The 49,392-nt window shown below is 69.9% G+C and carries 53 protein-coding genes, 1 pseudogene and 1 riboswitch (1 of these 55 cut by a window edge); of the genes and pseudogenes, 27 read left to right on the top strand and 27 right to left on the bottom strand.

Annotated elements, in window-relative coordinates:
• Positions 1 to 1,948: 1,948 nt before the first annotated feature.
• The 5 genes from ACIBTU_RS33015 to ACIBTU_RS32995 form a co-directional block, all read right to left on the bottom strand.
• Complete coding sequence (locus ACIBTU_RS33015) at positions 1,949 to 3,352, bottom strand: VanZ family protein (protein WP_399130349.1); 1,404 nt, start codon at positions 3,350 to 3,352, stop codon at positions 1,949 to 1,951.
• A gap of 97 nt (positions 3,353 to 3,449) precedes the next feature.
• Complete coding sequence (locus ACIBTU_RS33010; protein WP_399130348.1) at positions 3,450 to 3,875, bottom strand: hypothetical protein; 426 nt, start codon at positions 3,873 to 3,875, stop codon at positions 3,450 to 3,452.
• Between the two features lie 600 nt (positions 3,876 to 4,475).
• Complete coding sequence (locus ACIBTU_RS33005; protein WP_399130347.1) at positions 4,476 to 6,857, bottom strand: UvrD-helicase domain-containing protein; 2,382 nt, start codon at positions 6,855 to 6,857, stop codon at positions 4,476 to 4,478.
• Positions 6,858 to 7,344: 487 nt separating this feature from the next.
• On the bottom strand, positions 7,345 to 8,256 hold the full coding sequence (locus ACIBTU_RS33000; RefSeq protein ID WP_399130346.1) for an NAD-dependent epimerase/dehydratase family protein: 912 nt from the start codon (positions 8,254 to 8,256) through the stop codon (positions 7,345 to 7,347).
• Between the two features lie 23 nt (positions 8,257 to 8,279).
• Positions 8,280 to 9,092, bottom strand: coding sequence for an SDR family NAD(P)-dependent oxidoreductase (locus ACIBTU_RS32995; RefSeq protein WP_399130345.1), 813 nt, complete (start codon positions 9,090 to 9,092; stop codon positions 8,280 to 8,282).
• Positions 9,093 to 9,269: 177 nt separating this feature from the next.
• Here ACIBTU_RS32995 and ACIBTU_RS32990 point away from each other — a divergent pair, with 177 nt between their 5' ends.
• Positions 9,270 to 9,974: an IclR family transcriptional regulator gene (locus ACIBTU_RS32990; RefSeq protein WP_399130344.1), complete on the top strand. Its 705-nt coding sequence runs from the start codon at positions 9,270 to 9,272 to the stop codon at positions 9,972 to 9,974.
• 93 nt (positions 9,975 to 10,067) lie between these two features.
• On the opposite strand, the gene ACIBTU_RS32985 is transcribed toward ACIBTU_RS32990, so the two are convergent.
• Entirely contained in the window at positions 10,068 to 10,586 is a 519-nt protein-coding gene (locus tag ACIBTU_RS32985; RefSeq protein WP_399130343.1) for a cupin domain-containing protein, read from the bottom strand.
• Between the two features lie 81 nt (positions 10,587 to 10,667).
• On the opposite strand from ACIBTU_RS32985, the gene ACIBTU_RS32980 reads away from it, so the two are divergent.
• The 7 genes from ACIBTU_RS32980 to ACIBTU_RS32950 all read left to right on the top strand — a co-directional run bounded on the left by ACIBTU_RS32980 (position 10,668) and on the right by ACIBTU_RS32950 (position 17,199).
• The gene (locus tag ACIBTU_RS32980) at positions 10,668 to 11,291 is read left to right on the top strand and encodes a TetR/AcrR family transcriptional regulator (protein WP_399130342.1); all 624 of its coding nucleotides are present in this window, start codon (positions 10,668 to 10,670) and stop codon (positions 11,289 to 11,291) included.
• 709 nt (positions 11,292 to 12,000) lie between these two features.
• Positions 12,001 to 12,498 carry a hypothetical protein gene (locus ACIBTU_RS32975; RefSeq protein WP_399130341.1) on the top strand — a complete coding sequence of 166 codons (498 nt, stop codon included), beginning with the start codon at positions 12,001 to 12,003 and terminating at the stop codon, positions 12,496 to 12,498.
• Between the two features lie 223 nt (positions 12,499 to 12,721).
• A complete protein-coding gene (locus ACIBTU_RS32970) occupies positions 12,722 to 14,356 on the top strand; it encodes a hypothetical protein (protein ID WP_399130340.1) in 1,635 nt (544 codons plus the stop codon).
• A complete protein-coding gene (locus ACIBTU_RS32965) occupies positions 14,353 to 15,114 on the top strand; it encodes an ABC transporter ATP-binding protein (RefSeq protein ID WP_399130339.1) in 762 nt (253 codons plus the stop codon). Before ACIBTU_RS32970 ends, ACIBTU_RS32965 begins: the two co-directional genes overlap by 4 nt.
• Positions 15,111 to 16,328 carry an ABC transporter permease gene (locus tag ACIBTU_RS32960; protein ID WP_399130338.1) on the top strand — a complete coding sequence of 406 codons (1,218 nt, stop codon included), beginning with the start codon at positions 15,111 to 15,113 and terminating at the stop codon, positions 16,326 to 16,328. The genes ACIBTU_RS32965 and ACIBTU_RS32960 overlap by 4 nt, the downstream gene beginning before the upstream one ends.
• A 180-nt stretch (positions 16,329 to 16,508) precedes the next feature.
• The gene (locus tag ACIBTU_RS32955; RefSeq protein WP_399130337.1) at positions 16,509 to 16,715 is read left to right on the top strand and encodes a hypothetical protein; all 207 of its coding nucleotides are present in this window, start codon (positions 16,509 to 16,511) and stop codon (positions 16,713 to 16,715) included.
• A 115-nt stretch (positions 16,716 to 16,830) separates the two neighbouring features.
• Entirely contained in the window at positions 16,831 to 17,199 is a 369-nt protein-coding gene (locus tag ACIBTU_RS32950) for a hypothetical protein (protein WP_399130336.1), read from the top strand.
• Between the two features lie 27 nt (positions 17,200 to 17,226).
• Here ACIBTU_RS32950 and ACIBTU_RS32945 read toward each other — a convergent pair whose 3' ends face one another.
• Positions 17,227 to 18,228 carry a helix-turn-helix transcriptional regulator gene (locus ACIBTU_RS32945; protein ID WP_399130335.1) on the bottom strand — a complete coding sequence of 334 codons (1,002 nt, stop codon included), beginning with the start codon at positions 18,226 to 18,228 and terminating at the stop codon, positions 17,227 to 17,229.
• A 260-nt stretch (positions 18,229 to 18,488) separates the two neighbouring features.
• On the opposite strand from ACIBTU_RS32945, the gene ACIBTU_RS32940 reads away from it, so the two are divergent.
• On the top strand, positions 18,489 to 19,292 hold the full coding sequence (locus ACIBTU_RS32940; protein WP_399130334.1) for a BTAD domain-containing putative transcriptional regulator: 804 nt from the start codon (positions 18,489 to 18,491) through the stop codon (positions 19,290 to 19,292).
• A gap of 34 nt (positions 19,293 to 19,326) precedes the next feature.
• Here ACIBTU_RS32940 and ACIBTU_RS32935 read toward each other — a convergent pair whose 3' ends face one another.
• From ACIBTU_RS32935 to ACIBTU_RS32925, 3 genes are all read right to left on the bottom strand, one after another.
• Positions 19,327 to 19,611: a hypothetical protein gene (locus tag ACIBTU_RS32935; protein ID WP_399130333.1), complete on the bottom strand. Its 285-nt coding sequence runs from the start codon at positions 19,609 to 19,611 to the stop codon at positions 19,327 to 19,329.
• Positions 19,612 to 19,755: 144 nt separating this feature from the next.
• Complete coding sequence (locus ACIBTU_RS32930; RefSeq protein ID WP_399130332.1) at positions 19,756 to 20,511, bottom strand: SDR family oxidoreductase; 756 nt, start codon at positions 20,509 to 20,511, stop codon at positions 19,756 to 19,758.
• Positions 20,512 to 20,593: 82 nt separating this feature from the next.
• The gene (locus ACIBTU_RS32925; protein WP_399130331.1) at positions 20,594 to 21,460 is read right to left on the bottom strand and encodes a helix-turn-helix transcriptional regulator; all 867 of its coding nucleotides are present in this window, start codon (positions 21,458 to 21,460) and stop codon (positions 20,594 to 20,596) included.
• Between the two features lie 197 nt (positions 21,461 to 21,657).
• Here ACIBTU_RS32925 and ACIBTU_RS32920 point away from each other — a divergent pair, with 197 nt between their 5' ends.
• The 4 genes from ACIBTU_RS32920 to ACIBTU_RS32905 all read left to right on the top strand — a co-directional run bounded on the left by ACIBTU_RS32920 (position 21,658) and on the right by ACIBTU_RS32905 (position 25,619).
• Complete coding sequence (locus ACIBTU_RS32920; RefSeq protein WP_399130330.1) at positions 21,658 to 22,377, top strand: DedA family protein; 720 nt, start codon at positions 21,658 to 21,660, stop codon at positions 22,375 to 22,377.
• A gap of 101 nt (positions 22,378 to 22,478) precedes the next feature.
• Complete coding sequence (locus ACIBTU_RS32915) at positions 22,479 to 23,549, top strand: sensor histidine kinase (RefSeq protein ID WP_399130329.1); 1,071 nt, start codon at positions 22,479 to 22,481, stop codon at positions 23,547 to 23,549.
• Positions 23,540 to 24,184, top strand: coding sequence for a response regulator (locus ACIBTU_RS32910; RefSeq protein ID WP_399130328.1), 645 nt, complete (start codon positions 23,540 to 23,542; stop codon positions 24,182 to 24,184). Before ACIBTU_RS32915 ends, ACIBTU_RS32910 begins: the two co-directional genes overlap by 10 nt.
• A 328-nt stretch (positions 24,185 to 24,512) precedes the next feature.
• Entirely contained in the window at positions 24,513 to 25,619 is a 1,107-nt protein-coding gene (locus ACIBTU_RS32905) for a DUF418 domain-containing protein (RefSeq protein ID WP_399130327.1), read from the top strand.
• Between the two features lie 75 nt (positions 25,620 to 25,694).
• On the opposite strand, the gene ACIBTU_RS32900 is transcribed toward ACIBTU_RS32905, so the two are convergent.
• The 3 genes from ACIBTU_RS32900 to ACIBTU_RS32890 all read right to left on the bottom strand — a co-directional run bounded on the left by ACIBTU_RS32900 (position 25,695) and on the right by ACIBTU_RS32890 (position 27,980).
• Entirely contained in the window at positions 25,695 to 26,336 is a 642-nt protein-coding gene (locus ACIBTU_RS32900; RefSeq protein ID WP_399130326.1) for a hypothetical protein, read from the bottom strand.
• A 242-nt stretch (positions 26,337 to 26,578) separates the two neighbouring features.
• The gene (locus ACIBTU_RS32895) at positions 26,579 to 26,998 is read right to left on the bottom strand and encodes a MarR family winged helix-turn-helix transcriptional regulator (RefSeq protein ID WP_399130325.1); all 420 of its coding nucleotides are present in this window, start codon (positions 26,996 to 26,998) and stop codon (positions 26,579 to 26,581) included.
• Between the two features lie 100 nt (positions 26,999 to 27,098).
• Entirely contained in the window at positions 27,099 to 27,980 is an 882-nt protein-coding gene (locus tag ACIBTU_RS32890) for an NmrA/HSCARG family protein (protein ID WP_399130324.1), read from the bottom strand.
• Positions 27,981 to 28,080: 100 nt separating this feature from the next.
• Here ACIBTU_RS32890 and ACIBTU_RS32885 point away from each other — a divergent pair, with 100 nt between their 5' ends.
• The gene (locus ACIBTU_RS32885) at positions 28,081 to 28,569 is read left to right on the top strand and encodes a MarR family winged helix-turn-helix transcriptional regulator (protein ID WP_399130323.1); all 489 of its coding nucleotides are present in this window, start codon (positions 28,081 to 28,083) and stop codon (positions 28,567 to 28,569) included.
• Positions 28,570 to 28,587: 18 nt separating this feature from the next.
• Here ACIBTU_RS32885 and ACIBTU_RS32880 read toward each other — a convergent pair whose 3' ends face one another.
• Both ACIBTU_RS32880 and ACIBTU_RS32875 read right to left on the bottom strand, forming a co-directional pair.
• Entirely contained in the window at positions 28,588 to 29,055 is a 468-nt protein-coding gene (locus ACIBTU_RS32880) for a nuclear transport factor 2 family protein (protein WP_399130351.1), read from the bottom strand.
• A gap of 47 nt (positions 29,056 to 29,102) precedes the next feature.
• On the bottom strand, positions 29,103 to 29,750 hold the full coding sequence (locus tag ACIBTU_RS32875; protein WP_399130322.1) for an HD domain-containing protein: 648 nt from the start codon (positions 29,748 to 29,750) through the stop codon (positions 29,103 to 29,105).
• Between the two features lie 165 nt (positions 29,751 to 29,915).
• Here ACIBTU_RS32875 and ACIBTU_RS32870 point away from each other — a divergent pair, with 165 nt between their 5' ends.
• The 3 genes from ACIBTU_RS32870 (at position 29,916) to ACIBTU_RS32860 (ending at position 33,502) form a co-directional block, all read left to right on the top strand.
• Positions 29,916 to 30,947, top strand: a complete 1,032-nt coding sequence (locus ACIBTU_RS32870; RefSeq protein ID WP_399130321.1) for a GlxA family transcriptional regulator — start codon at positions 29,916 to 29,918, stop codon at positions 30,945 to 30,947.
• A gap of 248 nt (positions 30,948 to 31,195) precedes the next feature.
• Positions 31,196 to 31,492: a dsRBD fold-containing protein gene (locus ACIBTU_RS32865; RefSeq protein WP_399130320.1), complete on the top strand. Its 297-nt coding sequence runs from the start codon at positions 31,196 to 31,198 to the stop codon at positions 31,490 to 31,492.
• A gap of 429 nt (positions 31,493 to 31,921) precedes the next feature.
• Positions 31,922 to 33,502, top strand: a complete 1,581-nt coding sequence (locus tag ACIBTU_RS32860) for a S8 family serine peptidase (protein WP_399130319.1) — start codon at positions 31,922 to 31,924, stop codon at positions 33,500 to 33,502.
• Positions 33,503 to 33,563: 61 nt separating this feature from the next.
• Here the strand turns inward: ACIBTU_RS32860 and ACIBTU_RS32855 are convergent, their stop codons facing one another.
• Both ACIBTU_RS32855 and ACIBTU_RS32850 read right to left on the bottom strand, forming a co-directional pair.
• Positions 33,564 to 33,938: a fic family toxin-antitoxin system, toxin component gene (locus ACIBTU_RS32855; protein ID WP_399130318.1), complete on the bottom strand. Its 375-nt coding sequence runs from the start codon at positions 33,936 to 33,938 to the stop codon at positions 33,564 to 33,566.
• Positions 33,935 to 34,189 (bottom strand): plasmid mobilization protein, encoded by a 255-nt coding sequence (locus tag ACIBTU_RS32850; protein WP_399130317.1) that lies wholly within the window; start codon positions 34,187 to 34,189, stop codon positions 33,935 to 33,937. Before ACIBTU_RS32850 ends, ACIBTU_RS32855 begins: the two co-directional genes overlap by 4 nt.
• 158 nt (positions 34,190 to 34,347) lie before the next feature.
• Here ACIBTU_RS32850 and ACIBTU_RS32845 point away from each other — a divergent pair, with 158 nt between their 5' ends.
• Together ACIBTU_RS32845 and ACIBTU_RS32840 are read left to right on the top strand one after the other, a co-directional pair.
• Positions 34,348 to 35,313, top strand: a complete 966-nt coding sequence (locus tag ACIBTU_RS32845) for a sigma-70 family RNA polymerase sigma factor (protein ID WP_399130316.1) — start codon at positions 34,348 to 34,350, stop codon at positions 35,311 to 35,313.
• Between the two features lie 145 nt (positions 35,314 to 35,458).
• Positions 35,459 to 36,448: a hypothetical protein gene (locus ACIBTU_RS32840; protein ID WP_399130315.1), complete on the top strand. Its 990-nt coding sequence runs from the start codon at positions 35,459 to 35,461 to the stop codon at positions 36,446 to 36,448.
• A gap of 60 nt (positions 36,449 to 36,508) precedes the next feature.
• Here the strand turns inward: ACIBTU_RS32840 and ACIBTU_RS32835 are convergent, their stop codons facing one another.
• On the bottom strand, positions 36,509 to 36,931 hold the full coding sequence (locus ACIBTU_RS32835) for a DMT family transporter (protein ID WP_399130314.1): 423 nt from the start codon (positions 36,929 to 36,931) through the stop codon (positions 36,509 to 36,511).
• An 88-nt stretch (positions 36,932 to 37,019) separates the two neighbouring features.
• Positions 37,020 to 37,340, bottom strand: coding sequence for a DMT family transporter (locus ACIBTU_RS32830; protein ID WP_399130313.1), 321 nt, complete (start codon positions 37,338 to 37,340; stop codon positions 37,020 to 37,022).
• Between the two features lie 162 nt (positions 37,341 to 37,502).
• Between ACIBTU_RS32830 and ACIBTU_RS32825 the strand changes: the two genes are divergently transcribed.
• The 3 genes from ACIBTU_RS32825 to ACIBTU_RS32815 all read left to right on the top strand — a co-directional run bounded on the left by ACIBTU_RS32825 (position 37,503) and on the right by ACIBTU_RS32815 (position 39,322).
• Positions 37,503 to 37,958 (top strand): MarR family winged helix-turn-helix transcriptional regulator, encoded by a 456-nt coding sequence (locus tag ACIBTU_RS32825; protein WP_399130312.1) that lies wholly within the window; start codon positions 37,503 to 37,505, stop codon positions 37,956 to 37,958.
• A gap of 221 nt (positions 37,959 to 38,179) precedes the next feature.
• A riboswitch (cobalamin riboswitch) is annotated at positions 38,180 to 38,251 on the top strand.
• Positions 38,252 to 38,312: 61 nt separating this feature from the next.
• Positions 38,313 to 38,534 carry a CbtB-domain containing protein gene (locus ACIBTU_RS32820; protein WP_384625797.1) on the top strand — a complete coding sequence of 74 codons (222 nt, stop codon included), beginning with the start codon at positions 38,313 to 38,315 and terminating at the stop codon, positions 38,532 to 38,534.
• 23 nt (positions 38,535 to 38,557) lie between these two features.
• Complete coding sequence (locus ACIBTU_RS32815) at positions 38,558 to 39,322, top strand: CbtA family protein (protein ID WP_399130311.1); 765 nt, start codon at positions 38,558 to 38,560, stop codon at positions 39,320 to 39,322.
• A gap of 5 nt (positions 39,323 to 39,327) precedes the next feature.
• Here the strand turns inward: ACIBTU_RS32815 and ACIBTU_RS32810 are convergent, their stop codons facing one another.
• From ACIBTU_RS32810 to ACIBTU_RS32790, 5 genes and pseudogenes are all read right to left on the bottom strand, one after another.
• On the bottom strand, positions 39,328 to 39,945 hold the full coding sequence (locus ACIBTU_RS32810; RefSeq protein ID WP_399130310.1) for a histidine phosphatase family protein: 618 nt from the start codon (positions 39,943 to 39,945) through the stop codon (positions 39,328 to 39,330).
• On the bottom strand, positions 39,945 to 40,580 hold the full coding sequence (locus ACIBTU_RS32805) for a TetR/AcrR family transcriptional regulator (protein ID WP_399130309.1): 636 nt from the start codon (positions 40,578 to 40,580) through the stop codon (positions 39,945 to 39,947). The genes ACIBTU_RS32810 and ACIBTU_RS32805 overlap by 1 nt, the downstream gene beginning before the upstream one ends.
• An 87-nt stretch (positions 40,581 to 40,667) precedes the next feature.
• Positions 40,668 to 40,868, bottom strand: a complete 201-nt coding sequence (locus ACIBTU_RS32800) for an acyl carrier protein (protein WP_399130350.1) — start codon at positions 40,866 to 40,868, stop codon at positions 40,668 to 40,670.
• A gap of 108 nt (positions 40,869 to 40,976) precedes the next feature.
• Positions 40,977 to 41,345, bottom strand: a pseudogene (locus tag ACIBTU_RS32795) (polyketide synthase dehydratase domain-containing protein); the annotation flags it as partial.
• Positions 41,227 to 41,547 (bottom strand): beta-ketoacyl synthase N-terminal-like domain-containing protein, encoded by a 321-nt coding sequence (locus ACIBTU_RS32790; protein ID WP_399130308.1) that lies wholly within the window; start codon positions 41,545 to 41,547, stop codon positions 41,227 to 41,229. The gene ACIBTU_RS32790 and the pseudogene ACIBTU_RS32795, both read right to left, overlap by 119 nt.
• Before the next feature lie 236 nt (positions 41,548 to 41,783).
• On the opposite strand from ACIBTU_RS32790, the gene ACIBTU_RS32785 reads away from it, so the two are divergent.
• Positions 41,784 to 42,608: a BTAD domain-containing putative transcriptional regulator gene (locus ACIBTU_RS32785; RefSeq protein ID WP_399130307.1), complete on the top strand. Its 825-nt coding sequence runs from the start codon at positions 41,784 to 41,786 to the stop codon at positions 42,606 to 42,608.
• On the opposite strand, the gene ACIBTU_RS32780 is transcribed toward ACIBTU_RS32785, so the two are convergent.
• A complete protein-coding gene (locus ACIBTU_RS32780) occupies positions 42,553 to 43,203 on the bottom strand; it encodes a thioesterase II family protein (protein ID WP_399130306.1) in 651 nt (216 codons plus the stop codon). The two genes, ACIBTU_RS32785 and ACIBTU_RS32780, sit on opposite strands and share 56 nt — an antisense overlap.
• Before the next feature lie 129 nt (positions 43,204 to 43,332).
• On the bottom strand, positions 43,333 to 44,373 hold the full coding sequence (locus ACIBTU_RS32775) for a beta-ketoacyl-ACP synthase 3 (protein ID WP_399130305.1): 1,041 nt from the start codon (positions 44,371 to 44,373) through the stop codon (positions 43,333 to 43,335).
• 234 nt (positions 44,374 to 44,607) lie between these two features.
• Between ACIBTU_RS32775 and ACIBTU_RS32770 the strand changes: the two genes are divergently transcribed.
• The 4 genes from ACIBTU_RS32770 (at position 44,608) to ACIBTU_RS32755 (ending at position 48,793) form a co-directional block, all read left to right on the top strand.
• Positions 44,608 to 45,600 (top strand): aldo/keto reductase, encoded by a 993-nt coding sequence (locus ACIBTU_RS32770; RefSeq protein WP_399130304.1) that lies wholly within the window; start codon positions 44,608 to 44,610, stop codon positions 45,598 to 45,600.
• A 73-nt stretch (positions 45,601 to 45,673) separates the two neighbouring features.
• Positions 45,674 to 46,375 carry an HAD family phosphatase gene (locus ACIBTU_RS32765; protein ID WP_399130303.1) on the top strand — a complete coding sequence of 234 codons (702 nt, stop codon included), beginning with the start codon at positions 45,674 to 45,676 and terminating at the stop codon, positions 46,373 to 46,375.
• Positions 46,376 to 46,531: 156 nt separating this feature from the next.
• Entirely contained in the window at positions 46,532 to 47,227 is a 696-nt protein-coding gene (locus ACIBTU_RS32760) for an HAD family hydrolase (protein ID WP_399130302.1), read from the top strand.
• Between the two features lie 36 nt (positions 47,228 to 47,263).
• Positions 47,264 to 48,793, top strand: coding sequence for an MFS transporter (locus tag ACIBTU_RS32755; RefSeq protein ID WP_399130301.1), 1,530 nt, complete (start codon positions 47,264 to 47,266; stop codon positions 48,791 to 48,793).
• Positions 48,794 to 48,866: 73 nt separating this feature from the next.
• On the opposite strand, the gene ACIBTU_RS32750 is transcribed toward ACIBTU_RS32755, so the two are convergent.
• Positions 48,867 to 49,392, bottom strand: the 3' portion of a protein-coding gene (locus ACIBTU_RS32750; protein ID WP_399130300.1) for a ScbA/BarX family gamma-butyrolactone biosynthesis protein. The gene runs 485 nt beyond the window's last position; the window shows 526 of its 1,011 coding nt (coding positions 486-1,011); its start codon lies off the right edge, out of view; the stop codon is at positions 48,867 to 48,869.

Raw genomic sequence — 49,392 nt, 5'->3', positions numbered from 1 at the left:
AGATTCGAAACCCACCTCTACCAGCCCCCGACACCCGCCAGACCACTGACATCTCCACACCGACCCACCACCGACAAACCAACCAACATCACCAGTGTGCGCTCCTGGGCGCCAACTGCGCCTGAGTAGGCGTACTTAACATCCCGGTGGTCTGCACGAAGGAGCGTCAGGCGCCAGCGGCGTGGCTCGCTGTGCCGAGCCGTCGAGGCGCACGGCCCCCGGCCGACGCGCAAGGGGACAGCTCGGCGCCTTTGGCCTCGAGCACGCGCCGCCATCCGTCCTGTCCAGCTCTTCTCCCCCTGCTGGTCGGGGTGGACGGGGTGCGTGTGAGGGGTTGTCGGCGCTATTGGTGAACCCTTGGCGGTGGCTCTGACCTGGGCTTTTGCTGAGTTCTCAGGCGTAGGTTGCACTAGGGTTTTGCGGGAGTTTTTGCAGGTGGTGTTGAAGGTGGTCTTGCGGACAGGGCTTCGGCGTAGTCGCGTGATGTCCGGTTCGTGGCGGACTATCAGCTCAGCGGCGATGTTCTCGGAACACGACAGGCATGGCTTCGAAGATCCGGGGACGTGATCTCCGAGCCATGCCGTCGTCGATCAGCGCACCACACCTCAGCTCGGCTCTTCGGGGACATCTCTGACGTTCGGTTCCGTCGTGGAGGGCGTTCCCGAGGGCCTCCCTTGCGTGCCCACGGGCGGTGGGGGCAGCGGGGGGTGCGGCGGGGGCGGGGCAGGGGTGCGCTTGGTCCGCACACGTGCCGTGATCGAGGGGAAGAGGAGTCCGATGACTGCGCCAACGGCGATGCCTAGCAGCGCGGACAGCAGAAACTCGACTCCGATCCCGTACTGGACCAGTTTCGGCAGACCCACGACGATCAGGCCGAACGCGCCCAGGTCTGATGAGCCCTGCCATCGGTCACGCCACTCCACCGGCTGCTTCTTCATTCCCCCCCTTACGTTTGCCTGGCCCACGAGCAGGGGTGCGCGAGCCGGATGGCCTTGCCCACCCCTGCCGAACTATGAAGCCCTACTACCTTCCGACGCCCATTCTGAGGGCCCTGGCGACGGGACCGGCTGCTGCTGTGCCGATGGCTCCGAAGAGTGAGCCGTTGATGCAGGCATCGCTGCGGTCCTCGGCGTCACCGCCGGTGACAGCCGCCCGCTGGGAGGAGTCGATGAGCGGGGCGGACCACCGCGCGCTCATCGACCGCGCTCTGGGCACGAACAGCGGCGGACCGGATCAGGGCGATGAAGATGCGTAGTGGGCGTTCGGCGTGTGGATGGAGGTCTGGATGATCGGCCCTGATCTTCCGCCAGCCCACGAGCCGATGACTGCCGAGGCCGTCCTGGCTCGAGGCCCACGGGTGCGTGGAAACGCGAACTCATGGACGGCGTTATCTACTTCTACGGCGAATTCGACGAGCGTGACGTCGCCGCCGCCGAACGCGCGTACACCGGGCACCGATCACTCATCAACACGGCCCGCGGCCTGCGGAAAACACCGACGAGTCCCGGCTGCCATACGGCAGCCGCCGGCCACCCAGTCTCAAGCCTGGCGGCTGGTGTGCAGGCAGCACTGCAACGACGGCCTCCCGGCGGGATGAAGCGCCTGGCCGCGCTCGTCTGCAGGCAGTGGCCCCTACCCGGCCCGCGGTCAGCTGCTGGCAACAGAAGAGGGAACGCGCAGGACTCCTCGGGAATCACGAAGCGGGGGCGCGATCTTCGCACCGAAGCGGCGGTGCTCGACGTGCCGCAACCACCTTCTTGCTGGGAGAACACTCAGTCCGATCGTCGCAGGACGAACCCACCAGGGGAGATGGGGGGCCTGGTGCCGCATCCCCGTCAACGCCGGGCCCTGCACCGATGCGTACGGAATGGCCGCCTGTGGACAGGCTTGTCCGCCAGAAACGGTTCCGGCGAACAAGCCCAACGCCACTGACGCACCGGTGAGGGCGTCAGGCGGATTTGAGGGGCTGGCCGGTCGCGTCGTACACCTGCCCCGTCACGGCGTTCACCCGGTAGATGTCGACCACAGGCTGCTCCTGCCCACCATCGCTGTCTCCAGTGCTGGGCCAGGTCACGTTGACGAGCCAGTTGGGCTGCCACTTGCCGTCCTGCTCGACCGCCTTCACGGTGACAGCCTTGGCGTGGAATTCTGCGCCGGCGTTGCCGTTGGCTCGCAGCTGTGCCTTGACCGACTTCGTCGCGGCCTTCTCGGCCTGCTCGGCGTCAAGTTTGGCCTCGGGAAGCTTTGCCCGGGTAGGTCCCCACCTGACATCGATCTGGGATACACGGCCTGCTCTGTCCACCTGGACGTCCAGCATCCTGGGCATCAGAACGTCGTTGTGGGTCCATCTCCAGTTCGTCATCCAGCCCAGCTCGGCCTTTGCACCCACCGGGGACGTCTGGTGCATGGTGGCACTCTTCGCCCACGGATACGTTCGCTGGGCATAGGACTTCGCGATCCGGGCGGCTGCTGCATCGGTGGACGGGGCCTTCGCACCTTCGACCGGGTAGCCCATGGCAGTGGGACGGTCGCTGTTCTCCAGCTGCACGTTCAGGTGCTTCTTGTCCGGCCACGAGAGGCTGCCGGTGCCGAAGCCTCCGGAGTTGCCTGCTTCACGGAAGTGCAGGTTGAAGACGATGCTGGTGCAGGGCGCGTCACCGCACGGCTGCTCGTACATCTTGCCGATCCTGTAGCGATCACCGAACGCCTCATGGACGGCGGACTCAACCGCCTTCTTCTGGCCGGAGCTTGCGTCGACGAGGCTGCTGCCGTCCACGTTGGTGAAGTCGAGCATCGGACGCACCACCCCCGACCCCAGGAGGAGCAGCGCTGCGAAGGCGATGAGGGCCCCCTTGGCACCCGCCCGCCAGGCGAGGGAGTCGCGGATGGCGAGCACGACGGCGACAACGGTGAAGCCGATCAGCCCGCCGATGATGTTCATCTCGGCATCGGCGCTGTCACACACGCGGCCCAGGCCGTCAACGGTGGCCTGGATGAATTCGATGGCCGGTGGAAGCGCGATCACTCCCACGAGTACAGGCAGCGGGCGACGGATGGCCAGGAGCGCGCAGGCGCCGACGGGCACCATCATGGCCAGGTTCCACAACCCTTGCGTGGTGTGAAAGGGCTCGGCGAACTGGTGATTGAGTACGCATACGCCGCTGGCTGAGCCCCCGCCCATGAAGGTGACGCCGAGAACGCCGGTGAGAGTGAAGGCGAGCCCGGCCCACCATGCGCCATGAGGGTTCTCGCGTTTACCGGCGAGCATCCAAGCTGCGCCGCCGAGAATGAGACCAATCAGTGTGCACGCGGCCAGGTAGCCGACGTGGTGTTGAAAGATGGCGGAAAACACGGCGTGGTTCCTTGCGTGGTCATCTCGGGGAGAACGGGACCGGTAGGAGGGCAGGCCCCGCCTTCGGAGACGGGGCCTGCGGTGTGTTGGTTCAGCTTCAGCAGTGCGAAGACGGCGTCTGGAACGTGCCGCCGCTGTAGCTGAGCATGCCGATGGTGCTCGTGCAGTACGAGCCGGCCGACAGCGACCACGTCTGCCGCTTCGTCGAGCCCGAGCTGATGGAGACAGAGCTGCCGTAGTGGTTGGTCCCGCCGCGCGAGTAGCCGAGCTTGGCGGTGATGGTGGAGCCGCCCGACTTGTAGTACTCGGTGCTGACGAGGCCGCTGGAATTCTGCTTCACGGCCAGGATGCCGTTGGACAGCTTGGTGCATCGCTCCATGGGCTCGTTGGTGACGGTGTAGCCGGAGCTGTCGCAGTAGGTGACGGCCGAAGCGGACGGCGCACTGAACATGACCGACCCCGCGGCGATGGCAAGGGCGACCAGGGTGGCGTTGCTTCTGCGGCGCATGAAGATCTCCAACATGCAGTGCTCATGTCAATGACCTCCCCGGATGGAGAGGTCGGCATGGACGGAAGATGTTGTGAGTGCCTGATCACGTAGTGCTCACAATGTGAAGATCAATTGACCGCTTCATGGTCATTATTTGAGCTTCATCTGAGCTTTGGTGCACTAGGCGCTCCGCGAAATCCCGTGTTCCGCATACGAGTTGAGTAACAAGGAGCCGGGCGTGCAGCAGCGCATCCACCTGGCCATTGTCTTCTCCCACCTCAATCACAGCGGCTACGTGTTGGGCGAAGGGGGCCGGGCTGGTGCCTTGTGCGGTGGCATGTGCGCGCTCCAGAGCCGCTTCCAGGGCCAGGTGGCGGAGCGCTCGGGTCCACCGTGTGCTGCTTCAGCAGTTCTTCGGTCACGAGCAGCCAGTCTCCCCTCTCGCTGCGCCGACGCCAGCGAGCCGCCGGCCAACGCGCGAACCTGACCTGCCCGGAGGCGTTGGGTCCATGCAGTGCGGTGATGTGCAGGAGCAGCGCCCGCGCGTCCGTAGGAGTGAGGTTGCTGGCCAGGGCCAACCGCAGCAGTGCGCCCAGCGCGGCTGCGGTGCGACTTGCCGGGGATCGGGAGGCTCTAACGACGACTCGTAGCGAGGTGTTCTCGGAGGGCTTTCCGTAGCATGGGCAGTGAGGTTCGAGCTCCGAGCGCGTTGAGGAACTCGGGGACTGTCCAGCGGATCAGGGCGCCCTGGCGCGAGAGGTAGAAGGCGACTTCGCGGATGTCGTAGCGGTTGTCGTAGTCGAGGAGGAGGTAGCCCGCGAGCTGCTGGACTTCTTCCTGCCCGAGGCGGTGCGGCCGGGTGGTGGCTTTGCAGTCGATGAGGATCCCGCCCGTGATGAAGTCTGCGTCGGCCTTCACGTCGGCGCTGCCGGCGAACACGGCTCCGCAGGTGCGTTCTTCGGGGGGAAGGTTCCGTAGGGGCTTGAAAGGGTCTTCAGCGAGTTTCATCTGCTCGTCAATGTCGTCGAGGACGTAGTGCGGTACGGCGCTGATGAGGCCGTTGACGGTGGTGTGCTCGTCGACGTGGGCGAGGAGGTTGCGTTTGCGGTGGAAGGAGCCGTTGCGGTAGATGGCTTCGAAGAAGCTGGTGATGAAGCAGAGCCTGGTCAGGTCGTCGTCGTTGAGCAGGCGGTTGGGGTCTGTGAGGTGGGCGTGGAGGCGGCGCATGATGCCGGCCCCGATGGTGTGGAGGTTGGCGCGTACGGCTGCTGGGGGTGCTCCGTCGATTGGTGCGGTGCTGCCGATCAGGTCGATGCCGGCGATCGCGGCGGGTCCCGGGTCGGAGCCGAGGCTCAGGCGCAGTCGGTAGTCGATGGTGTGGCCGAGGGCGGCGTAGTCGGGGCGGCGTTCGTTGAGGGGCTGGGTGGGGTGTGGGAGGCCGCGGGTGTGTCGGAGGTAGGAGGCGAGGAGGCGCTCGGGGTGGGGCAGGTGGCAGGCGAGGAAGGTGGACATGGGCGAGCGTGGGTACTTGAGCTGTCCGGTGAGTGGTAGCCGCGCGAGGGAGATGCCGTCGGGGGTGGTGTCGGCGGTGGCGGATGCGGCGTGGGCCTGGAGGCGTTTGATGCCGGTGATGTCGAGGAGGTGGCGGGCGCGGGTGACGGCGACGTAGATGAGGCGTGCTGCGGCTGGGTGTACGGCGCGGGGTGTGTCGTCGTCTGGTGGGGTGAAGCCGGCTCCGATGCGTACGCGGTTCCACTCGCGGCCCTTGGCCTTGTGCACGGTGGAGACGACGACCTGGGCCTGGGATTCGTCGGTCATGCGTTGGACGGTGGTGATGATCTGCTGGGGGCCGTAGGTGTCGACGAGTTCCACGATGGCTTTGAGGTCTGCGGCGGCCGAGTCTTGCTCGGCGTACTCCTGGACCTCGCCCCAGGAGGTGAAGAGGGCGAGGTCGTGGTGGGAGGTTCGGCGGCCGGCCTTTAGATCGATGGCGGCTTTCGCGATGTTCAGCAGCGGTTTTCCTCCGCCGACGAGCGCGACGGGCACGTCCTGGTCCAAGAAGCGCAGGACTTCGGCGAGGGCGTCCGCGTTGCCGCGACACAGCACGGCATCGGGGACGTCAACCTGTGTGAGCTGGGACGGTTCGGCGGCGTGGCCGGTGAGTTGCATGGTGGAGGCGGCCGCGCGCAGCCAGTGGTTGGCCACGTCCGCGATGACCGGTCCGAAGCGGAAGGACTGGGTGAGTTCCATCCGTTGGCCGGGGAAGCCGCTCATGATGTCTTTGGCGTGCCGCCACTCATAGATCTGCTGGGACGGGTCGCCGACGCAGACGCGCTGTGCGTTCTGTGCGAGGAAGATTTCCTCGAGGACCGGGTTCGTGTCCTGTGCCTCGTCGAGGAGGATGTAGTCGGTGGGCAGCCGAGGCCGGGTGAGGGCCCACATCTTGAGGTAGTGGTCGTGCTTGAAGGGCAGCGTGCCGTTCGGCGAGCAGATGTCGTCCCATGCCCAGCGGGCCCGGGGCAGCAGCACGCCGGCGACGTACTGCTGTCCGGCCTCGTCGAGTCCGTTCACGATCCCGAGGTGGCGCGCTGCCACCTGCTCCTCTGTGGAGTAGCAGAAGTGCCGGACCATCTCCATCACGAGGTGGGCCAGCGTCGTCGGCTTGAGCCGGCGTCCCCCGACGGCAAGGTCGCGGTCGATGTTCAGGAGCTGAGCGGTGCGCCACATCGGCATGTGCTGGGTGGCGTCCAGGCGCGCTTTGAAGCGGCTGCCCAGTGCACGGTAGGCCAGGCCGTGCGAGGTGCTGCAGTGCACGTTGTTGCCGAAGCGGGCTTTGGCCTCCAGCGCGATGGGTTTGTTGAAGGCGATGTACATGCCGCGGCGGCGGGTCGCGGCGCCCATCATCACCAGGGTCGATGTCTTGCCTGTTCCCGCTCCCGCTACCAGGGCGAGATCGTTGCCGGCGGCGAAGCTGTCCCGTGCTGCCGCCTGTTCCTCGGTCGCCTCCACGGGCACCGTGTCGTCCCCCTCCGTCAGACCTTGATCCGTTCCGCCTGCCAAGTCGGCCTCAGCCGAACTCGTTCTGGCTGGCCAGCAGCATGACGGCGGGCACTGACACCCTGACAGGATCATGGGAACAGAGATTTGAAAATGCGAAGAGGTGACCGAAAACCGTAACGGGCCAGCGGTGCAGCGCCCACCATCCGATTGCCGACATCGAGCCGTCGGGGAGCGACAAGAGCCTCAAGTGCCGGACGTACTTCGATCGGGGGGCGCACGGTGTTCTGAGCCCATACCGGGGCCCAGTCGCTGAGCGGCGCTGCCTTCCTCTTCGCCCGGTGGCATCTGCTCGGAGATCTCAGTTCCCTTGGCTACCGGCACGCCGTGCGCGTGAAGGGCCGGAGGCTTCTGCGGAAGCTCCGTGGCAGCACCAACCGCATCACCGACTTCGTGAAGGCCGTCCTCGTCCTTCATCACGCATCAACGTGAGGTTGGAAATGGCTCAGTGCGCCGCCGTGACGATGTCGATGAGGTTCTCCACCGCGCGGGCGCAGTCGTTCCTGGTGAACCTGAGGCGGCGCACGTCCTCGGGGGCGGGTTCGTAGGCCAGGGTGTTGCCTCGTCCCTGGATGATGGACGGGTCCGGTTGCAGTGGATGCTGCTCGTCGCGCTCGCCGATGACTCTCTTGCCGCCTGCGGCGTCGACCAGTAGCTGGAAGAACTGGCGGTAGGACATGTTCTGATCGCCGATCAGATATGCCGCGCCGGGTTCGCCGTGGAGCAGGGCTCCCCGGATGGCCTGGGCCAGGGAATCGGCGGACATGTAGTTGGTGCCGCCGGGTGGGGCGAAGTCGGGGATGCCTGGCTCGTTGCCGGCGGCCCACGACACCATCCGCCGGTAGCGCCGGGCGGAGGCGCCGGTAATGGCCCCGATGATCGAGGGCGGATTGAGTGTGCAGACGTTGAACGACGCGTCGGCGAGGGCGCGCGCCCCGTCGTCGGCCGCTTTGCGTGCCGCGATGTAGGGGTTGCTCGCGGCCAGGTCCGGGCGCAGGTGGTGGTAGTAGCTGCCTACTTGGACGAAGCGGCTCACGCCGGCCTGCTTGGCCAGTGCTGCCATGCGGGGGACCCCGGCACGTTGTGTGTTCTCCCAGAATGCCGTGGTGTCGTCGTCGGGGTTCTTGTGTCGCACGTCCTGGCCGGCGGCGAACACGATGCCGTCGAAGGGAGCGAGTTGCTCGGGGGTGAAGGTGGGCGCGGTGTAGTCGCCGGTCAGGTGCGGGAAGTCGGCTACCGGGGAGTCGTCGGGGGCCGGTCCGCGGCCGGCGACCGTGACGTCGTCGCCGTGGTCGCGTAGATGGAGTGCGGCGTGGGCGCCGATCATGCCGGTTCCGCCGATGATCAGAATCTTCATGGGGAGAGTTCCGTTCGGTGAGGTCAGGGGGTGCGGGGGCGGTTGGTCCAGCCGCCGGAACGGCGTGGGAACCAGCCGCCGGCGGCGTGGGTTCCGCCGTCGACGTGGATGGTGCCTCCGGTGACGAAGCGGGACAGGTCGGAGGCGAGGAACAGTGCGACCCCGGCGACGTCGTCGGGTTGCCCGGGCCCGCCCAGTGGGGACCATGTCGGCCACAGGTGTCGGTCCTCGTGGGGAACGATGTCCTCGTACGGCACCTGGGGTGTTTCGACGAGGTCGGGGGCTATCGCGTTCACGCGGACACCCGAGGGGCCGATCTCGGCGGACAGTGACCGGGTGAATCCGGTGAGTGCGGCCTTGTAGGCCGAGTAGACGGCGTGGCCCGGGATGGCGCGGTGGGCCTCGACCGTGGTCAGGTTGATGATGGAGCCGCGGTGCCGCTCGGTCATTCCGGGCAGGAGTGCGTGGGTGAGGCGGAGTACGTGCGCGAAGTTGATGTCGTGCAGCTCGTCCCACAGGGCTGGTGAGTTGGTGTCGAAGGGGTGCGGCGGCTGTACGAAGTGCCCGACGTTGTTGACCAGTACGTCGGGCTGGTGCTCGATGAGCTCGGCCGGACACGGGGTGCGGACATCCCATTCGAGGCTGGTGATCGAGCCGCCGGCGGCGGGGTCGAAGGGGTGCGGTGTCATCGGTTCGATGTCGGCGACCAGGACGTGCGCGCCGTGCGTGGCGAAGACCCGTGCGACGGCGGCGCCGATGCCGGCGGCTCCGCCGGTCACCACGGCGCGCCGGTCGGCCAGCAGTGGACCGGGCGTGAGGCGGTTGGGTTCGGTCATGGACGGAGTACAGACCATGTGTCCGAGCAGGGACAGCTGTCTTCCCGCTGGGCGGAAACAGTGGGTCGTCGGCGGCCTGTGATCGTCCTACGGTTCAGGCTGACGTCGCATGTGCGGTGCTCGCGGTCCGGAGTGTGTTTCGCATGCCGGTGGCGGGGATGCGAGGGAGGCGAGGGGATGACTGTGCGTGTGCAGGGTGCTGACGGCCCACCGGCCGGCGTGATGCAGCGTGCGGCGCTGATCCTCGATGCCCTGGACGGCGTGGAGCTCCTGAATCTGTCGCAGATCGCCGCAGCCACCCGGCTGCCGCTGTCCTCGACCCACCGCGCACTGGAGCAGATGCTCGCTTTGCGCTGGGTGCACCGCATCGGCAGGGACTATCAACTGGGCATGCGGATCATTGAGTTGGGGTCTGCGGCGTCGCATCAGAATGCGCTGCGTAGTGCTGCCCTGCCGAGTCTGTACTGGTTGCACCGGGCCACCGGCTGCGTCGTGCATCTGGGCGTCCTCGACGGCGACGAGGCTGTCTACCTCGAGAAGGTCGGCGGTGGACTCGCCACCGGCGTACGTTCCCGTGTGGGTCTCCGCTTGCCCGCCCGGTCTTCGGTCATCGGCAAGGCGTTGCTGGCAGGTTCGTCGAACAGCACCGCACGTGATGTTGCTCGTGTGCGTGAAGCACGTGTCGTCTGCGAGCACGAGGGGTGCAGGAAGGGCTTCAGTTGTCTGGCCGTTCCGATCGGTGCCCTCGGGCACGGCGAGGCCGCCGCGATCTCGGTCTTCGGGCCGGTCTCCAAGGTCCGTACGGACCATCGCATTCGCCTGTCGGTGCAGACCGCGGCGGCTGATATCGCGCGCCGTATGGCGCTGGCCCAGCGTCCCTGAGGCGTCGCCCAGGGGCGGCCCTTGTGTTCCGTACGTGTCTGGACGAGGCCGCGCACGCGGTGCGGGCCTGTACGGGCTTTCGGAAGGTAGCTGTCAGAGGCCGGGCGGTGGGGTCAGGTCGAAGCGTGCGATGACGTCGGGCAGCCAGGCGGGGCGGCCGAGTTGGAGGCCGTATTTGGCGGCGAGTTCAGGGAGTGCGTCTGCGGGCGGGGGCTGTTCGTCCTCGAACATTTCGACGACTTCGCGGAAGAAGTGCTCGAATCCGGCGGGGCTGATGATCTCGATCATGCGGGCGGGAACGGGTCCGGCGTTCCACATCGTGTGCAGTTCGCCGCGCGGCTTGGTGATGTAGCCGCCGGCCCCGAGGACGACCTCGCGGTCTCCGGAGCGGAAGCCGATCTCTCCCTCGGTGACGATCGAGTACTCGTCCTCCCGGGTGTGCAGGTGTGGCGGGACGAGGGCTCCGACCGGGAACGGGTGCTCTACGACGGAGACCGCTCCGTCCGTGTCCGCGCCCCACAGTTTGAAGGCGACTCCGATGGAGCCGAGGAAGCCCTGGGGTCCCTCGCCGGGGCGGACGACGGTGAGCGGTGGTGCCGGCGATTCGGTCATGGTGATCACCTCGGTGCGCTTTTTGGCGATACACTGGTGTTCCCTTAAAAGTCTCCGCCGCCGACCCGGAGGTGTCAAGCTTTGGGTGAACAGCAGCGTTCGCTGAAATCTCGTGGCTACGAGATGCGCAAGCGGGCCGAGGACGTGGACCGGACCCGGCAGCGCATCGTCGAGGCCGCCGTGCATCTGCACGGCACCGCGGGCCCGGGTTCGACGAGCATCGCCGCGATCGCCGAGCGCGCCGGGGTGACGCGGATGACCGTCTACCGGCACTTCCCTGACGAGACGGCCCTGTTCGAGGCATGCTCGGGGCACTGGATGTCGCGCCAGCAGCCGCCCCGGCCCGACCAGTGGCGCACGATCGAGGACCCCGTCGAGCGGCTGACGGCCGGGCTCGCCGACCTCTACCGCTTCTACCGCGCCGGCGAGCAGATGCTGGCCCTGGTCATCCGCGACCAGCACGCCGTGCCCGAGTCGATCCGCCGGGCGCGTGAGGCGATGGCCGAGCAGTACGTCGAGGTGCTGGCCGAGCCGTGGCCCGGCGGCACCGACCGCGCCCCCGTGCGGCGGGCGGTGATCGGCCACGCCACGGCCTTCTCGACCTGGCGCTCTCTGTGCCGGGAGCAAGGACTCTCCGACCGCGAGGCGGTCGAGGTCATGGTCACGCTGGCGGGCGTCGTCGGGGCTGACGGCTCCGCGGGGTGAGGTGTCGCGTCCTCCACAGCCCGCTCGTCACAGTGCCGTGGTCGGTCGCCGCGTGGAACGCTTCCCACCAGACCCCTCACCGGCCGATTACGGACTGAAGTTTGGGCATGTCCCGGGTAACTGGCCCCGCGGCAGTTCGGGCATCGGACGCACGTGAGCCGAGGTGGCGAGGCTGGCCGAGGCGGACCAGGGGCCGGGGCCGGCTGAGCAGGTGGCGAGCCGGGCCGCAGGTCGGTTCAAGGGCAGAGGGCGCGTTGCGCGGTCGTCACCAGGGGTGTGGCGACCGCGTCGCGGCGCGGACTCGGAGCCCACCCCGACGTATGCGGAGAACCCTCCCCGTGACCGCGCTCGCGTCATCGCTCGGCCCGTGGAACACACCCCGGCCCTGGCTCCGGACCGGCGTTGAACGTCCGTATCGCTGCAGGTCGTTCCATCGACGGCGTCCGCGCAGCCGCGTCACGCACGCGCAGGGGCCGGCGTCTCCGGGCTCCTCGGAGCGGGCCGTTTTCGACTCTCTCCGGCAGAGATCGGTTCCACCTATTCCTTGTGACGGGCGTCACGTTCTGGTATTCGCCTCGCCGAGCCGCACGGAGGGATCGGGAGCCGGTAGAAAAAGCGGCGCACGCCACCCGAGGAATTCAGGTGGGGCGACGCACACGGTTTCCCGATCGGGTGACCGTTCTCGATATCTCACGGGGAGACAATCGAAATGAACAACGGCATACGCACGCGTCTGGTGTCCGGGGCTGCCGCCGCCTTCGCGGCCGGCGCCCTCGTGCTGGCGGGTTCGCCGGCGCACGCCACCTCGGCGTCCACTCAGGTGGGCCTCCCGGGCGGTAACAAGATCAGCATCAACGCCTGGCACTGCAGCACCTACGTGAAGTCCTGCTCCTGGAAGGCCTCCACGAAGATGTCCGGGTCGCACCCGAAGCAGGCGGCCTGGATCCAGAACCGTGCGGAGCTCAAGGCGCACGGCTTCCGCGTCTCCGTCAAGATCTCCAAGAACCCCGAGGCCACGCTCACGATGAAGAGCAAGTCCCTGGGTGTGGTGCGGTGGAAGAACCACACCGCACGGATCGCCGACACCTACGGCAAGATGACGCCGAGCAAGGCCACGGTCTACGTGTCGACGAAGAGCTGCGGCTCGGCCAAGGTGACCAGCCGGATCAAGGTCAGCGAGAAGTGCGCGTACGCGGGGGCGGCGTGACCTTTGTTCGCCTCGGCGGACACGGCGCCTGACATGAATACATGAGTACGTGAGGGTGCCGCACCGTCAGAGCCCGACGGTGCGGCACCTTTTTGCGACTTCTGCATTCCCTGAAACTCGATATTCCCTGAGAAGGGAAACAGCGCGCGGGGGACTTTCGGTGAAATTCGGCGTAGCAGGACACGGAACGAAGCGGATGGGTGTCTTGATGGGGGTGGTGGTCGTGTCTGCTCTCCTCACGACCTCGTGCGGCGGGTCCGCGTCCGAGCGGTCGGGAGGGCGGGATCCTGCCGCTGCGGGGCAGTTCGACCGTCTGGTCAGTCAGGAGAACGGGTACTACTACCACCCGTTCCTGCGGGAGCAGCCGGCCGGTCCCCAGGCCCAGTCCTTCGCTCTGCGGACCTTGTCCGAACTCGGTGACGCTCCCCGGGTCCGTATGGATGCCGCCCAGGTCCGGTCGTGGCGCGAGGGAGCGTTGGAGACCTCGTCGCTGTGGGGCCGGGACTGGCTGGTCCCGCTCTGGCAGGCCGGCGCCGACCGGGCGCTGGGTCAGAGAGATGCCGCGGCCGTGAACCGGACGCGTACCAAGGGTGGTTGGTACGTCGACTCCGCGCTCGGCGACGACGACGAGGCGGCGCGGCTCGGTGCCACCTGGGCCGCGCTCGGTGTGCTCGACGCGCTCGGACGGCTGGACGACGTACCGTCCGAGGACCGGGCCACCACTGTCGCCTGGCTGGGCTCGGCAGCCAAGAGGCGGCACGCGCTCGACCAGAGTAGCGCCCTGGCCGGTTCGCTCCGGCTGCTGAAGCAGCCGGTCCCGGCCTCCCTCGCCCGGGTCGCGGCCCCGCGCACCGGCGGCTTCGCGGATCTGTCGCCCGACGAGCGGGCGACACGGCTCTCCGACACCTACAGCTACGTACTGGTCCGGGAGGCGGCGGGACAGCGTGCGGTCGTCGACCGCACGGTGTGGGAGCCGGTGCTCCGGGACGGCGCGGCGACACTCCCCTACGAGCAGCTCTACCAGCTCGTCCACGTGCTGAAGGCGGCCGGGACACCGCGGTCCGCCTTCGCTCCGGTCCTCGAGCGGCTCCACGGCACGCTCCTCGACGACGGGACCGTCCGCGAGCCCGACGCGTTCATCGGCGATCCCGAAGCCTCGCTCTTCGTCCAGCGGCTGAGGACCCTGGCCGGCTGGTCGCGCGAGGACCCCCGCCTGCTGCAGGCCATCGCCCGCGAGGAGAAGTCCGGCACCGCGAGCCCCGAGGCCACCGAGCGGCTGAACCGGGCCGCTCTGCGCGCCGTCACCGAGAACAGCGACCCGAGCGACCGAGTCCGGCAGTTGTGCACGGATCCGAACCTGGTGCCCACGACCGTGACTCCGCAGAACGCCACCGCATGGCAGCGCACAGTCCTCACCTGCGCCGACGCGGGCGCGGAGACCCGCGATCCGGTGGTCGCCGCCTGGCGACCGGACTCCGCGGACGCGGTGGTCGCCGCGGCCACACTCACCGTGGGTCTCGCCGACAGCGACCGTCGCGACCGTGTCCCGTCCTGGATCACCGCCGACGCACTGCGACGGTGGGCGCGGGACCCGGCCCCGTTCGGTTCCCTCTACGACTACACCCTCGTCGTCCGGGCCTACGCCCTGCTCGGCGGCGCCCTGGACGGTCCGCTGCGCGCGGCGCTCGGGCGGGCCGTCACGCCGTACCGGGGGTGCCCCGGGCTGCCGGACCTGTACCGGGTCGGCGGTGGCGACGAGGCCTGCGACCTGAAGACCACCTGGGGCGTGTGGGCGCTGGACCGGGAACTGGACGGCGCCATGGGCTGGTTGCCCGACGCCACGAGGATCGGGAAGTGAGCGAGAGTGCGGTGAGCGTGCTGCTGCGGGCCGAAGGTGTGAGCAAGTCCTACACCCTGCGCGGGCGGAGGGTTGATGTCCTGCGGGATGCCGATCTCGCCGTGGAGGGGGGCATGGTGACCGCCCTGGTGGGTCACTCGGGCTCCGGGAAGACCACTCTGTTGCACATCCTCGGGCTACTGACGCCGCCGGACCGCGGCCGCGTGGTCTTCGACGGCGCGGACGGTGGCGGGCCCGTCGACACGACGGGCATGTCGGACAGGGAGCTGGCCGATCTGCGGCGCGGCCGGCTGGGGTTCGTCTTCCAGTCGTACAACCTGCTGCCTCAGCACTCGGCTCTGCGCAATGTGGCTCTGCCGTTTCCTGGCCGCCGCGCAGAGGGCGAGCAGCGGGCTCGTGATCTGCTGGCTCGCGTGGGGCTGGCCGACCGGGCCGACCATCTGCCGAGCGAGCTGTCGGGCGGTGAGCAGCAGCGGGTCGCGTTGGCCCGGGCGTTGATCAACGACCCGCCCGTGATCCTGGCCGACGAGCCGACGGGGAACCTCGACACCGACAGTGAGGAGCTCCTTCTCGGGCTGTTTCACGAGCTGGCCGGTGAGGGCCGGGCGGTGGTTCTTGTGACCCACAATCCGGCCGTTTCGGCGGCTGCGGACCGGGTGCATCTGCTTGAACGGGGCGCGTTCGCTCCGGTCGGTCGTACGGAGACGGCTACGGAGACGGAGACCGAGACGGGTACGGGGACGAGGAGCTCGAAGTGAACACCTTTCGTCTGGCTCTCGCGAACGTCCGCGCCCTGCGGCGCCGCCTGTTCGGCCTCGTAGCCCTGGTCACCGTCGCCGCTGCCGTGTGCCTGGGCGCGCTGGGGATCGCCGACCGGGCGCAGGGCGCCGCCGACGCTGACGTCCGGGAGAGCAGCGCCAACCGCAGCGTCACCGTCGACCGGCCGGACGAGCGCCCCGACACCCGGCAGTTGACGGACCGCACCGCGGCTCGGCTGGCGAAGCTGCCGCACGTCGCCTCCGTCCAGCCCCGCGCCCAGGTCTCGTTCGGTGTGCTGACGGCGGCGGGCGACACGGTCCTGCTGTATGCGACGACCTACCGGCCCGCGCTGCCCCCTCCGGTCGTGAAGTCCGTACGCAAGCACCTCTTCCCGCTGCGCCCCGGCGAGATCGTCGCGCCCGCCACGTCGCAGGGTGTGGACCTGAGGGGGCGGGTCGGCCAGGACGTCGACATCGAGACCACTCGCTTCGTGCGTCAGGGCGAGGGGAAGGGGGTGCGTGACCGTGCTCGGCTCGTCGGTGTGTACGACCCGACGTGGCAGCTGGACAACCCCGATGCCGCCTACGCCGCCGACACCACCGTGATCGCCTGGGCGGCCCGGCGTGCCGGGGAACCGGAGGACCGCTACCTGTCCACCATCGGCTACGACCAGCTGACCGTGGTCGCCGAGACAGCGGCGGACGTGCCGGCGGTGACTAAGTCGGTGCAGGAGCTGGGCTATCCCGCGGTCACGATCCAGCAGCAGCTCGACGCGCTGCCTGCCGTCCTGGACATGATCAGTGTCGTCGGCCGGGTGCTGCTCGGGGTGCTCGGCGTGCTCGCCTTCGTCGGCGCCGTGACGGTGACCGGTGCGTTGTCGCGGCAGCGCGCTCAGGAGATCGGTGTCCTCAAGGCGGTCGGTTTCCGCACCCGTGCGGTTCTGACGATGCTCGTCACGGAGATGGCTGTGGTCGGTGCCGTGGCCGCGCTGGTGGGCGCGGTGCTCGGTGCGGTGCTCGGCGGTGGCACCGCCGCTCTGCTGCGGGGCAGTGCGGAGCTGGCTCCGTACGTCAAGGGATGGCTCGTGCTGCCCTCCGCGAACGCCCTGTTGCTGGTGCTCGGTCTGACGGTGCTGGTGGTGGCGGCGGGCTCGGTGGTCCCGGCGCGCAGAGCAGCACGCAAGTCACCCACGGAGGCGATGAAGGACTGGTGACGTGACCGCCCTCCTGTCGCCCGGTTGGCAGGATCGTGCACGGCGGGCGTCAGGAGGCTGCCAACCAGAGCTCTGTGGGGTGGGAAAGATCGCTGCGATGCTTCGGGTGCGGCGACCGGGGATCAGGCCCCGGACCGCTCTCGAGAAGGCGGCGCCGCGCGGCGCCGGGAGGGAAGACCCATGATGCGTACCGTCACCAGCAGGCTCGGCCGGGGGTTCACGGCGGCGGTGCTGACTGCGCTGACGGCGGTGGGGGCGTGCGCCGCCGTCGCGGGCAGCCTCACGTCCGCGAGCGGTGACGCAACCACGGTGTCGCTGCCCTGTCACGGCCCCAGGGACGCAGGCTGCAATCCGGCCAACGGCTGGCAGGACGGGACCAAGCCCTGATCCCTCGCGGCGAGATGGCCCTGCGGGGCATGTCGAGCGGTCCGGGCGCCGAGCATGGTGCCCGGGCCGTCGCATGTGCCGAACCTCTTCCCCGATCATCCGAGGAGCACCGCCGATGCACCGCATGCAGGCCCTGGGTCTCACGCCTGCGGAGGAGGAGACGTACCGGCACGTCCTGCGGCACCCCGGCCGGAGCATCCGCGCGATCGCCGCCGCACCCTGGCACCCGTACGAAACGGGCGCGGCCACCGTCGGGCGGCTGAAGGATCTGGGCGCCGTGTTCGAGCAGGACGGGCTGCTGTGGCCCGAGAACCCCGAGCGGGTCGTCGGCCGGCTGACGGAGCGGATGCTGGCCGAGCTGCACACCATCATGCAGAACCTGTCCCAGGCGTACGCGGTCGTGCGCTCGCTGGAGGAGGAGACGGCCGCGGCCGGACCTCCCGGCACGGACGACCCCGCGCAGATATCTGGGTCTTCCGGCTGACCGCGGCTGCTGACCGTGCCTCTGTGGTCAGATCCAGCCCCGTTCCCGGGCCAGCAGCGCCGCGTGGGCGCGGTTCTCCGCGCCGAGGATCCGGATCAGCTCCGATATGTAGCGGCGATACGTGCGCAGGGCCGTGCCCACCTGCCGCGCGCCGGTCTCGTCCTTGCTGACCGTGCACATGGCCCGTAGCACCTCGGCCTGCAGACCGGTCAGCTCCGGTCCGTCGGAGGCGCGACTCCCCGGGCCGACCACGTCGGCGAAGTCATCGGCTCCCGCCCACAGCCGCTCGAAGTTGTTGACGACGGTGGTGACGATCCCCTCCTCGCTGGAGCAGAGAGCACCCTTGGAGGTGTTCTTAGGGTCCACCGGCACGAGTGTCGTGCGGTAGTCGTACACGAGCATCAGTTCACTCAGGTCCTCGATCACCCGGACCTGCGCCCCCGCCGCGATCAGCTCCTGGAGGTACGCCCGCGTGGTGTCGTCCGCCACCGCGGACCCGCGGACCAGATTGCGCAGGACGACGCCGCGGCGCAGGCAGCGCAGATCGAGCGGGCGGGCGCTCTCGATGTTCTCCGGGGTCAGCGCGTCGTACGGCTCGCAGGCCAGGATCTCCGAGCGGGCGAAGAAGGCCAGTTCGTCCAGGCGCTCGCGGATGGCGGGCAGGCCGATCAGCCGCTCCACCGGGGCGTGTTCGGCATCCGGGCCCCGCTCGGACGACTCGAGCGTCAGAGAGTCCACGATGGGTCTCAGATCCGAGAGCGTACGAATCGTGTGGTAGAGCTCCTCCAGCCGTTGCTGGGCCAGCCGGTTCACCACCACGTCAGGAGTGTGCGGCCACACCTTGCCGCCGTCCTCCCGAAGGACATGCAGTTCCCTCAGCCGGCGCACCGCCGACTCCAGCACGATCGGTTCCTGCCTCGACAGCACGTGTGCCTGGGGAAGCTCGACGCCGGGGCTGCGCAGCAGCAGCCGGTACACCTCTTCCTCCACCGCCGTGATACCGAGGACGGCCATGTGATGCGCGGGCAAGAGCAACTCCGTGGGGGACGGGCGGGGAAGGATCCGGCCGGCGAATGGTGCCTGGAGCTTAGGAGCCGCGCTGCGCGAGGTGGAACCTGTGAACTGACCCGGTGACGGACCCGTGGCACCGCTGTGACAGGCGTGACAGGCCGTGAACAGGCAGGATGCTGCGTCCCGTTGACCAGATCCGGCCACCCTTCCTGTTCCTCGGCTCCTCGGCCACCTGCGATATTCGGTGTCGACGGAGGCAGGCACGGTGAGTGCAGTTCATGAGAGGCAAGGACCGGATGCTCTTCAGACTGCTCGGACCGGTACGCATCGCAGGCACAGCCGAGATGCAGTCCAGCGCCCGCCGCGCACTGCTCACCGCACTCCTGCTGCGCCGGGGACAGTTCGTCGGCATGGACGAGCTGACGGAACTGCTGTGGGCCGCGCCGCCGAGCTCCGCGGTGGCCAACCTCAGAAGCCACCTCACCGGACTGCGCCGCTGCCTGGACACCGCGCAGCCCGGCCTGAGCAAGCGCCTGACCACCAGCCGGGGCGCGGAGACCGGATACGCGCTCCGCGTCGACGCGGACGAGATCGACCTGTCCCGCTTCCTCAGGCTCGCCCGACAGGGGCGTGAACTGCTCGCCGCGGGGCACCACCAGCGGGTGGTCGGCGTCCTCGGCGAGGCACTCGCCCTCTGGCGCGGCCCCTTCGGCCAGCGGCTGCCCGCGACACGGTGGTTCCACGCGCACACCATGGGCCTCAACAACACCCGCCTCGAGGCCTGCCAGAACTACTTCACCGCCTGCCTGCTGACGCAGCGCACCGAGATGCTCCCGTACCGCATCGAGACCGTGCTGGCCGGAGCCCCCCACCGGCAGCGACTGTGGCAGCTGCTCGCCGCGTCGTACTGCGCCCAGGGGGACGTGCCCGGCGCGCTGGGGGTGATCGAGCGCTGCCGGACCGTCTTCGCCGAGGAACTCGGTCTGGACGTGCCTCCCGGCGTCGAGGCCATCCGCGCGGCCGCGCTCACCTGGGACACGGCGCGCGCCCATCGTCTGGTGGCCGAGATGGCCCGGCGCTGACGGTGGGCCCGGCGGGGTGAGGGTGAGGGCTTGGTCAGGTGGTGGGTTGATCAGGAGGTGGGGTCAGCTTTCCCGGCACCGACCCGCTGGGTGGAGGGGGTGCCGGGGTCCGACGGCCGTAGCGCACCGACCACGCGATGAGGGCGAGCGCGGACAGCGCGCGGGAAATCTTGTTCTCTTCGGTCACGAGGGCCACCACCAGAAGTGCCATGAGCAGCACTTGAGCCGGCCGGTCCCATCGCGACAACTGCCCGATGAGCGACGTGATGGCGGAACGATCGCTGCGAACAGCCTTCGTACGGCTCCGTCTGTAGATCATCCCGCCCCCTGGCGACCTGGCGCTCGCTGTCATGGTCACGCTGGCGGGCGTCGTCGGCCCCGCGTCCTGAGCGGGGCCGCCTACCGTTCGATCGACTCCCCCGCCGACCATACCGATCACCGGCGGGCGTGGTTCCTCGGAGTGTCAGTTGTTGGGCACGGATCCGACCAGGCCGCCGTCGATGACCAGGTCCTGGCCGGTGATGTAGGAGGCGTCGTCGGAGGCGAGGAAGGCCACGGCGGCGGCCACCTCGTCGGCGTGGCCGACGGTGCCGAGCGGTACCTGTGCGGCGTTGCGGGCGTCGGCCTCGGGGTCGGTGTTGGCGCCGCGGTACATCTCGGTGTCGATGTAGCCGGGGCTGACGGAGTTGACGCGGATGCCGCGCGGGGCCAGGTCGGAGCCGAGGGTGCGGGCCAGGTTGTGCACGGCGGCTTTCGTCGCCGAGTAGACGGAGGCGATCGGCAGACCCCGGTGCAGGGTCCAGGAGGCGTTGAGGACGATCGCGCTGCCTTCCTTCAGCAGGGGCAGTGCCTTCTGGACGGTGAAGAAGACGCCCTTGAAGTTGACGTCGGTGGAGTGGTCGAAGTCGGCTTCGGTGAGCTCGGCGCTGGGCTTGAAGACGCCCGTACCGGCATTGGCGAAGACGGCGTTCAGCGTGCCGCGCCAGGCTTCGATGCGGCGCATCAGGACGTCGAGGTCGGCCAGGTTCGCCGCGTCCGCGCGGACGGTCAGCAGTCGGTCGCCCGCGCCGAGACGGGCGGCGGCCTTCTCGAGCCGGGACTCGTCGCGTCCGGTGATGACGACGTAGGCGCCCTCGTCGAGCAGGCGGCGGGCGGTGGCCAGGCCCATGCCGGAGGTGCCGCCGGTGATCAGGACTGTTCGGTTCGTGAATCGCTTCATGTGGAAGATCCTGCGCGGCCCGGCGAGGCACCGGCAGTGCGTGACGAACCTGGGTCTGTCACCACCACCTTCGACCGGTCCGTCAGGCGTGCTGCGGGACGGTGGCGCCCAGCAGGGCGGTCAGCCGTTCCTGCGTCGGTGTGTCCGTCGCCGGGGTGTGCAGCATCAGGCGGTGGCCGGGCAGGTCGGGGAGGATCAAGGTGGTGTAGTCGAAGACGAGCTCACCCGCCTCCGGGTGAACGACGACCTTGGTGCCGGACGTGGCATCGCGAATGTTGTGCTCGGCCCAGATCTCGGCGAACTCGGGGCTGACGGCGCACATATCGGCAGCGATCCGGCCGAACTCCTCGTCGTCCGGGTAGCGTGCGGCGTCCGCTCGGAACTGACCGGCCATGACCTGCGCGGCGTCCCGCCAGTGGAGCAGCGACGACCGGTAGCGGGCCCCGGTGAAGAAGGTCACCAGGCAGTTGTGGTCGCGCTCTTCGTAGCCGAAGACCAGCTCGGCCGTCTGATTGACGGCCACCAGGTTCCAGTGCCGGTCGATCAGGTAGGCGGGGCGGGGCAACCAGGAGTCGATCAACCGGCGCAGCTCGTCCGGGACCTGGCGGCCGGTCACCGGTGGTGCCTGCGGCGGGTTCAAGCCGGCCAGGAGGTAGAGGTGTTCGCGCTCGGCGCCGTCCATGCGGAGCACTCGGGCGATCGCGTCCAGGACATCTGCGGATACGTTGATCTCCCGGCCCTGTTCCAGCCAGGTGTACCAGGACACCCCCACCCCGGCGAGTATCGCGACCTCCTCGCGGCGCAGCCCCGGAGTGCGGCGCCCGCGCACATCGCCTACGGCCATGCCGGCGTCGGCCGGGGTCACCTGAGCCCGCCGCGATCGCAGGAACTCCCTTATCTCGGCGCTCCGTCGGGCCCGCGCCTCTGCGGACAGCTTGGTGATCTCCATAAGGCCAGGGTAGATCCTGGAGTCGGGCATGCGGCCGTGCTGGTAGCCCTGGGGGAAACCGCAGGGTGATGCGCGGGATCACCGTACAGAGCCGGACGGTTGTCCTCGTAGTGGTGCTGAGCTGCGATTTCTAGCGTGGGTGGGGTTCGGGGCGCCTGCCTCGGAGCATTCGATCGCCTACGCCAGGAGACCTCCGTATGTACCTCGTGACCTCAGCCGCCGCTGCCGAGCCGACGACCGGCGTCGCCGGTTGGGCGGCGCATCTTGTCGATGTGTTCGGTGGGCCGGGTGCCGGTCTGGCGATCGCGCTCGAGAACCTTTTCCCGCCGCTGCCCAGTGAGGTCATCCTGCCGATGACCGGTTTTGCCGCGGGGCGGGGCGTGATCAGTCTCTTCTCGGCGCTGTTGTGGACGACGCTCGGGTCGGTGGTCGGTGCGGCGGCGCTGTACGGGATCGGGCGGGCCGTCGGCCGTGAGCGGATGTTCGCGCTGTGGGCTCGGCTGCCGCTGGTGAAAGTCTCCGATCTGGAGAGGACGGAGGTGTGGTTCCGGCGGCACGGTACGAAGGCGGTGTTGCTCGGGCGGATGGTGCCGATCTTCCGCAGTCTCATCTCGGTCCCTGCGGGACTGGAGCGGATGCGCCTGCCGGTGTTTCTGTCGCTGACCGCCGTCGGTTCGCTGGGGTGGAACTCGGTTCTGGTGCTTGCGGGTTACTGGCTCGGTGAGCGCTGGGATCTGGTGGAGACGTACGTGGGTGTGGTGTCCAAGGTCGTGCTGGTGGCGGCTGTCACCGCGGTGGCGGCGTATGTCGTGGTACGGCTGCGGGGGCGAGGTCGAGGTCGAGGTCAAGGTCAGGGTCGGCACCGTGATCGCGAGCACGAGCGCGAGCGCCGGGCGAGGGCCGAGCGGGCCCGTTAGGCTCGGCTTTCGTGCTGGTGACGGGCGTGGGGCGAGTGGAGGCCGGGGCGCTTCGGCGGGCGGTCGGCGTGCTTCTCGGGTGCGTTGTCGCGTGTGCGGGGTTGCTGTGGCTCGCCGTCGGCGGGGGCTTCCTGGGGCCGTTCCTGCTGTGGCCGCGCACCCGGTCCGGGGCGCGGGCGGCCCTGGTCGCGGGGGCTCGCCGGATCGCGGCGCTCGAGCGGCGCCGTCGCATCGTCTTCTTCGGTGACCGGTTCCCTCTGTCTTACGTCCCTGAGGACAGCACGGTTCTGCGGTATGTCGCCGCGCGTGCGTATGCCGGGTCGGTCACCGCGGTCACGCTGGCCTTGTTCGGGTTCGGCACAGTGCTGGCCGGGGTGTTCGGCATCGCGCTGGTGCGCGGGCGGGTCGGTGCCGTCGAGCTGCTGTGGCAGGTGCTGTTGGGTGGCGCGCTGCTCTTTCTCGGTGTGCAGGGCCTGCGCTCCCTGGGCGCGCTGGATGCCCGTCTGGCGCGTGACGCGTTCGGGCCTTCGGAGCGGGAGCTGTTGCGGCGGCGGATCGACGAACTGGCCACGAGCCGCGCCGCGGTGGTGCACGCCGTCGACGCGGAGCGGCGCCGTATCGAACGCGATCTGCACGACGGGCTCCAGCAGCGGCTGGTCGCCCTCGCGATGCTGCTCGGGCGGGCCCGCCGCCCCGGCCGCGGCCCCGAGCAGTCCGCCGCGCTGCTGGCGCAGGCCCACGAGGAGGCGCAGGGCGTGCTCACCGAACTGAGAGAGGTGGCGTGGCGGGTGTATCCGTCGGCGCTCGACGGGCCGGGGCTGCGGGAGGCGCTGGGCGGGGTGGCCGAGCGCAGCCCGGTTCCGCTGCGTCTGGAGTACGGTCTGCAGCGGCCGCTCCCCCGGCCCGTCGAGACAGCCGCGTACTTCGTGGTGTCGGAGGCGGTGACGAATGCCGCCAAGCACGCGCAGGCCACCGGCATTCACGTCCAACTCACCATGGCATCCGGGGTGTTGACTGTCTCCGTCCGGGACGACGGGTGCGGTGGAGCCGACCCGCGCGGCACCGGGCTCGCCGGACTGCGCGGCCGCGTCGAGGCGCTCGACGGCCGGTTGCGGGTCGACAGCCCGCCGGCCGGACCCACCACCATCACCGCGGAGCTGCCGTGCGTCTGATCATCGCCGAGGACTCGACCCTGCTGCGTGAGGGGCTGGTGCGACTGCTGGCGGAGGAGGGGCACGAGGTCGTCGCGGCGTTCGGGGACGCCACGACGCTGCCCGACGCCGTCGACACGTACGGTCCGGACGTCGTGGTCGTCGACATCCGGATGCCGCCCACGCACACCGAGGAGGGGCTGCGGGCGGCGCTGGAGATCCGTGCGCGCCGGCCGGCGACGGGGGTGCTCGTGCTGTCGCAGCACGTGGAGCGCACGTACGCGGCGCAACTGCTCGCGGGCGGCGCCGAGGGAATCGGCTATCTGCTCAAGGACCGGGTGGCGCAGGTCGAGGAGTTCCTCGACGCGTTGGAGCGGGTCCGGGCGGGCGGCGCGGTGATCGACCCGGAAGTGGTGCGGCAGCTTGTCGGCCGTTCTGTCCGCGTCGACCCGCTGGCCCGGCTCACCCCGCGCGAGCGTGACGTCCTGGAGGTCCTCGCGCAGGGGCACACGAACAGCGGGATCGCCGAGCGGCTGCACCTGTCTCTGAGCGCGGTCGAGAAGCATCTCAACGCGGTCTTCGACAAGCTGGAGCTGCCCCGTACGACGGGGTACAACCGGCGGATCCTGGCGGTCCTGCACTATCTGGAGGCCTGAGCCGGGGGCAGGGTGATGTTCGCCTCACGCGCTATCAGGCGTGTCCGGGTGGGGTGGTGCGTCGCAGGGTGCATGGCTCAGGCGTGGGCGTCGGGCCGCGAGGATGTGGAGGAGGCCCACGGTGGGTTCCTAGCTTCTGGCAGGGGTCAGCGTAGCTGCCGGCCTTGATGGTCCTGGCCTTGTCTTAGACAGAAGTCGGTGGGCGCTAGACCATCGGCCGACGTCGTGCGGGTGGGGTGCGGCCTTGACTGGGGGCATGACGACGGAGAGGTCCGGACCGACGAATCCGGCGGGGCGGGCTCTCGCTCCCGACTTGGCGCGTGGCTTCATGTTGTTGTTCATCGCGTTGGCCAACTCCCATTACTTCCTGCGGGGTTCGCGGATTTTCGGGGGCTTTCCGCAGGGTGGGTCCGTGGTCGACTCGGGTACTACGTGGGTGATCTCCACGTTTGTCGACGGGCGGGCGTTTCCCATGTTCGGGCTGCTTTTCGGGTACGGGGTGGCGCATATCGTGCGTCGGCAGGCCGCGTCCCGGCCTCGGGACGTGCGGCGGCTGTTGTGGCGGCGTGGCTTGGCCCTGGTGGTCGTGGGGACTGCGCACGCGATGCTCTTGTACGTCGGCGACATTTTGGCCGCTTATGGAGTACTGCTGTTCGCAGGGGCGTGGATGGTGCGGTGGAAGGACCGCTGGCTTCTTCTGACCGCATTGCTGTTCTTTGTGCTGACGTCGTTGCCCAGCGCCGGCTCGTCGGCGGTGAGCAGTGATCCGCCGGATCCGTCGATGCTGCCTGCGGACGTGGGCACGATGTTCGCCGCTCGCCTGGAGGTGGCGCCGGTGGTGGCGCTGCTCGGGCCGATCGGGTTCCTGTGCCCGTTGGCGGTCGGGCTGTGGGCGGGGCGGCGGCGGGTTCTGGACGAGCCCGAGCGGCATCGGATTCTCTTGCGGGTCGTGGCCGTGGTCGGAATCGGTGCCGCGGTGCTCGGTGCGCAGCCCGCGGCGCTGATGGCTGCCGGGGTCGTCGATGTCCCCGGGCCGCAGGTGCTGGAGTTGGTCGGGCCGCTGCATGATGCCACGGGGGTTCTGGGTGGGTTCGGGTACGCGGCGCTGGTGGCTCTGGTGGCGGCGCGGGTCGCTGCGCGGCGGGGGCGTGTGGTGAGTGCGATCGCTGCTGTCGGTCAGCGGTCGATGACCTGCTATCTCGCGCAGTCGGTGGTGTGGGCGGTGATGTTCACCCCGTTCCTGCTGGACCTCTCCGGGAGGCTGACCGTCGCCGCTACGGCGCTCCTGGCTGCGGCCACCTGGTTCGCGACCGTGCTGGTGGCCGACCGCATGCAACGGCGGGGGCGGCGTGGCCCGTTCGAGGTGCTGGTGCGGCGTGTCACGTACGGCGGAGCTGTCCCCTCGGGGGAGGCGTTGAGGCGGCCCGTGTCCTGAGCGTGCGTGCGGCAGGGCCCGTCGGTGACGGGCCCTGCCGGGCAAGCTCAGAAGAGGGGTGTTCTCCGGTGAGGGTCAGCCGGTGGTCCAGATGACCGGCTTGTCGCTGTACGCGTCGCCCTCGTCGAACTCGGCGCCCGTGACGTCGCCGCTGCGCGACGCGGCGAGCGAGCAGGTCTCGAACGATGCTCCCTTGCCGAACTCTGCGGGCGCGGATTCCTTGTCGCACTTGCCCGGGATGTCACCGATCAGGGAGACGCCCGTGCTCTGGCCGCCGTCGAGCAGGCCCCTCAGCTGTACGTACGCGCGCGACAGGTCGGTGTCGCCGACGTTCTCCACCTTCATCTTGATGAAGTACGGCGTCAGGCCCTTCGCGCGTGCGCCGAACTGGGACATGTCGGCCTCGGCGCCCTTGTCGATCGCCGTGACGGTGATCGCGAGGGTGCCCTTCTTCTTGGCGTACTCGAAGGGGAGGACCGCCTTGTCGCCGACCTTGAGGCCGGCGCCCGGTGCGGTGACGTCGCCGGCGGGCTGGGCGTCGCCGCCCGCGTTCTCGCTGCTGTCGGCGCTCGGGCTCTCCTGTTCCGGAGTGGGCGCCGTCGCCGCCGGCGACTCCTTCTCCGTCGCCGCGTCCTTGCTGTCGCCGCCGCAGGCCGTGAGCCCGAGGCCGAACGTGGTGACCAGAACGGCCGTCAGTGCGATACGCGCCTTGCGCATGTGCCAAAACCTCGCTGTTGGGTGAGTTGTCCGCCGATCCGGCGATGTCCCGCGCAGTTTGTCAGGCCTGTGTGCATGTTTGGTGCGCGTGAGGTGGTGGAGACGTCGGGGCACGCCGTGTCCCGCCCGGGGGAGGAAGCCTGCGACATTCGTCCGCCGTACAGAGCACCGAAGTTGCGTGAGATGTTCGCTCGCGAGGTTCAGTGTTCAGTTCTCAGTGTTCATTGCTCATTGCTCGGTGTTCAGTGGCGGGCGCTCGTCGCCGCTTCCAGGTTCTGGCTCATGCGTTCCAGGACATGGACGGCTGTGCGGTACTCGTCCGGGGAGATGCCGGTCGTCGACAGTTCGCGGAACGCGTCGACGCGCGCGGCGACGTCGGCGAGACGCCGGCTGCCATCACGGGTCAGGGCGAGCCGGCCCGGTGCGGAACGCTCCGCCCATCCGTCGGCGAGGACGGCGTCGACGGCGGAGGTCAGTGTGGCGCTGTCGGCGTTGGCGGCGAGGATCGACAGGACGTCCGTGTCGGCGGCTTCGGGGGTGTCCTGGATGACGTTGAGGACCTGCCAGGCGATGCGGGTGAGGCCGAACTCCTCCAGCATGCCGTTCATGTGGCAGGTGAGGGCCTTGTCGGTGCGGTTCAGCCAGTAGCCGATCGGTTTCATGAGCGTGCTCGTGCTCCTTCAGCGGGGGCGGGGGCGCCGCCTGGAGGGGTGCGTTCGGCGTCCGAGTGGTGCCCGCTTCGCGGCTGCGGGCCGGGGCCTGTCACGGATGCGCGGGCGCCGCGGACAGGAGTGCGGGCCAGTCCTGGGCGACGGCCCAGTCGGCGAAGCTGTGCCAGCCGACTTCGGGGTAGTCGCGCCTCAGTGACGTGACATCGACGTCGAGGCCGACGGCGGTGAAGTACGCGAACATGGCCGCCAGGTCGGCCGAATGGGTCCGGACGTAGGCCAGGGGTACCTCTTGGTGGGCGACCTGGCGGCCCATCGCGGTCGTGAGGATCTCCGCCATCCGGGCGGGGGTGCACTCGTCGGAGGCGATGTCGATACGGCGGCCGGCGAACTCGTCACGGCGCTGCAGCGTCAGCGCGGCGAACGCGCCGATGTCGGAGGCCGGGATGAGCGTGAGGGGCCGGTCGGTCGGCATGGGCCAGGCGAAGGTGCCGTCGCGCAGGCCGTCGAGGGTCCAGCCGCCGGCGTAGTTGTCCATGAACGCCGCCGGGGCGATCACCGTCCAGGGCACCCCGGCGGTACGCATGTGCTGCTCGATCAGGAGCTTGCTCTCGTAGTGCGGGACGCCGGTGTCCCGGTCGGCGTGGGCGGCGGAGGTGAACACGATGTGGCCGAGGCGGACCTCTGCCGCGGCGTCGACGAGGGCCTTGCCCTGACGGATCTCGGTGGCGGTGTCGGTGCCGAACGGGGTGGTCACCGCGAAGAGGGAGTCCGCTCCGGTGAGGGCGGCCTCGAGCGAGGGGCGGTCGTCGAAGTCGGCGTGGCGCACCTCGGCGCCGAGGGCGCGCAGGGTGTCGGCGGCGGGCGAGTCGGGGCGGCGGGTGAGGGCGCGGACCCGGTGGCCGGCTGCGAGCAGGGCGCGGGCGGTGGCTCCGCCCTGGGCTCCGGTGGCTCCGGTGACGGCGACGGTGAGCATGGTTTTCCAACCTCTCGAATGAGTACTATCACTGCGTGACGCATTAATTGCGTCACGCAGTGACTACGAGAGATTGCTGCGCCGCGCAGCGATTTGGAGTGTGATCCAGATCACGAACTCACGTCGGGCCCTGCTGTCCGCGGAACTGACGGAGGAGTCCCGCCGCTACCTGGCGGCCTACGTGCTGTTCAACCAAGCTGTCGCCGACCACCTCGGTCTCCACCCGACCGACGTTCAGTGTCTGAGCCTGCTGACCGCAGGGCCCGGGCCGCACACGGTCAAGCAGATCGCCGGCATGACCGGCCTGACCACGGGCTCGGCCACACGACTCGTCGACCGGCTCGAACGTGACGGCTACGTGGTCCGCACCCCCGACCGGCAGGATCGCCGCCGCGTACTGGTCACCCCGGTGCCGGAGCGCATCGCCCGCGTCACAGAGGTGTGGGACGAGCTCGGCCGGACCTGGCAGGCGCTCCTCGACGACCACACCGAGGACGAGCTCGAAGTGATCATCCGGCACACGCGACGGGCCCACGACCTCAGTCACGCCCACATGCGGCACCTGCGATCCCGCCCGAAGCCGGACTGAGCCGACTCACGACCTCCGTCAGGCCAGCGGAAGCGCTGCCCCGTGCTCGTGCGGCGCACGGGGGCCGTGGATCCGGCGCTCATGTGCCTGGATCGGCACGTCCTTGATGCTGGCTTCGCGCCGGCGCATCAGACCGTGGGCGTCGAACTCCCACAGCTCATTGCCGTACGAGCGCCAGTGGCCGCCGGCCGCGTCCCGCCACTCGTACTGGAAGCGCACGGCGATCCGGTCGTCACCGAAGGCCCACAGTTCCTTGCGCAGGGCGTAGTCGAGTTCCCGTTCCCACTTCGCTGCGAGGAAGGCACGGATCTCGTCCCTGCCGGTCAGGAAGGTGTCGCGGTTGCGCCATACCGAGTCCGGTGTGTAGGCGAGCGCGACGCGGTCGGGGTCACGCGTGTTCCACGCGTCCTCGGCCGCCTGCACCTTGGCCACGGCGTCCGCTGCGCTGAAGGGGGGTACGGGAGGGCGGTTCGAGGTGGTCGGCAGGCTCCGGGTGTCGTGTTCGTGGTCGTGGTCGTGGTCGTGGGAGGAGTTCACTGCGACCACCGCGAGTTCTCGATGACGGTCACGAAGTCGGTGCGTACGAATCCCGGCGTGAAGCGGGCGAGGACGTCGGCCTTGACGTTGCCGAACGCGGTGGCGGGCCGGTGCGCGATGCCCTCGGTGAACGCCTCCAGGATCCGGCGCTTGAAGTCCGGGCGCGGGTGCGCGGCCACGACCGCGTCGCGCTGTTCCTGCGTGGTCTCGTCGAACCCGAGCCCCAGGACGTCGACTTCGACGCCCGCGGTGACCAGGGCCACCTCCGGCTCCATGTGGTACGGGATCTCCGGCGTCGTGTGCAGGGCGATCGCGGTCCACGCCGTGCGGGTGCGCTCGGCGGGCAGGCCGTGCCGCGTCAGGAAGTCGCGGGCCGCGTCGGCTCCGTCGATCTCGAAGCGCTGTGCGGAGGTGGCGTACTTCTGGGTGAGCCCCAGGTCGTGGAACAGCGCTGCCACGTAAAGGAGTTCGGGGTCGAAGTCCAGACCGCGGTGGCGGCCGCGCAGGGCGCCGAAGAGGTAGACGCGGCGGGAATGGTCGTAGAGCAGGGCGCCCGCGGTGTCGCGGACCAGTTCGGTCGCCTCGCGGGCGAGCGCGCTGTCGGGGATCTCGATGTCGGCGATACGTGTGCGTGTCGTGGTCACGGTCGGCTCCTGGTCCGTTGCTGGCCGGTTCTTGGCCTGTTGCTGGCCCGTTGTCGGCCCGTTGCTGCGATGCCTTCAGCCTGCCGTCCGGGCGCATGCTCGCACCATGTCCTTGTGGACGTGAACCCCACACATATGGCCATGGCGTGGCGCTAGCCTGGGGAGATGAGCACCCGCGAGGATCCCATCCGTCGCCCTCCGCGCCGTGTCGTCTGCGTACTCGCGTACGACGGCGTGCGGCTGCTCGACGTGACGGCTCCGCTGGAGGTGTTCAGCACGGCGGCCGAGCTGGGGGCCCGCTACGAGGTGGCGCTGCTGTCCCCGCACGGCGGCCCCGTCACCACCTCGGCCGGGACCCGGCTGCTCACGGACCCGGTCGACGGGCTGGCGGGGCGGGTCCACACGTTGATCGTCCCCGGCTCCCCCGCCCTCCCCCGGCAGGTGCCGCACGGACTGGTCGACGCCGTCCGCACGCTCCACTCCGCGTCCTGGCGCACCGCGTCCGTGTGCACCGGCGCCTTCGCACTCGCCGAGGCGGGGCTGCTGCGCGACCGGCGCGCCACCACGCACTGGCGGCACACGGCGACGCTGGCCCAGCGCCATCCCGGCGTCGACGTCGACGCGGACGCCATCTTCGTGCGGGACGGACGGATCTTCACCTCGGCGGGCGTGAGCGCGGGCCTCGATCTGGCCCTGGCCCTCGTCGAAGCCGACGAAGGTCCTGACCTGGCCCGTGAAGTGGCCCGTGACCTGGTGGTCTTCCTCCAGCGCCCGGGCGGGCAGTCCCAGTTCTCCGTGGCCACGCGTACCCCCGCCTCCCGCCACGGCAGCCTCACCGCGCTCCTCAGGTCGATCGACGCGGACCCCGCGGCGGACCACTCGCTGCCGGAACTCGCCCGCCGGGCGGGCCTCAGCGCCCGCCATCTCACCCGGCTCTTCCGCGACGAGATCGGTGACACCCCCGGCGGCTACGTCGAGTCGGTCCGCCTCGAAGCCGCGCGGACCTTGCTCGACGCGGGCGGGACGGTGACCGCGACGGCCCGCCTCAGCGGTCTGGGCAGCGACGAGACGCTGCGCCGGGTGTTCCTGCGCCATCTGGGAGTGACGCCGTCGGCGTACCGTGCGCGGTTTCGTACGACGGGGCGCGGCGGGTCCGAGGGCGGTCGGGGCCGCCGTGGGGTGGAAGCGGTCGACTGACGGGCTGCGCTTGGACGGGGGCGCGCAGTCGGCGACCCGTACCCGAGATTTTCCGCCGCTGGTTGCCGGGCGGGGCCGGTGCGGCGGCGGGGAGACAATGGAAGCAAGGCCGAACCGTTGCCGTCCGGTCGTCGGCGCCCTGGTCGGGGCGGCAGCCATGACTGAGAGCCCGGAGCCCTGCCGGCGGCGTGCCCGCGCGCGCGGGCACCGGGTCCCCCGGCCGAGCCCGAGATCTCTGGAGGGACGCCATGTCGCACACCGCCCAATGGACCGCCCGCCTGCATCTGTCGGAAGACGATCGCCGGACCGAGGCGCGGGTCGATCTCAACACCGGTTCCGCGCATCTCACGGGGAGCGGCACCGCCCGATGCAACCCCATCGACACCGACGTTCCCGAGATCGGTGACGAACTCGCCGCTGCCCGCGCGCTGGAGCAGCTGGCGGCGCAGTTGAAGAGAAACGCCTACCACGACATGGAGGCGGCGGGGAATGTCCGCAAGTCCCGGGTCGCCCAGCTGGGATGGCCGGAGATGACCAGGTCGTAGCCGTGATCGGAGCCGTGATCCAAGCCGTGATCCAAGCTGTGATCGAACCCCTGGGTCCCTGGGCCCGGGGGTTCCCGTGAGCTTCCGCGCGAGCCGTTCGATCCGCTCGATCCCCGAATGCGCGATCCAACTCCGCCTGGTTTTCGGCAAGTTGAAGGCCAGGTGGAGAACTCTTGCCCGAGGGAATGGGCGCCGGTCGCGGCGGCAGGCGCTCTTGCGGGATTCCTATGGATCAGTCAATCTTTCGCCTGGCAGCCCGGGATGGCGAACGGCGCGGCACTCCCAGCATTGATTTGTCATGCTGATTTGTCATGCCCCTGCCATACCGCCTGCCGTATCGATCGGTGTATGCCGGCCACCGGCCCCGACAGGGACCCGGCTCGGCGCACCCCCCACAGCAACGCACCACCGATGAGGAGGACCCCTCACATGTTCGTGATGCGTGATCGGCGGCGCAGACGCGCCGCAGCCGGTGCCATAGCCGTCGCGGCCCTCGCCCTCGGCTCCCTCTCCGCCCTCCCGGCCCAGGCCGCCGCGGGCACCGCCGAAGGCGTCGTCCTGAACGCCGGCGCGAAGGGCACCGTGGCCAACAGCTACATCGTCACCCTGCGCGAGTCCGCCGCCCAGGCGGAGACCGCGAAGGGCCGGGCGGTGGCGACGAAGTTCGGCGCCAAGATCAAGCGGACCTACACGGCCGCGCTCAACGGCTACTCGGTCGAGCTCTCCCAGGCCCAGGCCAAGAAGCTCGCCGCCGACCCGGCCGTCGACACCGTCAGCCAGAACCGCGTCTTCCACGTCGACGGCACGCAGCCCTCCCCGCCGTCCTGGGGCCTGGACCGGCTGGACCAGAAGGCCCTGCCGCTCAACCAGAGCTACACCTACCCGGACAGTGCGGGCCAGGGCGTCACGGCGTACATCATCGACACCGGCGTCCGCATCACCCACAGCGACTTCGGCGGCCGGGCCTCGTACGGCTACGACGCCATCGACAACGACAACACCGCGCAGGACGGGCACGGTCACGGCACCCACGTCGCGGGCACCGTCGCGGGCAACTCGTACGGCGTCGCCAAGAAGGCGAAGATCGTCGGCGTCCGCGTCCTCGACAACTCCGGCTCCGGGACCACCGACCAGGTCGTCGCGGGCATCGACTGGGTGACCCAGAACGCCGTCAAGCCCGCTGTCGCCAACATGAGCCTCGGCGGCGGCGTCGACACCGTCCTCGACGACGCCGTGCGCCGCTCGATCGCCTCCGGCGTCACTTACGCCGTCGCGGCCGGCAACGACGGGGCCAACGCCTCCAACTACTCGCCGGCCCGTGTCGCCGAGGCCATCACCGTCGGCGCCACCACGTCCTCCGACGCCCGCGCCAGCTACTCCAACTACGGCAGCATCCTGGACATCTTCGCCCCGGGCTCCTCCATCACCTCGTCCTGGAACACCAGCGACTCGGCCACCAACACCATCTCCGGTACGTCGATGGCCACCCCGCACGTGGTCGGCGCCGCCGCCCTCTACCTGGGCGCGAACCCGACGGCCACCCCGTCGCAGGTCTCCTCGGCACTCACCACGGCCGCCACCCCGAACGTGGTGACCAGCCCCGGCACCGGCTCGCCGAACAAGCTCCTGAACGTCGGCGACGGCGGCACCACACCGCCGCCCACCGGGGACCGCTTCGAGAACACCACGAGCTACGCGATCAACGACAACGCGACCGTGGAGTCCCCGATCACCGTCACCGGAGTCAGCGGCAACGCCCCCTCCGGCCTCCAGGTGCCGGTGAACATCGTCCACACCTACATCGGTGACCTCCAGGTCCAGCTGATCGCCCCCGACGGGACCGCGTACACGCTGAAGGCCTTCGGTACCGGTGGCAGCGCGGACAACATCAACACCACGTACACCGTCAACGCCTCCTCCGAGGTCGCCAACGGCACGTGGAAGCTCCGGGTCACGGACAACGCGTCCTACGACACCGGCCGGATCAGCTCCTGGGCACTGCAGTTCTGACGCCGAGGCTCTGACACCGACCGAATGAGGGGGGCGGCCGCCTACGACGCGGTCGCCCCTCTCAGTTCCGCGTCCAAGCGCGCATCTCCGCGGCCGCGGCGCGGACGTCGAGGGCGTCGCGGTCGATGCGTTCGGCGAGGTCGGCGGCCGTCTTGGCACCGACCGTGACGAAGAGACCGGACGCGCTCAGGTACGAGGCGGCCACGACTGCGGCGAACAGCTTGTTGCGGGCCTCGAGGGCGGGGACGCGGACCAGTTGGTGCATGAGGGCCGCGGCACGGTGGTGCGGTTCGGCGTAGACGTAGACGTCCATCACCTTGTCGGTGTGGCGGGCGACGGCCGCCTGGAGGCTGCCGAAGTCGGTGACTTCCGGGTCGCCGGGCAGCACGCGGTGGGCGAGGTCGAGAAGCCAGGCGCGGTCGATGTGGATGATCACGCGGCGCGGGTGTCCTTGCTCGCGGGGGCGGCGCCGTGGCCGTCGGTGCCGAAGCGGTCGTCGAAGTGGCCGGCCCACTCGCCGGTGAAGTGCCCGGCGGCACTGAGGAAGCGGTGGCGGACGTCGTTGGCCTCGTCGGCGAGGACCAGGCGGGCGTACTCGTTGACTTCCATCCCGGCCGCGGCAGCGCGCTCCTCGATGCCCGCGTACACCGCTTCGTCGACCCGAACGTTGATCTGTTTCTTCGCCATACTTGAGTGTAGCGCCCCGTACAAGACGCTACGCCGCGTTCTTCCGAGCGCGACCGGCGCCGGAACGCGATCGGGGCCACTTCTCCAGCTACGTATCCGGTCGGTGGGCTGCCGCGTCGTACGGGTGTACATCCGCTTCCCGCGCAAGGAGCCATGACATGACGACTCGAGCTGATCTGCCGCCTGCACCGGACGTGCTGGCGCAGCCTGTGCCGGCTGCGGCCCAGGTCGCGCGTCGTGAGTTCCTGGCCGCGCTGGAGCCGCTGCGGGGCGAGCTGTTCCGGTACTGCCGTCGTCTGACGGGCAGCGTGTGGGACGCCGAGGATCTTGCCCAGGAGACGCTCGCGCGGGCGCTGACCCGTGCCGCGCAGTCCCATCAGCGGGTTGAGCGTCCGATGGCTTGGCTGGTGCGGATCGCGACGAACGCCTACCTCGACCAGGTACGCCGCCCCGCTCCCCTACCTGTCGAGCCGGACGAGCGAGCGGCTCCTTCCGTAGCCGACTCTGTCGAGGTGCGGGAGGCGCTGGCGGAGGTGGCCACCTTGTTGGCACCGCAGGAGCGTGCCGCTGTCGTCCTCAAGGACGTTTTCGACCTGCCGTTGAGGGAGATCGCCGTGATGCTGAGCACCACCGAGGGCGCGGTGAAGGCCGCGCTGCACCGTGGGCGCGGACGGCTCGCCGACCCCGGCCGGACCGTCGCCCGTGCCCGCCGCACCGCCCCGGACCGGGGCACGCTGGAGGCACTCGCGCAGGCGTTCACCGCGTACGACCTGGCCGGGCTGACCAAACTGTTCGTCCAGGACGCGGTGAGTGACGTCATCGGCATGGCCCACGAAGTCGGACGGGACGAGATCGCCGCCGGCTCACTGCACCACACGCTGCACCTGGAGGACTCCGTCCGGTGGCGCGCCGAAGTCCGGGACCTGGACGGCGACCCGCTGGTTCTCATGTGGGCCATCCCGGCTGACGGCAGCGGACCCGAGGCGGTCGAAGACATCCTGCGCGCCGAAACAGCGGACGGCGGAATCACGCACCTGCGCTGGTACTACTTCTGCCCAGATCTACTCACCGAGGTCGGCGAACGACTGGGCGTCCCCTGCCGAACCCACGGCCACGGCCTGTAAGAGCTGCCGTACCCACCGCGGCCTCGAGCCTCCGCGGCATCAGCAGCCGACCCGGCTCGGGCATCCCTGAGGGTGCGGGGCACCGGTCAAGTGCCGGGGCCGTCATCCTGGGCGGGCCGTACAGGGCGAGTTCGAGGAGGCGACGGTGACGGACCGGGGTTCCGGTGGGCGGGCGGGGCAGCTGATCGACGCCTGGGACGAGATGCGGGAGTGCGTCGATCACGATCCGCAGGAGTACGAGCGGCTCGTGGCCGAGTGTGCCCGTGAACTGGCCGCCGATCCGGGCGGTCCGCTCGCGTACCGCTGGACTCTGGGCCTTGTCCTGGCCCTTCCGTATCTGGCCACCAGGAAGCCGGAGGACTCTGACGCCGAGGCGGCGTTCGGTGCGGCGTCGACTGCGGACCGGGCGCTTCCTGGCGAGCCCTGCGAGCACCGGGAGCATCCGTTCCAGGGGAGTCTGGAGGAGGAGCTCGAGTGCGTGCCTGACGTGTTGCGGGAGCTCGGCGGCGACGAGGTGGGCGGTGAGGGGCTCTGGCCGGACCCCCGGCAGTCTCGTGAGGCGTGGCTGTGCCCCCGCAACATCGCCGGGTATGCGCGTGTGGTGATGGAGTCGCTGCGGCCGGGCTCGGCCGGGGGCGACGTGCCGCCGTTCCTGCCGTTCGAGGAGCGCTACGAGCTCGAGGGGCTCACCGCGATCATGGAGGGCTATCCGCTCACCAGGACCTTCGACGTCGCTTTCGACCTCTCCTTCGCGGCCTCCGCGTTGCAGGAGGCCACGGGCGAGGACCTGGCCGGTCGGGTCTTCACGGCCACCGCCGTGACCTGGTACGTGGAGGTCGAGGCCGATCCCGAGCACGAGGAGGCGCAGCAGCTCGTCGCCGAGTTGGTGGCGGCTTTCGAGCGTGTGCTCGAGCTCCTCGGCGAGGGCGGGCCTTGTGCGCACGACGCGCACCCGGCCCTTCCGGACGACACCACCGAGGCTCTGTGGGTGGGCGCGCATCTGGCGAGCGCCCGGGGGCGGGCCGTGTACGTGCAGTGGCCGAGGGAGGGGGTTCCGCCACTCGACTCGGCGCGGTGTTCGGCGTTCGTCGCGGCCACTGCGCGTGATTCGCTGGCGCGGCTGAGGAGTTGCTGACCCGCCGGGAGACCTGCCGGGGACAGCGAGGCGGACACAGGGGGGGGGACAGCAGTCGGGTCAGGCGTTGGCGGGCTGGGTCTGCTGGGCGTGCCGCGGCTGGCCCGTGGTGGCCTCAGGGGCGGAGGGCTTGTCGGCGAGCTTGAGGATGATGACGCCGGCGATGATCAGGCCGAGCCACAGGTACTGGACGCCGGTGAGGGTCTCGTCGAAGAACACCGGGCCGAGCACGGCCGCGCCGACCGCCCCGATACCGGCCCACACGGCGTAGCCGATACCGACGTCGATGGTGCGTAGCGCCTGGCTCAGCGCCCACAGGGTCAGGAGGAAGAAGACGATGCCGACCAGCGACCAGGTCAGTACGGAGAAGCCCTCGCTGCCGCCCACGGCGAGGGCGTAGACGACTTCGAAGCCTCCGGCCAGCAGGAGCATGGTCCAGGAGCGGGTGGCGGACGGGGCAGCGGGCGCGGTGGTGGAGGACATGAGATCGAGGTCCTTTCGAGGCTGGGAGGGGAGAGGAGAGGAGGGGGGGGAGGGAGCCGTAGGTCAGGGGCGGCCGGCCAGGAAGGGGTCAGGCGCCGCCGCTGAGTTGCAGGCCCACGACCCCGCCGATCACCGCGAGGATGCCCAGGGCCTTGCCCCAGTTCAGTCGCTGGCCGAAGAGCAGCGCGCCCAGGAGCGTGATGCCGACACCGGCCACCGACGTCCACAGGGCGTACCCCACACCGACGTTGAAGGTCAGGAGCGCCTTGCTGAGAGCGAACGTCGCCAGCGCACCGCTGATCAGCGTCGCCGCGGTCCACTTCCGGTTGGTGAACCCGTCGGCCTTGCCCGCCGACAGCGCCACCGTGATCTCGAAGACGACAGCGATGGCCAGGTAGATCCAGTGCATGACAGAAGACCTTTCGTTCAGAACTACTTGGAAGCATTTGGAAGTACTTGCTTGTACGTGCAAATGCTTTGGAGCCGTGAGGCGCCCCGAGGTGAACCGCGGCGATGTCGAGAAGCTTGCATGCACATGTACTCTGTTGTCAACGGCTATCGAGGAGGCCCCATGAAGACGTCACAGCCCGCACCGGCCTACGCCTCCGACCAGGCGCTGTGGAGCCGCGCTGTCACGCTCTTCGGGCGCGTGGAGCGGGAGTTGTCCCAGGCGCTGCAGCGCCGGCACGGCATCAGCCTGTCGGAGTTCCGCTCCCTGGAGAACCTCCACCGTGCAGACAAGGACGAACTGCGCATGCAGGATCTCGCCGAGAGCGTCGGCCTGGGGCAGTCCTCGGTAACTCGCCTGGTGGCGCGGCTGGAAAAGGCCGGGTACGCCTACAAGGACTTGTGCCCTTCGGACAAGCGTGGCGTCTACGCGGTCATCACCGAGGACGGCCGGCGGCGCTACCAGGACGCCTGCGCGACCTACGCGGAAGTGCTCTCCTCGGTGCTCAACACCTACGCCGCCGACCCCGAGCTCGGCCCCAGCGTCCAGGCCCTGCGCGGTGCGCACGGACTGCAGTAGCCGACCCGATCGCACGCCACTCCCCCAGGCGCATCGAGGCGCAGGTCTCCTTGTAGAGGCAACTTCATTTCGCGGCGGGTTCGCCTTGTCGCCTCCAGCAGGTACTTGACGGGACATGTTTTTGGCGGAGGGCGGGTTCGTCCCGTCCCGCCTCACCCAGGGCCGTATTGGCCATGCACGCGTCAGGCGGTACGGTCAGTGCGATATCGACGACGGTCGACGGAAGCCGGTGAGAGTCCGGCACGGTCGCGCCACTGTGTGCGGGAGGTCCTCGGGCCTCTCGTGAGTCAGACCCGTGACGGTCGTCCAGTGCACCACCGAGACGGGACGCGAACTCCCGAAGGAGGCCCTGCCATGGCGCAGCACGTCGCCCAGCCGACCGCCGACACGCCTGCTCTTCCGGCCACACTGCCGCTGAGGACGATCGCCCCCTGGGCCGCGTTCTTCGGCATCCTGATGCTCGTCCTGCTGTACTTCGTCGGCGCCGAACAGGGCGCCACCTCCGTGTTCAGCGGCGCGGGGGTCCATGAGTGGGTGCACGACGCCCGCCACCTGCTCGGCTTCCCCTGCCACTGAACCCGTAGGGAAGCCGCGCGCTCATGAACTCGACCACCGTACGCAATCTGCTCGTTCGGGGCATGCTCGCCGGCCTGGCCGCCGGCGTGCTCGCCCTGGTCGTCGCCTACTGGCTCGGTGAGCCGAACGTCGACGGAGCCATCGCCTTCGAGGAGGCCCACGCCGCACACTCGCACGGCGGAGAGGAGGCCGAACTCGTCTCGCGGAGCCTGCAGTCGACCGCCGGTCTCGCCACCGGAATGCTCGTCTACGGCATCGCCTTCGGCGGGATCGCCGCCCTGGCCTACTGTTTCGCCCTTGGTCGCGTGGGCCGTTTCGGCCCACGTTCCACCGCGCTGCTGCTGTCCGGCAGCGCGCTCCTGGCCGTGTACGTCGTGCCGTACCTGAAGTACCCGGCCACCCCGCCCGCCGTCGGCAACCCCGACACCATCGGTCAGCGCACCACGCTGTTCTTCCTGATGATCGTGCTCAGCCTGCTCCTCGCGATCGGAGCGACGATCCTCGGGAAGCGGCTCGCGCCTCGCATCGGTACCCACTACGCCACCGTCGCCGCGCTGCTGGGGTTCGCCGTCGTGATCGGGATCGCCTTCGCCGTGCTGCCCGCGGCCGACGGCGTGCCCGAGCACTTCCCCGCCACGCTGCTGTGGCGGTTCCGGCTCTCCGCGCTGGCCGTCCAGGTCACCTTGTGGAGCGGGTTCGGCCTGGTCTTCGGGGAGCTGGCGCAGCGCCTGCTCCGGCCGAAGCCCGCTCGGGCCGCGACCACCGGGGCGGTTCCTTCCGGGAACTGACCGGCTCAGTCCGCCCGCTGGGCCCGGCCGGTCGATCCGGCCGGGCCCAGCGGCTTTCCCAGCTGTACGTTCCAGCGGCCGCCGCGCCCGCTCAGCTCGGTGACGGTCGACGGCGCCACGTCACAACGCCAGAACGCGGACGCGGGCGCGCCCAGGGCGTGCACGACGGCGGCTCGCACCACGTCCGGTTCGACGACGGCGACCACGGGTCCGTCATCGGGTGCGGCGTCGGGTGCGGCGGTGTCGAGCCATCGGGCCACGCGGGCGCACACGTCGAGCACCGACTCCCCGCCGCCGGGGGCGAACTCCGGGTCGCCGAGCCACCGGGCGACGGCCTCGGGCTCCGTCTCCGACACTTCGGCGAGTGTTCTGCCGTGCCAGGTTCCCCGGTCCGGCGGGGCCAGTTCGGCGGGTGCCGTGACGGGGCCGAGCCCCAGCGCCTCGGCGGTCTCCCGGCAGCGCCGGCTGTCGGAGACGACCGCGCGTACGGGCACGGGCAACGCACCGGCCGCCGCCTCGGCAGCGGCCCGCCCCGACGCGTCGAGCGAAGCGCCGTCGTCGAACCGGGCCTGCCGCAGGGCGGCGTTCACGGCGGGGGCGACGAACAGGACGCGTCGGTTCATCACTCGCCGCGCCTGGCGGACGGCTCGTAGACCCGGATGCCGGTCAGGATGATCCGCAGGATCTCGCGCAGTTCGAGGTGGAGCGGTGCCCGCTGGTCCGGCGACTGGGACCAGCGGTAGAGCAGGCCGAGGTAGGAGTCCCGCAGGATGTTGCCGACGCGCAGCGGGTCGATGCCGTTGGCGACCTCGCCCCGTTTGCGGCCCTCCTCGACGATGGCGGCGAACAGTTCGCCCGCGTGCTCCTCCTCCATGAGCGGGCGGCCTGCCTTGACCCAGGCCTGGAGCATCGTCGCTGTCAGCTCCCGCTCCTCCTCGTTGAATTCGGCCAGTGCCGCCACGCAGCGTTCCAGGTGGACGGTCACATCGTCGTTGCGCGACTCCATGGCTTCTCCCATGAAGTCCTTCAACCGCTTCTTGCGGGCCTCGGCCCACACGGTGATGAGGTCCTCCTTGCGCTGGAAGTAGTTGAAGAACGTGCCGCGTGCGATGTCCGCCCGCTCGGCGATCTGGTCGATCGTCGTGCGGTCGTAGCCCTGCTCGGTGAAGAGGTCCAGGGCAGAGGTGTAGATGGCGTCCCTGACTCGCTGCTTGCTGCGCTCTCGGCGGCCCATGGGGCGGCTGGTCTCGGCGGTCAAGGGCGTTCTCTCCTCTGTCTCATGTCGTCGAAAATCATTTAGCGGAAAATTAAGTACTACAGTACATGTGTGATCTCCAGTACACCATTATCCTCGTTGCCTCATCAGGGAAATCACCAGTTCACCGAGTGGCTCGTCGCCGAGCAGCCGCTTCGCCGTGACGTCGATGCCGAGCTCGCCCTGCAGGCGGACCCGCAGCTCCGTCGCGAGCAGCGAGTCGAGTCCAAGGCCGCGCAGCGGTCGGCGGCGGTCCAGGCGTGACGCCGAGATGTCGAGGACCGTGGCCATGTGCTTCAGGACATCGAGTTCGGCCCGAGGCGCTGCGGGACCTTGCGCGGGCGGGAGCTCGGACGCCGGGTCCGTCCGGGGGGTCACCACCTCGTGGTCACCGGCCACGCGTCGCAGCCGTATCCCCTGGAACTCCGCCGCAGGTGCACCGGCCGTCGTGGTCAGCCGTACATCGCACACCGCGTCCTCGGACCCGAACGGATCCGGCGTGAAGCGGGTCAGCACCCAGCACTCCGCCGCCTCCGGCCGCCTGTCGGCGAGGCGGATCCTGTCGATGGACACCGGCAGGTAGGCGGGGGTCCCGGTGTGCGGCCACGCGGCCGACATCGTCAGCAGCGCCGCCTCCAGGCTCGCCGCGTCACCCTGGTTCGGCTTCATGCGCGCCACCGCCTCGCCGTCCTTGCGCCAGAGCCGCTCGGCGGCACGCAGCGGCTCGCTGATCGCGTACCCGCGCGCCTGGGCCCGGCGGTAGAACTCCGGGGGTGCCGGTGGACACGGCGTAGTGCTCGGCGACGTCGAATCGGTCCGCGGGTACGGGCGTGACCGCGTCGATGTTGTCCTGGAGCAGTTGCCAGAAGGCGTCGACCCCGTTCGCCCCGGGGAACCTGCATCCCATCCCGACGATCGCGATCTCGGGTATGTCGTGCTCGGTCTCTTGTCCGCGCGGTGCATAGATCATGGCTCAAAAATATACGCGAGGTCATGTTTGTACTTGATCAAGCGTCACATCCACGTCGTGGCATGTCCCACACCTGAGGCAACTCGCCCATATTGCAGGCCTCTAGGAGGATACGGCACCCACATCCTCGCCAGCAGGCCGCCCGCCATCGTGATACATCTATGCCTCACGGTCTATTATTGAACTGACATACAAGTTTGCCGGTGTCAGTGCTCGATCGGGACGGGAGAGGTCAGATGATCGCCAAGGTGCTGGGCCCCCTGCGGGTCACGATGAACGGGGAGTCGGTCGCCCCCACCGCACTGAAGGCCAGAAAGCTGTTCGCCCTGCTCATCCTCAACCACGGCAGAGTCGTCCAACGGGCCACCATCGAAAGGGAGTTGTGGGACGCGGACGCTCCCGCGAGCGCGACGACCGGCATCCAGAACTCCGTCATGCAGATCCGCAAGGCCATCGCGGGCTGCCGGAACGGCCCCTCGTCGGGCAGGGCCCCCAAGGACGTCCTGGTCACCGAGGCGACGGGCTACCGCCTCGACGTGTGCGGCGATCAGTTCGACATGACCTGTCACCGGCGGCTCGTCACCGACGCCGACCGGGCCACGGCCGACGGCGACTTCCCGCTCGCCTCCGCTCTGCTGAACAGCGCTCTGCGTCTGTGGCGTGACGTGCCACTGGCGGATCTGCCGACCGGCCCTGTGCTGCGGGCTCACGCGCACCGTCTGACCGAGGATCGCAGGGCCGCGTTCGGCCGTCGCGTCGCTCTCGACATCAGGCTCGGCCGCACGTCCGAAGTCGTGGGAGAGCTGCGGGCGTTGGCCACACTGCACCCCCACGACGAACTGCTGCACCAGTACCTGATCCTGGCCCTGCACCTGTCGGGGCGGCGGGGCGACTCGCTCGCCGCCTATCAGGACGCGCGCACCGCCATCGTGTACCACACCGGCCTCGAGCCGTCTCCGCAGCTGCGCGACCTCCAGCGCTGCATCCTCAGCGGGGCGGAACGTCTCACTCCGGAGCTGGAACTGCGCCTGCTCGGACGGCCCGTGCCCGTGAGCGTGTAGCACGGCATGCCGAGGCCAGGGACGCCCGCAGTTCTGCGAGCAGTACATCCGGCGTGAACGGGAAGAAGTGGCCGCCGTCCGCGAGCTTCGCCGTGCAACGAGCCGTCGTGAACCGGTTCCACCAGGGCAGGACCTCGGCCGGGACGAGCGGGTCGTCGCGGCCCGCGAGCGCGGTGAGCGGAACGGTCAGACGCGTCCCGCTCACCGCCGCCAGGAGCCGGGACGTGAACGCCAGGTCGTGTGCCAGCGTGCGCCGGGGCGGGGCGAGATCCGTGTTCCCCAGGGCATCCGGCGCAAGCCCGTGCCGGGAAAGGATCTGTGTGAGCCCCTCTTCCTCTTCCGAGCCCGGCGGCCCGAAGACGCGCAGCGCGTCGGCGCCGGGGACCGAACAGCTGACCACCAGTCCGTCGCACCGTGCGGCGCCGTGGTCGGCGACCGCGACGGCCAGCAGGCCGCCCATGCTGTGTCCGTAGAAGACCGTGGGCACCGGCGGCAGCGCCCGCAGCTCCGTGACGATCGCCTCGGTCGCCTCCGCGACAGATCCGCACGGCCGCAGGTCCGCCCGGTGTTGGAGCCCGCACCGTACGCAGTGCACGCGTCCAGCGGGCAGGACCTGCAGGCGACCGCATCGCCTCAGTGCCCCATACCGAGGCCGCCGCTGACCGGGAGGACCGCCCCCGGTGACGTAGCTGGTCTCGGGCGCCGCCAGGGCTGTTCGTTGCGTTCATGACGTCGCCCACGCCGCGGCGCGCACCTGGGGCACCTCGAGGTCCGGCCACACCAGAGCGGCCGAACCCCAGGTGAGTCCGCCACCGAAGCCGCCGAGCACCACCCGGGCTCCGGGCACGAGGGCGCCGGAGTGGCAGGCGTCGGCCAGGGCGAGCGGGATGGACGCGGCGACCGTGTTGCCGACCCGGTCGATGTTGGACACGAACCGCTCGGCGGGTACGTCGAGTTGGGCGGCGACGGCCGCCAGGATCCGGGCGTTGGCCTGATGCAGGACGAACGTGTCCACGTCCCCGAGGTCCCAGCCGGACTCGGCGGCGCTGGTCCGCACGGAGGCCGCCATGTGGCGTACGGCCCGTGCGAAGACCGGGCGGCCCTGCATCGTGAAGTAGGTGTCGGCGACCTCCGCGCTCAGCCCGGTGGAGCGCTGTCGCGACCCTCCCGCCCTCACCTCGATCAGACGGCTGTGCTCGCCGTCGCTGCCCAGGCTGAGCCCGTGCAGAGCGCCCGGCTCGGCGGCGTCACCGGCGGTCAGGTACACCGCGCCCGCGCCGTCGCCGAAGATGGCCCGGGTCGTGCGGTCCCCGGGGTCGAGAATCGTGGAGAAGGTGTCCGCACCGATGACCAGGGCGCTGCGTGCGAACCCGGACGCCAGCAGACCGGCCCCCGCCCCGAGTGCGTACACGAACCCGGTGCACACCGCGGCGACGTCGAACGCCGCGACCGCCCCCATACCGAGCCGTGCCGCCACGGCCGGCGCGGTGGCCGGGCACGGTTGGTCCGGGGTGCTGGTGGCCAGCACGACGACGTCGGCGGTCTCGGCTCCGGCCGACTTCAGCGCCCGGCGCCCCGCCTCCACGGCGAGGTCACCGGTGGCCTCACCGGGTTCGATGACGTGACGCCGGCGGATTCCGGTACGGGTGCGGATCCATTCGTCCGAGGTGTCGAGATGGACCGCGAGGTCGTCGTTGGTGACGACCCTCGGCGGCAGCCAGGCGCCGAGGCCCGTGACCACCGCCGCTCGGCCCGGGCCGCTCATCGCTCTCCCCGGCAGGTGCTGCTGGTCCTGTCGCGCGTTGCCATCGCGGTGAAATCCCTCCGGTCTGTGCTGGAGCACTCACCGTCCCAACGCCCGCTCCGCTCTTCCTCACGGACCTCCCACGCCGAGCTCACCGCCGCCGTGAGCACCACGTGAGCGGCAGGGGAGCGCGCACCGGAAGCATCGGTGGCGTACCGGAACGGACCATCACGACACACGGATACGAGGAGCAGCGTGAGGCAGCGCAGGATCGGCAGTCAGGGGCCGCTGGTGTCGGCCATCGGCCTCGGCTGCATGGGCATGTCGGAGTTCTACGGGCCCACCGACGAGGCCGAGAGCCTCACCACCCTTCAGGCCGCGATCGACGGCGGAGTCACCTTCCTCGACACCGCCGACATGTACGGCAAGGGGCACAACGAACGCCTGGTGGGGCGGGCCGTCTCGGGCCGCCGCGACGAGGTGTTCCTGGCGACCAAGTTCGGCATCCGGCGCGACGAGCGTGATCCCCGGCTCGGCCGGATGGTCGACTCGAGCCCCGCGTACTGCCGGCAGGCCATCGACGCCTCCCTTCAGCGGCTAGGCGTCGACCACGTCGACCTCTACTACCTGCACCGTCGCGATCCCGATGTCCCCATCGAGGAGACTGTCGGGGCCATGGCCGAACTCGTGACGGCGGGCAAGGTACGTCACCTGGGGCTGTCGGAGGTGACGGCGCAGACGCTGCTCCGGGCGAACGCCGTGCACCCCATCGCCGCCCTGCAGACCGAGTACTCGCTGTGGACGCGCGACGTCGAGGACGCGGTTCTGCCCGTCGCACGGGAGCTGGGCACGACCTTGGTCGCCTACTCCCCCATCGGCCGGGGCTTCCTCACCGGGAAGATCACCCGGCCCGAGGACCTCGACCCGAGCGACTTCCGGCACTCCCACCCCCGCTTTCAGCAGGAACACCTGCGGCGCAACGTCCGCATGGTCGAACGCCTGCGGGAACTGGCGGAAGACGTCGGCTGCACCCCGGTGCAGCTCGCCCTGGCGTGGCTGCTCGCGCAGGGCGACGACATCGTGCCGATCCCCGGCACCCGCCGCATCGCCTACCTGCGCGAGAACGCGGCCGCCGCCGATCTCCGCCTCACGGAGGAGCAGTTGGCGGCGGTGTCCGCGGCGGTGCCGCGCACCGAGGTGTCAGGCCCGCGGTACGACCCCGCGGGCATGGCCACGGTCGGTCACTGAACCGCCGGCCCACCCCGCTCCACCCGCTCGACCCGCTCCACTCGCTCCACTCGCAATCCGGCAAGGAACTCTCATGGCAGACAAGCTCAAGCAGCTCCAGTTGGCCGCCGTCAACATCGACGGCGTCCTCCTCAACGACACCTTCAGCCCGGTCATCCACAACTTCATCGTCAGCCGTGGCGGCGAGTACACCGCTGACGTCGAGCGCAGCATCTTCTCCCAGCCGCAGCTGGTCGGCGGCCAGGGCATGGCCAACGCGGCCCGCGTGCCGTGGACGGCGCAGGAGGCCATCGACGTCTACTTCAAGGAGCGCGAGGAGTACACCCGCGAGCACCCGGTCGAACTCCTCGACGGCGCCCTGGACCTGCTGCGCCGACTGCGCGCGCTCGGTCTGAGGACCGTCAGCTACGGCGGCCTCGACAAGTCCCATTTCGACACCTACTTCGGCGAGCACCAGGACCTGTTCGACGGGCCAGGCTACGTCTGCACCAACGACTTCCGCCCCGGTCTTCGGGAGATCACCACCGAGGTGTTCGGCCTGGACTTCGACCAGGTGCTGTTCATCGACGACGTGGCGCGGGTCGCCGAGGTCGCGAGGGCCCTGGACATCCCGTTCATCGGCCACCCCAGCTCCTTCGAGCACAGCTTCCAGCCTCAGCTGATGCGGGAGACGGGCGCCCGGCACATCGTCGACTCCCTGCACGGCATCGACGAGAACCTGCTGCGCACGCTCGACGCCGAGGCCGCGGCCCACAGCGTCTGGCGCGCCGCCTGAGTCCAGCGGCACACGACGGCCGGCCGGGGCCCGCGCGCCCCCGCCGGCCGGCGCCGCCCCCCCCCCCGGCCGGCCCCCCCCCCCCCCCCCCCCCCCCCCCCCTCGCCTCCCCACCCACTCCCACCCGCCCGCCCCGCCCGCGGAAGGAAGCTCCGTATGTCAGCCACCGACGAAGCACCGCACACCGTTCTGCTGGACTTCGACGGCGTGCTCAGCATGAACGCCTCCGGCCTGCTGCTCCAGGCACTGCACGAAGGCATCAACCGCCACACCGAGCTGCCGCTCGAGGCCACGACCCTGCAGTTCAAGGCCATCAGCACCTTCCCCCAGCAGCAGAGCCTGCGGGTGCTGTTCGCCGGACTCGGCATCGAGCGACACCTGCGCGAGGAGATCGAGACGCTGCGCTCCAGTCTCACGGTGCGGGGCACGCGCATGGCACTGGGACAGGGCGTGGAGGCGTTCTGCGCCGACCAGCGCGCCCGCGGTGTCCGACTGCGCGTCTTCTCGACGATGGACACCGCCACCGCACGCCGTTCCCTGCTCGATGACCTGTTCGAGCCGCAGGACTACGTGCCGCTCGGCCATGCCTCGAAGGCGGACCCGGACACGTACACGGCCCTGCTGACCTCGGAGCTCGAGCCCCGGCCCGAACGGTGGATGCTCGTCGACGACTCCCCGCTGGCCCTGCGCGCAGCCAAGATCGCCGGACTCCGCACGGTGCTGATGCGCGGTGACGTGTTCACCGACGGCGACGTCGCGCCCTTCTCCTCCTACATCGACGAACAAGTGCGGTCCTTCACGGAATTGGGCGCGCTGCTCGATGCCGCGGCCGAGCCGCTGCCCGCCACCTGACCATCGCCCCGGCCCCCCTGGAGGGACACCACCGACATGCCCCAGTCCTCCGCCGTCGCCGACGGCACCCGAACCCCCCTCGCCGCGTCCGGGCCGGTGGCGAGTCCGACCCGCGTCCTCGTAGCGGTCGCGCTCGCCGCGGTCATGCTGCCGATCTCCGTGACCGGCCCGGGTGTCGCCCTCGCCGACATGTCGGGGGCACTGCACGCCTCGGCCGCCTCCACACAGTGGGTGCTCAACGCCTACAACGTGGCGTTCACCGCGCTCATGCTCGCCGCCGGATCCGCCGCCGACCTCTTCGGCCGCCGCCGGCTCTTCCGACTCGGCACGACCGTCTTCGCCCTCGCCTCGCTGGTCGCGGGAACCGCACCCACCATCTGGCTGGTCGATGTGGCCCGCTTCGTGCAGGGCATGGGCGCCGCCGCCGTGCTCACCAGCGGATCCACACTGCTGGCACACTGCTTCACCGGCGCGGCTCGCGCCCGGGCCTTCGGTATCTTCGGTGCCGCGATCGGATTCGGCCTGGCCATGGGCCCGTTCATCTCAGGACTGCTGGTGGGCGCCGCCTCCTGGCACGCCGTCTTCCTGGTCAACGTCGTCCTCGGCGCCGTCGTCCTCCTCCTGGGCCGCACCCTGCCCGAGTCCCGCAGCGCCGAGGCCCGCCGCATCGACAAGCCCGGCGTCCTGACCTTCACGCTCGCCCTGATGCTGCTCGCGCTCGGCTTCGTCCAGGGCCCCGCGCAGGGCTGGACGAGTCCGGCGACCCTCGGTTCGTTCGCGGGCGCGGCGCTCTTCCTCGCGGCCTTCGCCTTCGTCGAACTGCGCAGCGACGAGCCGATGTTCGACCTGAGCCTGCTGCGCAGCCCCACCTTCGTCGCCATCATCTGGCAGCCCGTCAGCATCGTCTTCGCGTTCGCCGCCCTGCTGGTCTATCTGCCGCCGTACTTCCAGGGCGTGGGCGGCGCCGGCTCCACCGCCTCCGGCGCGATGCTGCTCCCGCTCACGCTCCCGGTGTTCCTCCTGCCCCTGTTCTCCGGCGCGCTGGTCAAGCGGGTCTCGGTACGCATGCTGCTCGCCGTGGGCCCGGCCGTGCTGGCGCTCGCGCTGCTCCTGATGACGCTCACCGACCCGGTGGGTCACCGCACGGGCATGTACGGGGCCCTGCTCCTGGCCGGTATCGGCATCGGCCTCGCCTTCGGCGTGATGGACAACGCGGCGGTCAGCGTGGTGGCACCCGAGCGGGCGGGCATGGCGTCCGGCATGTTCAACACCCTGCGCGTGGCCGGTGAGACCATCGGCGTCGCCTGCGTCGCCGGGCTGCTGCTCACCTCCGCCCAGGGCCGGCTCACCGAACACCGCGGTCTCGCGGACGACGTGGTCCAGGGCCGTCTCGACTCCGTGCGCGCGGCGGGCGGCGAGGCACTGGTTCACCAGGCGGCCGCGGGCCTGGAGCACGGCTGGAAGGTGGTGTACGTGGTCCTGGCGTGCGTGGCGCTCGCCGGAGCTGTCGCCATCTTCACGCTGGTCCGCGACCGGGACCTCGACCCGGCACGCCACGACGCCTGACCGGCGTGACGCACGTGCGAGCCAGGGCCCGGTTCCCTCCTTGGGGAACCGGGCCCTGGCGTCGCCGCGCTGCTCAGTTCTGCCGTCGTACGGCGGTGAATTCCGCGTCGGCCACCGAGCGGCCCTGCTGTTCGAACGCGACGCGCACCCGCACGCCCCCGCGGCCCGGCTCCTCGCCCCGGCGCGCGATCACGCTCAGCGGCGTGTCCAGTTCCGCGTAGAGGCGGAAGGCGGCGGACAGTCCCCGCACGATCCATTCGGCCGCGGGCGCCCCGCCGTGCTCCGCGGCGGTCAGCAGAGCGGCCTGGCGCCCCGCCTCCATCAGCACCATGCCCGGCACGTGGTCCTGTGCGTGGTCGAACAGACTGGGGTGCCCCCCGGCCACGCGCAGCCGGGCCCGCATGCCGTCCTCGGTGACGGCGGGCCCGTCCAGGACGACGTTCTCCACCTGCTCGCGTCCGACCCGGACCGGCGCCGCGAGGCGGGGGCCTGCCACCTCCCGGTGGTCGTCCGAGGAAGGCAACGGCCCCTCACCCTTGCGTCCACGCAGCATGGCGTACACAGGATCGGCGACATACTTGACCCGCATCGTCACTGTG

Source organism: Streptomyces sp. NPDC050145, from assembly GCF_044460245.1.
Taxonomy (GTDB): domain Bacteria; phylum Actinomycetota; class Actinomycetes; order Streptomycetales; family Streptomycetaceae; genus Streptomyces.
This window is presented reverse-complemented; position numbering and strand designations above follow the sequence as displayed.

What these genes read in the sequence shown, in the direction of transcription:
- ACIBTU_RS32825 (WP_399130312.1), top strand. Translation starts at nt 37,503, where the DNA reads ATGAAGACGTCACAGCCCGCACCGGCCTACGCCTCCGACCAGGCGCTG.
- ACIBTU_RS32900 (WP_399130326.1), bottom strand. Translation starts at nt 26,336, where the DNA reads ATGCGCAAGGCGCGTATCGCACTGACGGCCGTTCTGGTCACCACGTTC.
- ACIBTU_RS32810 (WP_399130310.1), bottom strand. Translation starts at nt 39,945, where the DNA reads ATGAACCGACGCGTCCTGTTCGTCGCCCCCGCCGTGAACGCCGCCCTG.
- ACIBTU_RS33000 (WP_399130346.1), bottom strand. Translation starts at nt 8,256, where the DNA reads ATGAAGATTCTGATCATCGGCGGAACCGGCATGATCGGCGCCCACGCC.
- ACIBTU_RS32815 (WP_399130311.1), top strand. Translation starts at nt 38,558, where the DNA reads ATGAACTCGACCACCGTACGCAATCTGCTCGTTCGGGGCATGCTCGCC.
- ACIBTU_RS32895 (WP_399130325.1), bottom strand. Translation starts at nt 26,998, where the DNA reads ATGAAACCGATCGGCTACTGGCTGAACCGCACCGACAAGGCCCTCACC.
- ACIBTU_RS32940 (WP_399130334.1), top strand. Translation starts at nt 18,489, where the DNA reads ATGAGAGGCAAGGACCGGATGCTCTTCAGACTGCTCGGACCGGTACGC.
- ACIBTU_RS32920 (WP_399130330.1), top strand. Translation starts at nt 21,658, where the DNA reads ATGTACCTCGTGACCTCAGCCGCCGCTGCCGAGCCGACGACCGGCGTC.
- ACIBTU_RS32975 (WP_399130341.1), top strand. Translation starts at nt 12,001, where the DNA reads ATGAACAACGGCATACGCACGCGTCTGGTGTCCGGGGCTGCCGCCGCC.
- ACIBTU_RS32820 (WP_384625797.1), top strand. Translation starts at nt 38,313, where the DNA reads ATGGCGCAGCACGTCGCCCAGCCGACCGCCGACACGCCTGCTCTTCCG.
- ACIBTU_RS32935 (WP_399130333.1), bottom strand. Translation starts at nt 19,611, where the DNA reads ATGATCTACAGACGGAGCCGTACGAAGGCTGTTCGCAGCGATCGTTCC.
- ACIBTU_RS32760 (WP_399130302.1), top strand. Translation starts at nt 46,532, where the DNA reads ATGTCAGCCACCGACGAAGCACCGCACACCGTTCTGCTGGACTTCGAC.
- ACIBTU_RS33010 (WP_399130348.1), bottom strand. Translation starts at nt 3,875, where the DNA reads ATGTTGGAGATCTTCATGCGCCGCAGAAGCAACGCCACCCTGGTCGCC.
- ACIBTU_RS32865 (WP_399130320.1), top strand. Translation starts at nt 31,196, where the DNA reads ATGTCGCACACCGCCCAATGGACCGCCCGCCTGCATCTGTCGGAAGAC.
- ACIBTU_RS32890 (WP_399130324.1), bottom strand. Translation starts at nt 27,980, where the DNA reads ATGCTCACCGTCGCCGTCACCGGAGCCACCGGAGCCCAGGGCGGAGCC.
- ACIBTU_RS32850 (WP_399130317.1), bottom strand. Translation starts at nt 34,189, where the DNA reads ATGGCGAAGAAACAGATCAACGTTCGGGTCGACGAAGCGGTGTACGCG.
- ACIBTU_RS32930 (WP_399130332.1), bottom strand. Translation starts at nt 20,511, where the DNA reads ATGAAGCGATTCACGAACCGAACAGTCCTGATCACCGGCGGCACCTCC.
- ACIBTU_RS32755 (WP_399130301.1), top strand. Translation starts at nt 47,264, where the DNA reads ATGCCCCAGTCCTCCGCCGTCGCCGACGGCACCCGAACCCCCCTCGCC.
- ACIBTU_RS32835 (WP_399130314.1), bottom strand. Translation starts at nt 36,931, where the DNA reads ATGTCCTCCACCACCGCGCCCGCTGCCCCGTCCGCCACCCGCTCCTGG.
- ACIBTU_RS32775 (WP_399130305.1), bottom strand. Translation starts at nt 44,373, where the DNA reads ATGAGCGGCCCGGGCCGAGCGGCGGTGGTCACGGGCCTCGGCGCCTGG.
- ACIBTU_RS32870 (WP_399130321.1), top strand. Translation starts at nt 29,916, where the DNA reads ATGAGCACCCGCGAGGATCCCATCCGTCGCCCTCCGCGCCGTGTCGTC.
- ACIBTU_RS32905 (WP_399130327.1), top strand. Translation starts at nt 24,513, where the DNA reads ATGTTGTTGTTCATCGCGTTGGCCAACTCCCATTACTTCCTGCGGGGT.
- ACIBTU_RS32955 (WP_399130337.1), top strand. Translation starts at nt 16,509, where the DNA reads ATGATGCGTACCGTCACCAGCAGGCTCGGCCGGGGGTTCACGGCGGCG.
- ACIBTU_RS32790 (WP_399130308.1), bottom strand. Translation starts at nt 41,547, where the DNA reads ATGATCTATGCACCGCGCGGACAAGAGACCGAGCACGACATACCCGAG.
- ACIBTU_RS32785 (WP_399130307.1), top strand. Translation starts at nt 41,784, where the DNA reads ATGATCGCCAAGGTGCTGGGCCCCCTGCGGGTCACGATGAACGGGGAG.
- ACIBTU_RS32925 (WP_399130331.1), bottom strand. Translation starts at nt 21,460, where the DNA reads ATGGAGATCACCAAGCTGTCCGCAGAGGCGCGGGCCCGACGGAGCGCC.
- ACIBTU_RS32995 (WP_399130345.1), bottom strand. Translation starts at nt 9,092, where the DNA reads ATGACCGAACCCAACCGCCTCACGCCCGGTCCACTGCTGGCCGACCGG.
- ACIBTU_RS32985 (WP_399130343.1), bottom strand. Translation starts at nt 10,586, where the DNA reads ATGACCGAATCGCCGGCACCACCGCTCACCGTCGTCCGCCCCGGCGAG.
- ACIBTU_RS32950 (WP_399130336.1), top strand. Translation starts at nt 16,831, where the DNA reads ATGCACCGCATGCAGGCCCTGGGTCTCACGCCTGCGGAGGAGGAGACG.
- ACIBTU_RS32830 (WP_399130313.1), bottom strand. Translation starts at nt 37,340, where the DNA reads ATGCACTGGATCTACCTGGCCATCGCTGTCGTCTTCGAGATCACGGTG.
- ACIBTU_RS32845 (WP_399130316.1), top strand. Translation starts at nt 34,348, where the DNA reads ATGACGACTCGAGCTGATCTGCCGCCTGCACCGGACGTGCTGGCGCAG.
- ACIBTU_RS32990 (WP_399130344.1), top strand. Translation starts at nt 9,270, where the DNA reads ATGACTGTGCGTGTGCAGGGTGCTGACGGCCCACCGGCCGGCGTGATG.
- ACIBTU_RS32765 (WP_399130303.1), top strand. Translation starts at nt 45,674, where the DNA reads ATGGCAGACAAGCTCAAGCAGCTCCAGTTGGCCGCCGTCAACATCGAC.
- ACIBTU_RS32860 (WP_399130319.1), top strand. Translation starts at nt 31,922, where the DNA reads ATGTTCGTGATGCGTGATCGGCGGCGCAGACGCGCCGCAGCCGGTGCC.
- ACIBTU_RS32800 (WP_399130350.1), bottom strand. Translation starts at nt 40,868, where the DNA reads ATGGCCACGGTCCTCGACATCTCGGCGTCACGCCTGGACCGCCGCCGA.